The 46,653-nt window shown below is 72.7% G+C and carries 43 protein-coding genes, 1 tRNA gene and 2 pseudogenes; 21 read left to right on the forward strand and 25 right to left on the reverse strand.

Going from position 1 to position 46,653, the window contains the following annotated elements; translation table 11 throughout:
* Nucleotides 1-376: 376 nt before the first annotated feature.
* From ABD794_RS19280 to ABD794_RS05030, 4 genes and pseudogenes are all read left to right on the forward strand, one after another.
* Nucleotides 377-1,279, forward strand: a pseudogene (locus ABD794_RS19280) (helix-turn-helix transcriptional regulator); the annotation flags it as partial.
* Nucleotides 1,280-1,319: 40 nt separating this feature from the next.
* Nucleotides 1,320-1,574: a hypothetical protein gene (locus tag ABD794_RS05020; protein ID WP_344961118.1), complete on the forward strand. Its 255-nt coding sequence runs from the start codon at nucleotides 1,320-1,322 to the stop codon at nucleotides 1,572-1,574.
* Between the two features lie 308 nt (nucleotides 1,575-1,882).
* Nucleotides 1,883-2,326: a DUF6234 family protein gene (locus ABD794_RS05025; RefSeq protein WP_344961074.1), complete on the forward strand. Its 444-nt coding sequence runs from the start codon at nucleotides 1,883-1,885 to the stop codon at nucleotides 2,324-2,326.
* Between the two features lie 2 nt (nucleotides 2,327-2,328).
* Nucleotides 2,329-3,558, forward strand: coding sequence for a dienelactone hydrolase family protein (locus ABD794_RS05030; protein ID WP_344961075.1), 1,230 nt, complete (start codon nucleotides 2,329-2,331; stop codon nucleotides 3,556-3,558).
* On the opposite strand, the gene ABD794_RS05035 is transcribed toward ABD794_RS05030, so the two are convergent.
* Nucleotides 3,555-4,349 carry a carbon-nitrogen family hydrolase gene (locus ABD794_RS05035; RefSeq protein ID WP_344961076.1) on the reverse strand — a complete coding sequence of 265 codons (795 nt, stop codon included), beginning with the start codon at nucleotides 4,347-4,349 and terminating at the stop codon, nucleotides 3,555-3,557. The genes ABD794_RS05030 and ABD794_RS05035 overlap by 4 nt on opposite strands.
* 128 nt (nucleotides 4,350-4,477) lie before the next feature.
* Between ABD794_RS05035 and ABD794_RS05040 the strand changes: the two genes are divergently transcribed.
* Nucleotides 4,478-5,308, forward strand: a complete 831-nt coding sequence (locus ABD794_RS05040) for a maleylpyruvate isomerase family mycothiol-dependent enzyme (RefSeq protein WP_344961077.1) — start codon at nucleotides 4,478-4,480, stop codon at nucleotides 5,306-5,308.
* Between the two features lie 147 nt (nucleotides 5,309-5,455).
* Here the strand turns inward: ABD794_RS05040 and ABD794_RS05045 are convergent, their stop codons facing one another.
* From ABD794_RS05045 to pdhA (ABD794_RS05070), 6 genes are all read right to left on the reverse strand, one after another.
* Nucleotides 5,456-6,763 (reverse strand): MFS transporter, encoded by a 1,308-nt coding sequence (locus tag ABD794_RS05045; RefSeq protein ID WP_344961078.1) that lies wholly within the window; start codon nucleotides 6,761-6,763, stop codon nucleotides 5,456-5,458.
* A complete protein-coding gene (locus ABD794_RS05050; RefSeq protein WP_344961079.1) occupies nucleotides 6,760-7,425 on the reverse strand; it encodes a GntR family transcriptional regulator in 666 nt (221 codons plus the stop codon). The genes ABD794_RS05045 and ABD794_RS05050 overlap by 4 nt, the downstream gene beginning before the upstream one ends.
* A 95-nt stretch (nucleotides 7,426-7,520) precedes the next feature.
* The gene (locus ABD794_RS05055) at nucleotides 7,521-8,312 is read right to left on the reverse strand and encodes an MmyB family transcriptional regulator (protein ID WP_344961115.1); all 792 of its coding nucleotides are present in this window, start codon (nucleotides 8,310-8,312) and stop codon (nucleotides 7,521-7,523) included.
* 323 nt (nucleotides 8,313-8,635) lie between these two features.
* Entirely contained in the window at nucleotides 8,636-10,081 is a 1,446-nt protein-coding gene (locus ABD794_RS05060; RefSeq protein WP_344961081.1) for a dihydrolipoamide acetyltransferase family protein, read from the reverse strand.
* A gap of 21 nt (nucleotides 10,082-10,102) precedes the next feature.
* A complete protein-coding gene (locus ABD794_RS05065) occupies nucleotides 10,103-11,083 on the reverse strand; it encodes an alpha-ketoacid dehydrogenase subunit beta (protein WP_344961082.1) in 981 nt (326 codons plus the stop codon).
* Nucleotides 11,083-12,234, reverse strand: a complete 1,152-nt coding sequence (gene pdhA / locus ABD794_RS05070) for a pyruvate dehydrogenase (acetyl-transferring) E1 component subunit alpha (protein WP_344961083.1) — start codon at nucleotides 12,232-12,234, stop codon at nucleotides 11,083-11,085. The genes ABD794_RS05065 and pdhA (ABD794_RS05070) overlap by 1 nt, the downstream gene beginning before the upstream one ends.
* Nucleotides 12,235-12,605: 371 nt before the next feature.
* Here pdhA (ABD794_RS05070) and ABD794_RS05075 point away from each other — a divergent pair, with 371 nt between their 5' ends.
* The 3 genes from ABD794_RS05075 to ABD794_RS05085 all read left to right on the forward strand — a co-directional run bounded on the left by ABD794_RS05075 (nucleotide 12,606) and on the right by ABD794_RS05085 (nucleotide 14,913).
* Complete coding sequence (locus ABD794_RS05075) at nucleotides 12,606-13,265, forward strand: response regulator (RefSeq protein ID WP_344961084.1); 660 nt, start codon at nucleotides 12,606-12,608, stop codon at nucleotides 13,263-13,265.
* A 127-nt stretch (nucleotides 13,266-13,392) separates the two neighbouring features.
* Nucleotides 13,393-13,818, forward strand: a complete 426-nt coding sequence (locus ABD794_RS05080) for a pyridoxamine 5'-phosphate oxidase family protein (RefSeq protein WP_344961085.1) — start codon at nucleotides 13,393-13,395, stop codon at nucleotides 13,816-13,818.
* Nucleotides 13,819-13,833: 15 nt separating this feature from the next.
* Nucleotides 13,834-14,913 carry a phosphotransferase gene (locus ABD794_RS05085; RefSeq protein WP_344961086.1) on the forward strand — a complete coding sequence of 360 codons (1,080 nt, stop codon included), beginning with the start codon at nucleotides 13,834-13,836 and terminating at the stop codon, nucleotides 14,911-14,913.
* A 16-nt stretch (nucleotides 14,914-14,929) separates the two neighbouring features.
* On the opposite strand, the gene ABD794_RS05090 is transcribed toward ABD794_RS05085, so the two are convergent.
* Complete coding sequence (locus ABD794_RS05090; protein WP_344961087.1) at nucleotides 14,930-16,627, reverse strand: protein kinase domain-containing protein; 1,698 nt, start codon at nucleotides 16,625-16,627, stop codon at nucleotides 14,930-14,932.
* 362 nt (nucleotides 16,628-16,989) lie between these two features.
* Here ABD794_RS05090 and ABD794_RS05095 point away from each other — a divergent pair, with 362 nt between their 5' ends.
* The gene (locus tag ABD794_RS05095) at nucleotides 16,990-18,624 is read left to right on the forward strand and encodes a Stk1 family PASTA domain-containing Ser/Thr kinase (protein WP_344961088.1); all 1,635 of its coding nucleotides are present in this window, start codon (nucleotides 16,990-16,992) and stop codon (nucleotides 18,622-18,624) included.
* 60 nt (nucleotides 18,625-18,684) lie between these two features.
* On the opposite strand, the gene ABD794_RS05100 is transcribed toward ABD794_RS05095, so the two are convergent.
* The 3 genes from ABD794_RS05100 to ABD794_RS05110 all read right to left on the reverse strand — a co-directional run bounded on the left by ABD794_RS05100 (nucleotide 18,685) and on the right by ABD794_RS05110 (nucleotide 20,936).
* A complete protein-coding gene (locus tag ABD794_RS05100; protein WP_344961089.1) occupies nucleotides 18,685-19,245 on the reverse strand; it encodes a bacterial proteasome activator family protein in 561 nt (186 codons plus the stop codon).
* An 83-nt stretch (nucleotides 19,246-19,328) separates the two neighbouring features.
* Nucleotides 19,329-19,874, reverse strand: a complete 546-nt coding sequence (locus ABD794_RS05105; protein WP_344961090.1) for a hypothetical protein — start codon at nucleotides 19,872-19,874, stop codon at nucleotides 19,329-19,331.
* Nucleotides 19,875-19,955: 81 nt separating this feature from the next.
* Nucleotides 19,956-20,936, reverse strand: coding sequence for an NAD(P)H-quinone oxidoreductase (locus tag ABD794_RS05110; protein WP_344961091.1), 981 nt, complete (start codon nucleotides 20,934-20,936; stop codon nucleotides 19,956-19,958).
* A 96-nt stretch (nucleotides 20,937-21,032) separates the two neighbouring features.
* On the opposite strand from ABD794_RS05110, the gene ABD794_RS05115 reads away from it, so the two are divergent.
* Entirely contained in the window at nucleotides 21,033-22,169 is a 1,137-nt protein-coding gene (locus ABD794_RS05115; protein WP_425585925.1) for a potassium channel family protein, read from the forward strand.
* 49 nt (nucleotides 22,170-22,218) lie between these two features.
* Here the strand turns inward: ABD794_RS05115 and ABD794_RS05120 are convergent, their stop codons facing one another.
* The 5 genes and pseudogenes from ABD794_RS05120 to pdhA (ABD794_RS05140) form a co-directional block, all read right to left on the reverse strand.
* Entirely contained in the window at nucleotides 22,219-23,910 is a 1,692-nt protein-coding gene (locus tag ABD794_RS05120) for a molybdopterin molybdotransferase MoeA (protein ID WP_344961092.1), read from the reverse strand.
* Entirely contained in the window at nucleotides 23,907-24,782 is an 876-nt protein-coding gene (locus tag ABD794_RS05125) for an NTP transferase domain-containing protein (protein ID WP_344961093.1), read from the reverse strand. Before ABD794_RS05125 ends, ABD794_RS05120 begins: the two co-directional genes overlap by 4 nt.
* Before the next feature lie 37 nt (nucleotides 24,783-24,819).
* Nucleotides 24,820-26,142, reverse strand: a complete 1,323-nt coding sequence (locus tag ABD794_RS05130; protein WP_344961094.1) for a dihydrolipoamide acetyltransferase family protein — start codon at nucleotides 26,140-26,142, stop codon at nucleotides 24,820-24,822.
* Nucleotides 26,142-27,176, reverse strand: a complete 1,035-nt coding sequence (locus tag ABD794_RS05135; protein ID WP_344961095.1) for an alpha-ketoacid dehydrogenase subunit beta — start codon at nucleotides 27,174-27,176, stop codon at nucleotides 26,142-26,144. Before ABD794_RS05135 ends, ABD794_RS05130 begins: the two co-directional genes overlap by 1 nt.
* A pseudogene (gene pdhA, locus ABD794_RS05140) lies at nucleotides 27,173-28,310 on the reverse strand (pyruvate dehydrogenase (acetyl-transferring) E1 component subunit alpha). Before pdhA (ABD794_RS05140) ends, ABD794_RS05135 begins: the two are co-directional and overlap by 4 nt.
* Nucleotides 28,311-28,479: 169 nt before the next feature.
* On the opposite strand from pdhA (ABD794_RS05140), the gene ABD794_RS05145 reads away from it, so the two are divergent.
* Entirely contained in the window at nucleotides 28,480-28,995 is a 516-nt protein-coding gene (locus tag ABD794_RS05145; protein WP_344961096.1) for an Lrp/AsnC family transcriptional regulator, read from the forward strand.
* 212 nt (nucleotides 28,996-29,207) lie between these two features.
* Here the strand turns inward: ABD794_RS05145 and ABD794_RS05150 are convergent, their stop codons facing one another.
* Together ABD794_RS05150 and ABD794_RS05155 are read right to left on the reverse strand one after the other, a co-directional pair.
* Nucleotides 29,208-29,798 carry a TetR/AcrR family transcriptional regulator gene (locus ABD794_RS05150; protein WP_344961097.1) on the reverse strand — a complete coding sequence of 197 codons (591 nt, stop codon included), beginning with the start codon at nucleotides 29,796-29,798 and terminating at the stop codon, nucleotides 29,208-29,210.
* Nucleotides 29,795-31,321 carry a 3-hydroxyacyl-CoA dehydrogenase gene (locus ABD794_RS05155; protein ID WP_344961098.1) on the reverse strand — a complete coding sequence of 509 codons (1,527 nt, stop codon included), beginning with the start codon at nucleotides 31,319-31,321 and terminating at the stop codon, nucleotides 29,795-29,797. Before ABD794_RS05155 ends, ABD794_RS05150 begins: the two co-directional genes overlap by 4 nt.
* A gap of 184 nt (nucleotides 31,322-31,505) precedes the next feature.
* On the opposite strand from ABD794_RS05155, the gene paaN reads away from it, so the two are divergent.
* On the forward strand, nucleotides 31,506-33,197 hold the full coding sequence (gene paaN, locus ABD794_RS05160; RefSeq protein WP_344961099.1) for a phenylacetic acid degradation protein PaaN: 1,692 nt from the start codon (nucleotides 31,506-31,508) through the stop codon (nucleotides 33,195-33,197).
* A 464-nt stretch (nucleotides 33,198-33,661) separates the two neighbouring features.
* On the opposite strand, the gene ABD794_RS05165 is transcribed toward paaN, so the two are convergent.
* The 3 genes from ABD794_RS05165 to ABD794_RS05175 all read right to left on the reverse strand — a co-directional run bounded on the left by ABD794_RS05165 (nucleotide 33,662) and on the right by ABD794_RS05175 (nucleotide 36,409).
* Nucleotides 33,662-34,426, reverse strand: a complete 765-nt coding sequence (locus ABD794_RS05165; RefSeq protein ID WP_344961100.1) for a TrmH family RNA methyltransferase — start codon at nucleotides 34,424-34,426, stop codon at nucleotides 33,662-33,664.
* A gap of 61 nt (nucleotides 34,427-34,487) precedes the next feature.
* Nucleotides 34,488-35,735 (reverse strand): HTTM domain-containing protein, encoded by a 1,248-nt coding sequence (locus tag ABD794_RS05170; RefSeq protein WP_344961101.1) that lies wholly within the window; start codon nucleotides 35,733-35,735, stop codon nucleotides 34,488-34,490.
* A complete protein-coding gene (locus ABD794_RS05175; RefSeq protein ID WP_344961102.1) occupies nucleotides 35,732-36,409 on the reverse strand; it encodes a DUF5819 family protein in 678 nt (225 codons plus the stop codon). Before ABD794_RS05175 ends, ABD794_RS05170 begins: the two co-directional genes overlap by 4 nt.
* Before the next feature lie 253 nt (nucleotides 36,410-36,662).
* Between ABD794_RS05175 and paaA the strand changes: the two genes are divergently transcribed.
* Genes paaA through ABD794_RS05200 form a run of 5 tightly spaced genes read left to right on the forward strand, consistent with a single transcriptional unit; the run spans nucleotide 36,663 to nucleotide 40,276 of the window.
* Nucleotides 36,663-37,658, forward strand: coding sequence for a 1,2-phenylacetyl-CoA epoxidase subunit PaaA (gene paaA / locus ABD794_RS05180; protein WP_344961103.1), 996 nt, complete (start codon nucleotides 36,663-36,665; stop codon nucleotides 37,656-37,658).
* Complete coding sequence (gene paaB, locus ABD794_RS05185; protein ID WP_344961104.1) at nucleotides 37,655-37,942, forward strand: 1,2-phenylacetyl-CoA epoxidase subunit PaaB; 288 nt, start codon at nucleotides 37,655-37,657, stop codon at nucleotides 37,940-37,942. The genes paaA and paaB overlap by 4 nt, the downstream gene beginning before the upstream one ends.
* A gap of 14 nt (nucleotides 37,943-37,956) precedes the next feature.
* Nucleotides 37,957-38,676 carry a 1,2-phenylacetyl-CoA epoxidase subunit PaaC gene (gene paaC, locus ABD794_RS05190; RefSeq protein ID WP_344961105.1) on the forward strand — a complete coding sequence of 240 codons (720 nt, stop codon included), beginning with the start codon at nucleotides 37,957-37,959 and terminating at the stop codon, nucleotides 38,674-38,676.
* Complete coding sequence (gene paaD, locus ABD794_RS05195; protein ID WP_344961106.1) at nucleotides 38,670-39,194, forward strand: 1,2-phenylacetyl-CoA epoxidase subunit PaaD; 525 nt, start codon at nucleotides 38,670-38,672, stop codon at nucleotides 39,192-39,194. Before paaC ends, paaD begins: the two co-directional genes overlap by 7 nt.
* A complete protein-coding gene (locus ABD794_RS05200; RefSeq protein WP_344961107.1) occupies nucleotides 39,194-40,276 on the forward strand; it encodes a 2Fe-2S iron-sulfur cluster-binding protein in 1,083 nt (360 codons plus the stop codon). The genes paaD and ABD794_RS05200 overlap by 1 nt, the downstream gene beginning before the upstream one ends.
* A gap of 111 nt (nucleotides 40,277-40,387) precedes the next feature.
* Here ABD794_RS05200 and ABD794_RS05205 read toward each other — a convergent pair whose 3' ends face one another.
* The 3 genes from ABD794_RS05205 to ABD794_RS05215 are packed head-to-tail and all read right to left on the reverse strand — an operon-like array spanning nucleotide 40,388 to nucleotide 42,634.
* Complete coding sequence (locus tag ABD794_RS05205; RefSeq protein ID WP_344961108.1) at nucleotides 40,388-40,735, reverse strand: rhodanese-like domain-containing protein; 348 nt, start codon at nucleotides 40,733-40,735, stop codon at nucleotides 40,388-40,390.
* Between the two features lie 10 nt (nucleotides 40,736-40,745).
* Nucleotides 40,746-41,561 carry a J domain-containing protein gene (locus ABD794_RS05210; RefSeq protein ID WP_344961109.1) on the reverse strand — a complete coding sequence of 272 codons (816 nt, stop codon included), beginning with the start codon at nucleotides 41,559-41,561 and terminating at the stop codon, nucleotides 40,746-40,748.
* 47 nt (nucleotides 41,562-41,608) lie between these two features.
* Nucleotides 41,609-42,634 (reverse strand): ABC-2 transporter permease, encoded by a 1,026-nt coding sequence (locus ABD794_RS05215; protein ID WP_344961110.1) that lies wholly within the window; start codon nucleotides 42,632-42,634, stop codon nucleotides 41,609-41,611.
* An 83-nt stretch (nucleotides 42,635-42,717) separates the two neighbouring features.
* Here ABD794_RS05215 and ABD794_RS05220 point away from each other — a divergent pair, with 83 nt between their 5' ends.
* On the forward strand, nucleotides 42,718-43,152 hold the full coding sequence (locus ABD794_RS05220) for a MarR family winged helix-turn-helix transcriptional regulator (RefSeq protein ID WP_344961111.1): 435 nt from the start codon (nucleotides 42,718-42,720) through the stop codon (nucleotides 43,150-43,152).
* Between the two features lie 118 nt (nucleotides 43,153-43,270).
* Here ABD794_RS05220 and ABD794_RS05225 read toward each other — a convergent pair.
* Nucleotides 43,271-43,357: transfer RNA gene (locus ABD794_RS05225), tRNA-Leu, on the reverse strand.
* 370 nt (nucleotides 43,358-43,727) lie between these two features.
* Between ABD794_RS05225 and ABD794_RS05230 the strand changes: the two genes are divergently transcribed.
* The 3 genes from ABD794_RS05230 to ABD794_RS05240 all read left to right on the forward strand — a co-directional run.
* The gene (locus tag ABD794_RS05230; protein ID WP_344961113.1) at nucleotides 43,728-44,591 is read left to right on the forward strand and encodes an FHA domain-containing protein; all 864 of its coding nucleotides are present in this window, start codon (nucleotides 43,728-43,730) and stop codon (nucleotides 44,589-44,591) included.
* A gap of 10 nt (nucleotides 44,592-44,601) precedes the next feature.
* A complete protein-coding gene (locus ABD794_RS05235; RefSeq protein WP_344961114.1) occupies nucleotides 44,602-45,144 on the forward strand; it encodes an FHA domain-containing protein FhaB/FipA in 543 nt (180 codons plus the stop codon).
* Between the two features lie 75 nt (nucleotides 45,145-45,219).
* Nucleotides 45,220-46,653: Stp1/IreP family PP2C-type Ser/Thr phosphatase (locus ABD794_RS05240; RefSeq protein ID WP_344961117.1), on the forward strand; the 1,434-nt coding region annotated here is incomplete at its 3' end.

A 46,653-nucleotide genomic window follows, 5' to 3' on the forward strand; every position in this document is an offset into this window, starting at 1 on the left:
CACCGATCAGAGGACGGGGGTAGTGGTAAGCGGGGCGCAGATCGCTCACGGGTGCTCCCTCGCGATACCGCCGTACCGGATACCGACGAACGCAGGGCGGGACTGCCCCGCATCCGCCTCCCGTCTTTCGTCGGCGGTGGCCAGGCGCAGCTTGCGGGGGGTCCGCCTCCCACTCCCTTCCACCGCGCGGGGGCCGGAGTTGAACGTTCGGCCCCTCACGCCCCATCACGACGCCGACCCGGTCGGAGCGCTCATCCACAACAAGCGTGCCGTTCGGGGGTGCATCCCGTTGCTCAGCCATGACCGTGATCATCCTGCTGGGGCTGTGTGCCGACTAGCGGCCCCGTGCAGGCCGGGTGTCGGCCAGACTGAGGGCATGCCGGGGAACGTTGGGGCCAACATCAAGCGGTTGCGCGAACAGCGCGGGTGGAGCCAGGCACGGTTGGCACGAGAGGTCTGCCGTGTTGCCGGTGTCCAGGGCGATCCTGTCGGCCGCCAGGAAGTCAGCAGGTGGGAGACGGGGAAACGGAAGCCCCGTGAGTGGTTGCCGTTCATCACTACGGCCCTTGGGGTGCCCGTGGAAGCGCTCAGGGAGTCGCTGGAGCCCGTAGAGCCACCCCCGCCGTCGCTGGCCGACTACTTGCCCGAGGGTGACCCACTCGCCCCGCTCAGCGCCCGTGAGGGGCGACGCGTCGGAGTGGACGCCGTGGCCGACTTACAACAGCGCGTACATGGACTCAGGCTCGCCGACGACGTGATCGCCGGAAGGGACTTGCTGCGCCCCGCACTGCGCGAACTCCGCTCTGCTGTACGGCTTTTCCGAGAGGGCACCCATACGGAAGTCGTGGGCCGATCACTGCTGCAAGCCATCGGGGAGTTGGCGCAGATCGCCGGATGGATCGCGAGTGATGCCGGACAGCACGCGGAAGCCGAACGGATCTACCGCCTCGGCCTGTCGGCAGCACACACGGCGGAAGACACGACGCTGGCGGGCAACTTGTTGGGCTCGCTGGCCTACCAGCGGACGAACACGGGGGACGTACGGGAAGGGCTCCACATGGCTCGCGCGGCCCTGGAGAACGCCGCCGGAGCACCACCACGGGCACGTGCTCTCTACCTTGACCGTGTGGCATGGGCGCATACCAAGGCCGGGGAAGACCAGGCAGCCATGCGGGCCGTCAGGGAAGCCGGCGAGGCGCTGACGGGGCACGGCGGGGAGGACGAGCCCGGTTACCTCTACTGGGTGGATGCCGGAGAGCTACAGGTCATGGAGTCGCGCGTCTACACGGAGCTGCGTCGCCCGCTCCGGGCCGTCCCCGATGCTCCGAGGTGTACTCAGCCGGTACGACGCCACGCACACCCGGGAACTTGCGCTCTATCTGTCGTGGCTCGTCGTTGCTCTGGCGGATGCCAACGAGCCGGAGGAAGCGGCGGCGACGGCAGAACGCATGATCGCCTTGTCCGCCGACGTGGCCAGCGAGCGGACAGCGGAAAGAACCAGAGTCGTACTTGCGCGGCTGGGAGAGTTCCGGGACGTGCCCGAGGTGCGTGCCGTACTGGAGAGTGTTGCGTAGGCGCCGGCTCCCGAACCCGTACACGGACGGGACTGCCATCACGTTCCGGCCCCCAAGCGGGGCACTCCAGAACGTCTGAGCACGAGGGAGTGCACACGTGCCGAACGAACGCTTACGCGATCTCGGACGAGAGTACGGAGCTCCGTTTCGTGGCTCCCGGGGAAATCAGCTCGCTCCCCATGCACCACACCCAACGGCTACGCCTTCAGCACTTCCTGGAGCATCGGCCCGCGCCCTTTCTGGGGTAGCCCCCGCCTGAGTACAGCTACTCATGCGCGCGGTGCGGGAGATGGAGCACACTCCGTCGCATGTCGTCGTCACTTCCCAAAGCCCCGCCGGTCGTGGTTCCGCACGAGGTCGACACCGGCCGACGGAGCGGGCTGCCGTGGTACGCCGATCTGCCCATCGCCCTCTTCCTGCTGGCTCTGGAGATCGTCGCGGGGGTCGTCCTCGTCCTCGTCATGTTCGCCGAGGCCGTGGTCAACGACCTGGGAAACGGAGACCAGCACACCCCTCCGATGGACATGGACGGCCCGTTGCGGACCTTCGCGACCGTGGTCGCCTCGTGCGCCGTCCTGATCGTCGTGGCGGCCGCCTTCGGCCGAGCGTGGATCACCGTCACGACTCAGGCCGTTGCCGTGGTCGCCGCCTGCTCCGTGGCGTTGACGGGGGCAGGATACGCGTCCGGGGGCGTGGCATCGACTCGGGCGGTTCAAGCGGAACTTGAGGCACCCATTTTGCCGTCCCTTTAACTGTGAAGAGAACACACATCCGCGCCACGCGCCTCGTCGCCACCACCGCCGCCCTCGGGCTGGCCCTCACCTGCGGGACCGCCGAGGCGGCCGCCGGGAAGCCCTCGAAGGAGCCCCAGGGCAGCCTTACGCAGTACACGCTCTCGCCGGGACTGTTGAAGATCACCGGTGGGCGCACGGCCGGGAATCCGACGCAGGTGCACGGGGTGCTGGGGATGCCCAAGGGGAAGGGGCCGCACCCCGTGGTCGTGGTGATGCACGGGGCGCATCCCAACTGTGTGACCGCCGGGAAGACGGACGCCGTCGTCCGGAAGCCCGTCAAGGCCGCCTGGCCGCTGGTCTGCGCCGCGCCCGGCAAGAAGGAGAAGGTCGGCCCCGACTATCTGCGGCAGGACGCCGGGCTCTCGCACGTCGTGGAGGCGCTGACGCGCAAGGGGTTCGTCGCCGTGTCGATCGACGTCGTCTCGCCGGAGATCTGGTGGGGCGGGGAGACGGACCCCGGCAAGGGGTACACGGATCTCGTCGACGCGCATCTGAGGCTGCTCGCCGATCTCAACAAGGGCGTCAACCATGGGTTGAGGATCCCTGGCCTCAAGGGGCGGATCGATACGTCACGGGTCGGGATGGTGGGGCACAGCCGGGGCGGCGGGTATGTGCTGTCCCAGAAGGCGGCCCAGCGGAAGGGGCTGTTCGGGGCCGTGGCGATCGAGCCCGCCGAGAACGTCGAGAAGGCGACGCACAAGGTGCCCGTGCTCAACGTCCGTGGCGCGTGCGACGAGGACACCGGGCCGGAGGCCGGGCTCGCGACGGTGAAGGGGCTGGCCAGGTCCGGACGGACCAAGGTCGCCGCCGATGTGCTGCTCGCCGGCACCGGGCACGCCATGCTCAACACCAACCTCGCACCCACCGACAAGGACGGAGGCGTGGGCGGGTGCAAGCGCGCCAAGGTGGCGAAGCCCGCCGCCGCCCGCGCCCAGGTCGCCCAGCTGACCGCCGCGTTCCTGGAGCAGGCGCTGCACAAGGCGGGTACCTACCGGCTGCCCGCCGTCAAGGGCCTCGCACCCAAGGGGGGCAACCTCCGCAAGGGCGGGCCGGTGATCGGCTTCCGGGAGGCGCGTCAGGAGACGTTCACCGATCCGCTCAGGATCCGGGAGAGCGTCTCCAAGGAGCGGCTGCTGCCCGCCATCCCCAAGGGGCTGAAGGTCAACAAGGTGCCCGACGACGGGATCTAGAGGGAGCCCAGGCCCAGCACCCGGTTGCGCAGCGCCGGGAACTCCTTCCGGGTGCGGGCCACCCGGTCCATGTCGAGGTCCAGGCGGAGGATCTCCTCGCCGGCCCCCGCCTCCGCCAGCACCTCGCCCCAGGGGTCCACGACGATGCTGTGCCCGGCCTGCTCCACACCGCCGTTGGTGCCGGCCGTGCCGACGGCCAGGACGTACGCCTGGTCCTCGACGGCCCGGGCCCGCGCCAGCAGCGTCCAGTGGGCGCGGCGCGCCGCGGGCCAGCCGGCGGGGATGACGAGGGTCTCGGCGCCCGCGTCCACCAGTGCCCGGAAGAGTTCGGGGAAGCGCAGGTCGTAGCAGGTCGCCAGGCCGATGACGGTCTCCGGCAGCTCCGCGGTGACGACCTCCCGGCCGGCGCTCATCAGCACGGCCTCGCCCTGGTCGAAGCCGAAGAGGTGGATCTTCCGATAGGTGCGGGCGAGCTCTCCCCCGGGGGTGAAGAGGAGCGAGGTGTTGAACAGGCCCTCGTCACCGGCCTGTTCGATGATCGAGCCGGCGTGCAGCCACACGCCCGCGTCGCGCGCCGCGGCCGACATCAGCCGCGCCGTGGGGCCGTCGGTCGGTGATTCGGCCTCCCCGGGGAGGAAGTCGGCGCACGCGAAGGCGCCCGTGGTCCACATTTCGGGGAGGACGACCAGGTCACTGCCGCTCTCGGCGCGGACGAGCCCGGCCGCGCGCTCGCGCCGCTCGTCCGGCGACTCCGCCGCGTCGACGGCCAGCTGGATCAGGGAGACGCGCACAGCTACCACCACTTTCCGCCCGTGAAACCTCTGCCGGGTTGCCCTTGCGCAGCGTAACTTAAGAGTCCCAGACCGCACTTGCCCCGCGCACGTACGCAGCACGTACGCACCGGACGACGAGGGAACACGTGACCGTCCACCCCAGCCTTCAGCCGGCGATCGACGCCTGGACCCATTCCATCGAAGCGATCAACGAGTTGGTGAGACCACTCGCCGAGGGCGACTGGAACCGGCCGACGGACTGCCCGGGCTGGTCCGTGCGCGATGTGGTCTCGCACGTCATCGGGGTCGAGAGCGAGATGCTGGGCGAACCGCGGCCGATCCACACCCTGCCGCGCGATCTCTACCACGTCACCGACGAGTTCTCGCGCTACATCGAGGTGCAGGTGGACGTGCGGCGCTGCCACACGGCGTTGGAGATGACCTCGGAGCTGGAGCTCACGATCATCCGCCGGTCGCGGCAGCTGCGCGGCGAGACCCGCTCCCCGCGCGCGCCGGTGCGCTGGCCGCTCGGCTCGGGGAACGAGCAGACGCTCGAACGGGCGTTGACCGTGCGGGCCTTCGACGTCTGGGTGCACGAGCAGGACCTGCGCCGGGCGCTGGGCGTGCCCGGCAACCTGGACGCGCCCGGCGCGCTGGTCGCGCGGGACGTGCTGGTCGCCGGGCTGCCCAAGGTGGTGGCCGGGAGGGCGGGGGCCCCGGCGGGTTCGGCGGTGGTCGTGGACGTGCACGGGCCGGTGGAGTTCCTGCGGACCGTACGGGTGGACGGCGCGGGCCGTGGCTCGGTGGACTCCAGCGTCTCGCTGGGCCCGGTGGTGACGCTGGCGACGGACTGGGAGACGTACGTCCGGCTGGCCTGCGGGCGGGTACGGCCGGAGGCGGTGGACGGCCGGGTCACGGTGGAGGGCGAGCCGGAGCTGGCGGCGGCGATACTGCGGGAGTTCGCCGTCACGCCGTAGCGCGGGGGCGCGGGGGCGCTGCCGCGGTCGCCCCGAACATGGCTGTACCGTCGCGCCGTCGCCCCGGAACGTGCCGTGTCGTTCGCGGCCACGACCGCCGTCCGGCCGCCGTCCCGCAGCGCCCTCGGCGGTCGAGCCGCGACCGCCTCAGGGCGATACCGGTACGTGCACCGTCTCCACCCGCGACGCCACGATCCGTTCCTGCTCGCGTCGTTGGGCCCGGCCGCGCAGCCGCAGGATCTGGGCCAGGCCCACCGCCTGGAGGGCGAAGACCGAGGCGAAGGCGGCCCGGTAGTCCTCCCCGGTGGAGTCCAGGATCAGCCCGATGGCCAGCAGGGTCGTGATGGAGGCGGTGAAGCCGCCCATGTTGACGATGCCGGACGCCGTGCCCTGCCGCTCCGGCGGGTTGGCGGGGCGGGCGAAGTCGAAGCCGATCATCGAGGCGGGGCCGCAGGCGCCGAGCACCGAACACAGCGTGATCAGCAGCCACATCGGGGCGTGCGGCCCGGGCCAGGCGAGGGCCGCGGCCCACAGCAGGGCGGTGGCGGCGACCGTGCCCAGGGCGAGCGGCAGCCGGGCGGCGTGGTGACGGCCGATGATCTGGCCGTAGACGAGGCCGACGGCCATGTTCACCAGCACGACGAGGGTGAGGAGTTCGCCCGCGGTGCCCCGGTCCAGGCCCTCGGCCTCGACCAGGAACGGCATGCCCCACAGCAGCAGGAAGACCATGGCCGGGAACTGGGTGGTGAAGTGCACCCACAGGCCGAGCCGGGTGCCGGGCTCGCGCCAGGCGAGGGCGATCTGGCGGCGGACGTAGCCGGCGCCGGGGTGCGGGCCGGGCTCCGGTTCGTACCCCCGGGGGTGGTCCTGGAGGAAGACCACGAGCAGGACGAGGACGACGAGTCCGGCCGCGGCGCTGCCCGCGAAGGTGGCGGTCCAGCCGTGGGTGTGCAGCAGCTGGGCGAGGACGAGGGTGGAGACCAGGTTGCCGGCCATCCCGAACAGGGCCGCCACCTGGGCGATCATCGGGCCGTGCCGGGCGGGGAACCAGCGGGCTCCCAGCCGCAGGACGCTGATGAAGGTCATCGCGTCGCCGCAGCCCAGCAGGGCGCGGGCGGCCAGCGCGCCCGAGTAGGAGTGGGAGAGCGCGAAGCCGAGCTGCCCGGCGGTGAACAGCAGCACACCGAGGGCGAGCACCTTCTTGGTGCCGAGCCGGTCGACCATCAGGCCGACGGGTATCTGCATCCCGGCGTAGACGAGCAGCTGGAGTATGGAGAAGGTGGACAGCGCCGAGGAGTTGATGTGGAACCGCTCGGCGGCGTCGATGCCGGCCACGCCCAGGCTGGTGCGGAAGACGATGGCGACGAAGTAGACGGCGACGCCGATGCCCCAGACGGCGGCCGCCCGCCGGCCGCCGGGCGGGTCACCGGGCAGGGCCGTGGCCGGGGAGCTCATCGGACGTCCCCCTGGGCGAGGTTGCGCACCCAGCCCACGTGCCGGTCGACGACGGCGACCGCCGCGGCCGCGTCGCCGGAGCGCAGGGCCTCGAGGATCTCGGTGTGCTCGGCGATGTTCTTGGCGATCCGGTCGGGGTGGGCGTGCATGGCCGCCACCCCCATCCTCAGCTGGCGGTCGCGCAGTTGGTCGTAGAGGCGGGAGAGGATCTGGTTGCCGGCGCTGCGGACGATCTCGGCGTGGAAGGCGCGGTCGCTGACCGAGACGGCGGCCAGATCGCCCTCGGCGGCCTGCCGCCGCATGTCCTCGACGAGCTCCTCCAGCCTGCTGATCAGCGCGGGGGCGGCCGGTACCGCCTTGGCCGCCGCGTGCTTCTCCACCAGCAGCCGGGTCTCCACCACATCCGCGATCTCCTGGGCGGACACGGCCAGCACGAGCGCCCCCTTCTTGGGGTAGAGCTTGAGCAGTCCTTCACCCTCCAGCCGCAGCAGCGCCTCCCGCACCGGGGTGCGCGACACCCCGACGGCCTCGGCGAGCCCGCCCTCGGTGAGCAGCGTCCCCCCGGCGTAACGCCGGTGCAGGACCCCGTCCTTGACGTGCGCGTAGACGCGCTCGGCGGCGGGGGGCTGTCTGACCTGTGCGGACACGGAGGAGGTAGGCATGCGCACAGCATAGATACAAGACAGATGCTTGATGAGGGCGTGTCCGCGATCCGGACGGTCGGTGGTACGTACCGCCCGTGGACGTGGGTGGACGCTCAGTCGGTCAGCGGGGTGATGAACACAAAGCGCAGGTCCGGGCGTTGTATCGGCAGCAGGACATGGGTGGTCACCCGGATCTCGGCGTGGTCGTGGTACGGCAGGCACAGCCGGAAGACGTGCCCGTCGCGGTGCTCGACGACGTCGTGCTCCTCGGCCCAGATGCGCCGGCAGGCGGCGTCGGAGTCCAGCACCTCGCGCACCAGGGACCGCAGTTCGGGGTTGTCGGGGTTGCTGTTGGCGGCGACGCGGAGCATCGCGAGGTAGGCCCGGGCGCAGCTGTTCTCCCAGTCGAGCATCTGCTCGCGGGCCTCGGGGTGGAGCAGCGCCCACCGCATCAGATTGGCTCCGGGGCGCAGGACCCAGGGGAACCACTCGCCCATGAGGCCGTTGGAGGCGACGACGTTCCAGGCCACGTCGGAGAGGTAGGCCGGGTACGTGGTCTGCTGGACGAGCAGGTCCCTTACGCCCTGCGGGAGTTCGCGGACGGCGGTGCGCAGGCCGGGCGGGCGGCGGCCGCAGACCGCGAGGAAGAGGGTGAGCGTCTCGGCCTCGCTCAGCCGCAGCGCGGCGGCGACGCGGAGCAGGAAGCCCTCGGAGAAGTCGCGCCGGCGGCCGGCCTCCAGGGCGCGGTACCAGCCCTCGCTGACGCCGGTCAGCCGGGCGACGTGCTTCTGGGAGAGCAGCCGGCCCGGGCGGGGCTGGGCCCAGCGCAGTTCGGGGACGGTGCGGGCGTCCACGCGGGAGCGCCAGGCCCGGAGCAGACGGCTGATGGACTCGCCGTCGCGCATCTCATCCACCGGGAGCCTCACATTCCGACACTGCAAGTGTCGGTCAATCTTAAGTAAATTGCCCTACACGGGCCATTCCACCCTCTGGCGGGGGAAATGTCCGAGGCCGCTCACGCCTGTGTGGAGGGCCCGGATGCCGGGCTCCACACCGGAGGGGGGTGGGGAGCCGGACATCCGGGCCCTCTGCGCCATGTGCGCCGGCCCACGGCCGTTGCTCTTGCCTCAAGCGCCGGACGGGCCGATTTTCAGCCCGTCCGGCGCTTGAGGACAGCGCGCGCAGCGTGCTGCTGCGGAAACGGGGAAAGGGCGGGGGTGGGGAACAACTACCCCCAGGTCAGCAGCCGCTTCGGACGCTCCAGCACCGCCGCCGTATCCGCCAGCACCTTCGAGCCCAGCTCGCCGTCCACCAGGCGGTGGTCGAACGACAGCGCCAGCGTCGTGACGTGCCGCGGCTTGACCTCGCCCTTGTGCACCCACGGCTGAAGCTTGATCGCGCCGACGGCCAGGATCGCGGATTCGCCCGGGTTGAGGATGGGCGTACCGGTGTCCACGCCGAAGACGCCGACGTTGGTGATCGTCACCGTGCCGCCGGACATGTCCGCCGGGCTCGTCCTCCCCTCGCGCGCCGTGCTCACCAGGTCGCCGAGCGCCTTCGAGAGCTCCGGGAGCGTCTTGGCCTGGGCGTCCTTGATGTTGGGGACGATCAGGCCGCGCGGCGTCGCGGCGGCGATGCCGAGGTTGACGTAGTCCTTGCGGACGATCTCCTGGTTCTCCTCGTCCCAGGCCGCGTTGACGTCCGGGTTCCGCCGGATCGCCACCAGCAGCGCCTTGGCCACCAGCAGCAGCGGGTTGACGCGCAGCCCGGCCATGTCCGGGTCGGCCTTCAGCTTCTGGACGAGCTTCATCGTGCGGGTCACGTCGACGGTGATGAACTCCGTGACGTGCGGCGCGGTGAAGGCGCTGGCGACCATGGCCTGCGCGGTGGCCTTGCGGACGCCCTTGACCGGGATGCGGGTCTCCCTCGCGACGGCCACGGCGGCAGCGGGGGCCGCGGGTACCGCAAGGGTCTCGGGCTCGGCCGGAGCGGCCGGCGCGGCGACCGCCTGCGCGGCGGCGTGCACGTCGTCCCGGGTGACGACCCCGCCGGGCCCGGTGGGCGCGACGGCGGCCAGGTCGATGCCGAGGTCCTTGGCCAGCTTGCGGACGGGCGGCTTGGCCAGCGGGCGCTCCGCTCCGGCACCGGCGGAGCCGACGACGGCCGGTGCGGGGGCGGCGGGCGCCGGTGCGGGGGCGGCGGGCGCCGGTGCGGGGGCCGCGTGCCCGTTCAACTCGGCCTGCACCGCCGCCGCGTACGCGGCCTTCGGCGCGGACTCCGCCGGGGCCTTGCGCGGCCGGCGCTTGGTCGAGGACGGCGCCGCGCCGTACCCGACCAGGACGGCCTGGCGGCCCTGCGGCTCCTCCTCCGGGGCGGCGGGAGCGGCCGGAGCGGCAGCCGCGACCGGCCCCGCCCCCGGCTGCGTGTCGACCGAGATGATCGACGTACCGACGTCGACCGTCGTCCCCTCCTCGAAGCGCAGCTCGTGCACCACGCCGTCGAAGGGGATCGGCAGCTCCACGGCCGCCTTGGCGGTCTCGACCTCGCAGACCACCTGCCCGTCGGAGACGGTGTCCCCGACGGCCACGTACCACTTGAGGATCTCGGCCTCGGTGAGACCCTCGCCCACGTCGGGCATCTTGAACTCGCGGAAGCGCTCCGTGCTCGCAGTCATCGTCACGACTCTCCTCAGCCCTCAGTACGCAAGCGAGCGGTCTACGGCGTCGAGTACCCGGTCCAGTCCGGGAAGGTACTCGTCCTCGAGCCGCGACGGCGGGTAGGGGGCGTGGTAGCCGCCGACCCGCAGGACGGGGGCCTCCAGGTGGTAGAAGCAGCGTTCGGTGATCCGGGCCGCGATCTCGGCGCCGGAGCCGAAGAAGACCGGGGCCTCGTGGACCACGACGAGCCGGCGGGTGCGCTCGACGGACGCCTGAATCGCGTCGAAGTCGATCGGCGAGATCGACCGGAGGTCGAGGACCTCCAGCGACCTGCCCTCCTCCTCGGCCGCCGCGGCGGCCTCCAGACAGGTCTTGACCATGGGCCCGTACGCGGCCAGCGTCAGGTCCGTGCCGGCGCGCACCGTACGGGCGGTGTGCAGCGGGCCCGGGGTCGCGTCGGTGTCGACCTCGGAGCGGTCGTGGTAACGCCGCTTGGGCTCGAAGTAGATGACCGGGTCGTCGCTCTCGATCGCCTGCTGGAGCATCCAGTACGCGTCGGAGGCGTTGGCCGGGCTGACCACCTTCAGGCCCGCGACGTGCGCGAACAGCGACTCGGGGGACTCGCTGTGGTGCTCGACGGCGCCGATGGCCCCGCCGTAGGGAATGCGGATGACGACCGGCAGCTTGATCTTGCCGAGCGCGCGGGCGTGCATCTTGGCGAGCTGGGTGACGATCTGGTCGTACGCGGGGAAGACGAACCCGTCGAACTGGATCTCCACCACCGGCCGGTAGCCGCGCAGCGCCAGGCCGATCGCGGTGCCGACGATGCCGGACTCGGCGAGCGGGGTGTCGATGACGCGGTCCTCGCCGAAGTCCTTCTGCAGGCCGTCGGTGACCCGGAAGACGCCGCCGAGCTTGCCGACGTCCTCGCCCATCACCAGGACCTTGGGGTCGGACTCCAGCGCCGTGCGCAGCGAGGCGTTGATCGCCTTGGAGATCGAGAGCTTCTCGGTGGCCATCAGTTGCTCTCCTCGTCCGCGAACTGCGCCTGGTAGGCGGCGAACTGCGCGCGCTCCTCGTCGACCAGGGCGTGGCCGTCGGCGTAGATGTTCTCGAAGATCGCCGTGTCCTCGGGGTCCGGCATGGTGCGGACCCGGTCGCGGACGCGCTTGGCGAGGGCGTCGCTCTCGGCCTCCAGTGCGGCGAAGAACTCCTCGTCGGCGTGTCCCTCGCGCTCCAGGTGGCGGCGCAGGCGCAGGATCGGGTCCTTGGCCTCCCAGGCCTCCCGCTCCTCGTCCCGGCGGTACTTCGTCGGGTCGTCGGAGGTGGTGTGGGCGCCCATCCGGTAGGTGAACGCCTCGACGAGCATGGGCCCCTGGCCGGTGCGGGCGCGCTCCAGGGCGGCCTTGGTGACCGCGAGGCAGGCCAGCACGTCGTTGCCGTCGACGCGCACGCCGGGGAAGCCGTAGCCCTGGGCGCGGCGGTAGAGCGGGACGCGGGTCTGCTTCTCGGTGGGCTCGGAGATGGCCCACTGGTTGTTCTGGCAGAAGAACACCACGGGGGCGTTGTAGACCGCGGCGAAGGTGAACGCCTCGGCCACGTCGCCCTGGCTGGACGCGCCGTCGCCGAAGTAGGCGATGACGGCGGAGTCGGCGCCGTCCTTGGCGACGCCCATCGCGTAGCCGGTGGCGTGCAGCGCCTGGGAGCCGATCACGATCGTGTACAGGTGGAAGTTGTTCTCGTTGGGGTCCCAGCCACCGTGGTTGACGCCGCGGAACATCCCGAGGAGATTCGTCGGGTCCACCCCGCGGCACCAGGCGACGCCGTGCTCGCGGTAGGTCGGGAAGACGTAGTCGTCGGCACGGGTGGCCCGGCCGGAGCCGATCTGCGCGGCCTCCTGGCCCAGCAGGGAGGCCCACAGGCCCAGTTCGCCCTGACGCTGGAGGGTGGTGGCCTCGCCGTCGAAGCGGCGGGTCAGCACCATGTCGCGGTACAGGCCGCGCAGTTCCTCGGGCGTCACGTCGATGGCGTAGTCGGGGTGCTCCACCCGCTCGCCCTCGGGCGTCAGCAGCTGTACGAGCTCCGGCTGGTCCGGCCCGCCGGCCGGCTTCTTCGCACCGGCGCGTTTGCCGCCGCGCGGCTTCCGCGCGGCGGGGCTGTCCACGGTCACGTGTGCTCCTCCGTCTGTCCGGCCCCCGGGGTCGCCGGTGGCCGTAGGGGGTCCCCCCCGCCGTGGGGCTGGGGGATGCTCGCCCGCTTCCCGACGGCACACGGGGTGGGTGTGCCGAGGCCGAACCGGGCGCGACAGGCGCCCCGGCGAATGGCCTGCAATAGGCACGTTACCCAGTACCCGGCATTCCTGCGAAACCCTGTCTGACCTGCGATTTTGCTTGGATTTCCAAGTAAATGCAGAAAGGGACGCAGCGGTACTGGTCAGAGCCTTGCGAGCCTCCCCCGCCTGAGCGGAGTTACCGCCGGAACGACCGCACGTTATCCCGGAGGACAAGAGCAGGGGAAGACTCGATGTGTGAGACTGACACTGTGCGCGAACAAGGAAAAATCACGGTATTTCTGCTTGACGACCACGAGGTGGTAAGGCGCGGCGTCCACGAGATGCTCTCCGTGGAGGAGGACATCGAAGTGGTCGGCGAAGCCGGTACCGCCGCCGACGCGCTGGTCCGCATTCCCGCCACCCGGCCCGACGTCGCGGTTCTGGACGTTCGCCTTCCGGATGGCAGTGGTGTCGAAGTATGCCGTGAGATCCGCGCCCAGGACGAGGGCATCAAATGCCTGATGCTCACCTCGTTCGCCGACGACGAGGCGCTTTTCGACGCGATCATGGCCGGGGCCTCGGGTTATGTCCTGAAGGCCATTCGCGGCAATGAGCTGCTGTCCGCCGTGCGCGACGTCGCCGCCGGAAAGTCGCTGCTCGACCCGGTCGCGACCGCCCGGGTGCTGGAGCGGCTGCGCGACGGCAAGGACCCCAAGGGCGACAACAAGCTCGCCTCCCTCACCGACCAGGAGCGCCGCATCCTGGACCTGATCGGGGAGGGCCTGACCAACCGCGTGATCGGCGAGCGGCTGCACCTCGCCGAGAAGACCATCAAGAACTACGTCTCCAGCCTGCTGTCCAAGCTGGGCATGGAGCGCCGCTCCCAGGCCGCGGCGTACGTCGCCCGGCTCCAGGCCGAGAAGCGCTGACCGTACGATCCGTACGACCGGCGGGGCCGTCCGCCGGCGGGAGCCGTCCGTTTAGGGACCAACGTCCCGTCCGCGACGGGGCGGGTGGCTCTACGTGCACCGTGGGTAACGGTGCAGAGTAAGCCCCATGCCTTCAGACGAGTACCGAGCGCTCGAACTGCTCGACCGCGCCCCCTACGGGCGGCTCTCCGTGACCATGCGCGCGCTCCCGTTCGTCATCACCACCCGGCACATCGTCTCCGACGGCAAGGTCCTGATCCGGCTGCACGGCGGCTACGGCTACGGCCGCGCCTGCGACGGCTCGGTCGTCGCCTACAACGCCGACAACTTCGGCGACCGGGAGGAGGGCGACGAGAACGTCTGGCACATCCAACTCATGGGCACCGCCCGTACGTTCGTACCCGACGCGGCCGAACTCCCGCGCTTCGGCCCCGCCCCCCGCACCGCCGACGACGGACCCTTCATCCCCGAATACCTGTGCATAGAACCGCAGTTCATCACCCTGCACCACCTCGAAGGCGTACCCACGCGGGCCGCCGCGCACGCTTCGTGAACTAACATTTGGGGCGTGCCGCGCTCAGTTGTCCACCACGCACCGCCCCACGCCCCACCCCCCGACGGCGCCCTGCGCACCCTGCTGCGCCGCTACCGGCAGGCGGGCGAGCCCGTCTCGTGCGAACCGCTCACCGAGGGCCTGCTGAACCGGGGTTACCGGCTCTCCACCAGCCGCGGCCGCTTCTTCCTCAAACACCATCTCGACGGCGACCCGGACGCCATCGCCCGCCAGCACGCCGCCACGCTCCGGCTGGGCGCGCTCGGGCTGCCGGTCGCGCCGCCCGTCGCCGACGACGAGGGGTCCACCGTCGCCGTCCTCGGCGGCCGCTGCTACGCCCTGCACCCGTGGGTCGAGGGCCACCACCGCGACGGGGGCGAGCTGACCGAGGCCCAGTCCCGGCGGCTGGGCGGGCTCCTGGGCCGGGTGCACGTGAGCCTGGAGACGGTGATGGAGGGCGAGAGCCCCGAGGACGCCCCCCAGGGCCCCCAGGAGGCCGCCACGGGCCGCTCCCCCGCCCCCGACGCCGCGGCCGACCCCGAGGACACCTACGCGCTCATCGAGGAGCTGCTCGTCCTGGTCCGCCGCCGGCCCCGCGACGCCTTCGACGAACTCGCCGAACACCGGCTCGTCGAGCGCCGCGCCCTGCTGGAACAGCACGCCCACCGCCGCCCGCCGGCCGCCGCGACGCCCGCCCGGGGCTGGGTGCACGGCGACTTCCACCCGCTCAACCTGCTCTACCGGGGCGCCGAGCCCGCCGCGATCATCGACTGGGACCGGCTGGGCGTCCGGCCCCGCGCCGAGGAGGCCGTCCGGGCGGCCGTGATCTTCTTCCTGCGGCCCGACGGCACACTGGACTTCACGAAGATACGGCCCTACGCGCGGGCCTACCGGCGCAGCACGGACGCCGGGCCCGCGGAGCTGGCGGCGGCGGTGCACCGGGTGTGGTGGGAGCGGCTCAACGACTTCTGGATGCTGCGCTGGCGCTACCAGCTCGGAGACCACCGCGCCGACCCCGGTTTCCCGGCGTCGGCGGCGTTGGCGGTGTGGTGGACGCGCGCGTACGAGGACGTACGCGCCGCGTTCACGGACTGACGTCCGTCGTCAGGGCTCAGGGGGTGGTGTGGCCCTGGGTCGTCTGACCCTGGGTCGTCTGCCCCTGCGTGGTCTGCCCCTGGGTCGTCTGACCCTGCGTGGTCTGCCCCTGCGTGGTCTGCCCCTGGGTCGTCTGACCCTGCGTGGTCTGCCCCTGCGTGGTCTGCCCCTGGGTCGTCTGCCCCTGCGTGGTCTGCCCCTGGGTCGTCTGACCCTGGTTGGTGCCCGGCTTGTCGTCGCCGGTCGGGTTGGTGGTCGGCTCCTTGCTCGGTTCCTTGCTGGGCTCGTTGGTCGGCTCCTGCGACTGGCGGTTGCGGTGCCGGGTGTTGCCCGAGTAGTCGCCCTCGTCGCCGGAGTTGTCGCCCGTCGTGCCGTTCCGCTCGGGAACGGGCTGGGACTCCTTGTCCTTCGGAGTCGCCGAGGAGGCGTCGGGGGAGCCGGGGGTGGAGGGACCGGTGGAGGGGGTCTCCTTGGTCTTCTCGTCCGCGGAGCCCGTCTTGCCCTGCGGCAGCATCACGTACGCGGCCACCGCGACCGTCGCCACGATCACCACCGCGATGAAGATCCACAGCTTGCTGTTGCCGCCCCGGCCGCGCCCGGCCGGCTCGTAGTCGTCGTCGCCGGCGCCGCCGACGCCCTGCGGCAGGATCCGCTGCGGGGAGGTGTCGCCGTGCTGCGGGTGCGGCATCGCGGTGGTCTGGCCCATGGCCGCCGCGCCCAGCATCTGCGTGGCCGCGGTGGCCGCCGCCACCGGGCCGGTGTCCCAGGCGCCGGTGTGGCCGCCCGCGTCGTGCAGCATCTGCAGGCTGTACTGGACCAGCCCGCGCATCTCCTCGGCGCTCTGGAACCGGTCGTCGGGGTCCTTGGCCAGCGAGCGCATGACGAGCCCGTCGAGCTCCGGCGGGACGCTGCCCAGCACCGTCGACGGCGGGATCGGATTGTCCTGAACGTGCTGGTACACCACGGAAAGCGGCGTCTCGCCGGTGAACGGCGGGCGCAGCGCCAGGAGTTCGTAGAGCAGGCAGCCGGTGGCGTAGAGGTCCGAGCGGGCGTCCACGGTCTTGCCGAGGGCCTGTTCGGGCGAGAGGTACTGCGGGGTGCCCATGACCATGCCCGTCTGGGTCATGGTCGACTGCGCGCCGTGCAGGGCGCGGGCGATGCCGAAGTCCATCACCTTGACGGCGCCGTTGTTGGTGATGATGACGTTGGCGGGCTTGATGTCGCGGTGCACGATGCCGTGCTGGTGGCTGTAGGCCAGCGCGTCCAGCACGCCCGAGACGATGATCAGCGCCTGCTCGGGCGGCGGGGCCTCGGCGTTGAGCAACAGGTCACGGATCGTACGGCCTTCAACCAGCTCCATGACGATGTACGGCACGGTGCTGTGGCCGTTGATGTCCTCGCCGGAGTCGTAGACGGCCACCACCGCGTGGTGGTTCAGCCCGGCGACGGACTGTGCCTCGCGGGTGAAGCGGGCCTTGGAGACCGGGTCCTCGGCGAGGTCGGCGCGGAGCAGCTTGACCGCGACCGTACGGCCGAGGCGCACGTCCTCGGCGGCGAAGACCTCGGCCATACCGCCGCGGCCGAGCCGGTGGGTGAGGCGGTAGCGGCCGTCTCCGACCATGCCGCCATTACCCCACATCTCCGGCACATCGGGCATTCCGCCCCCGGTGGCGTCAGGGTCGGACGGACCCTGGGCGCTCTGCGTCTGTGCCATCAGTCCTCGCCGTCATGTCTGGCCGCTCGCGTGGGGGCCTGAACCTTGGGGCAGTGCTCACGCAACGCCCGGGGCAGTACCTCGGGGCAATACGAAGCAATGCAGTTCTTCCGCTAGGCACGCTACAGGTTCCGGGGTGCGCACCGGTCGGGGATGGACCGGCAATCAAACCCGCAGCGGGCCGCGCAAGGCAAATTCCGTGACGGCTTGTCGCGCATCCGGTCACGGAACGGGCACGTGGCTTGACGTGCCCGTGGCCTGGGGCACACTTGGCCGGGTTACGTGTCCGGCCGGATGGATCTGGCTGGATCAGACCTTTGAGCCGGGCCCCGATTCGGCTCGGCGATGGGGGAAACAGGAGCATGAGCCAGGACGGCGCACAGGGCCGGTACGCGGGACGGGCCGTCGGCGGCGGCCGCTACCAGCTGCGCGACCTGCTCGGCGAGGGCGGCATGGCCTCCGTGCACCTCGCCTACGACTCGGTGCTGGACCGCCAGGTGGCGATCAAGACCCTGCACACCGAGCTGGGCCGCGAGTCGTCCTTCCGCGAGCGCTTCCGCCGCGAGGCACAGGCCGTGGCCAAGCTCACGCACACCAACATCGTCTCCGTCTTCGACACCGGCGAGGACGCGCTCGACGGCTCGACGATGCCGTACATCGTCATGGAGTACGTCGAGGGCAGGCCGCTGCGCTCCGTCCTCGACGCGGATGTGAAGCAGTACGGCGCGATGCCCGCCGCGAAGGCGCTGAAGATCACAGCCGATGTGCTGGCGGCGCTGGAGGTCAGCCACGAGGCGGGGCTGGTCCACCGGGACATCAAGCCGGGCAACGTGATGATGACCAAGCGCGATGTGGTCAAGGTCATGGACTTCGGCATCGCGCGCGCCATGCAGTCCGGCGTCACGTCGATGACCCAGACCGGCATGGTCGTCGGCACCCCGCAGTACCTCTCGCCCGAACAGGCGCTGGGGCGCGGGGTGGACGCGCGCTCCGACCTGTATTCGGTCGGCATCATGCTCTTCGAGCTGCTGACCGGGCGGCTGCCCTTCGACGCGGACTCGCCGCTGGCCATCGCGTACGCGCACGTCCAGGAGGAGCCGGTCGCGCCCTCCACGATCAACCGCTCGATCCCGCCGGCGGTGGACGCGCTGGTCGCCCGCGCGCTGAAGAAGAACCCGAACGAGCGCTTCCCGTCCGCCGCCGCGATGCGCGACGAGTGCGCCCGCGTGGCCTCCACGGTGCACACCGCGCCCTCGCCGATGATCAGCGGCGACGCCCCGGCGCCGCGCAGCGGGGCGGGCGTCTCCTCGGCGGTCTTCCCGCCGGTGGACCAGCAGGCGGTCCCGGGCCCGGGCATCCAGTCCGTCCAGACCCCGTACCAGCCCCAGCCGCCTCAACAGCCCCAACAGCAGCCCTACGCGGCCTATCAGCCGCCGGCCCCCGCGTACTCCACGCCTCCCCCGTACCAGGCGCCTCCGGCCCCCACCCCTTCGGGCAAGGGCAACAAGCCGGTCATCGTCGGCTCGGCGATCGTCGCGGCCCTGGCCGTCGTCGCCGTGGTCGCGGTCGTCGTCCTCAAGGGCGGTTCGTCCGACGACGGTTCGAAGACCAGGGCGGACGAGCAGAAGACCGCGCAGACCTCGTCCCCGGCCCCGGCGGGCGGCACGGGCGGAACCGGCGGCGGCAGCACCGCCAACGAGAACAAGCACAAGGACGGCGACAAGGCCAGGGTCATCGAGGCCGAGCGGTGCACCAACGCCCGTGACAGCTTCCTGGACAAGTCCAAGAAGAGCATGCCCGACCTCCGCTGGGTCCACATCGACTCGGTGAAGTCCTGTCTCCAGGGCGCGAGTTGGAAGTACCGCGTGGACAAGCAGGACGAGAACACCTGGGGCAAGGGCACGGTGATGCAGCAGAGCCCGCAGCCCGGCGACGCGTTCGACCCCAAGAACACCACGATCGTCGTCACCGTCTCCACGGGCGACCCCGCCTCCTGACGGCGGACACCACGAAGGGCCGGAAGTCCCGCGGGACTTCCGGCCCTTCGTCAGCTCTCGCTACAGGTACGGCCCCGAGCGCGCCCCGCCCTGCGGGTGGCCGCCGTCGTGGTCCTCGTCGCCGACACCCGCCGGGAGGGCACGGCGCATCTGCTCCAGCTGGGCGCGGGCCGCCATCTGCTGGGCGAACAGCGCCGTCTGAATGCCGTGGAAGAGCCCCTCCAGCCAGCCGACCAGCTGGGCCTGGGCGATGCGCAGTTCGGCCTCGGTGGGGATGGTGTCGTCGGTGAACGGGAGCGAGAGGCGCTCCAGTTCCTCCACGAGCTCGGGGGCGAGCCCGTCCTCCAGCTCCTTGACGGAGCTGTGGTGGATATCCTTCAGCCGGACACGGCTCGCCTCGTCCAGAGGAGCCGCCCGTACCTCCTCCAGCAGCTGCTTGATCATGCTGCCGATGCGCATGACCTTCGCGGGCTGTTCGACCTGCTCCGTCACGGGCACCTCGCGCGACTCGTCGTCACCGGCCCCGCCGCCGGGGCCAGCGCTGCCGAGAGCCATTCCGTCCGGGCCTACGACCAGGACGTGCGGGCTCTCCTGCGACCGTTCGTTCCTCGGCATATCCATGCCGCCATTCTCTCGCACAGGTGATTTCCCCCAGGTGATGCCCCTGTATGCGGCTGATCCACCCGGGCGGGACGGTCCGGCTTTCAGCGGCGGCGCAGACGCAGGCCGAGGAAGCCGATCCCGAGGCCGGTGAGCGCCAGCCCGGTGCCGAGCGGCAGGACGCGCATCACGTGCTCCGGCGGCGGGGCGGACGTGCCGCCGTGCCCCGCCGCCCGGCCCTCCGCCCGCACGGGCACGGGCGGCGGGGCGGGCGAGGACGGCGTGGGCGAGCGCGTGGGCGACGGCTGCGGCACGGGCGTGCCCGCCGCCTCGTCCACGGACTCCGGCGGCTCGGGCGGGACGGCGGCGGCCTCCGGCCAGTCCTCGCCCGCGAATCCCGGCGGCAGCTCCTCGTCCGGGTACTCCGCGGGCGGCCGCGAGGGTTCCGGGGCGCGTCCGGGGTGGGCGCGGCCCTGGCCCGCGACCGTCCCGGCGAGCCGCCCGGGGTCGGCGGGGGCCGACGGGGCGGGGGCGCGGGGCGCGGGCCGGGGGGACGGCCCGGGCCCGGCCCGCGCCGCACCCGGCGCCAGGGCGAGGACGGCCGCCAGCGTCAGCCCGGCCAGCGCGGCCGGGCGGGTTCCGGCGATCACCCCTCCACCGTCACACGGGGACGGGGCGGCGGCACGCGGGGCGGCGGCCGTCCGGGTGACCCGGCCGGTGGTTCGGACGGTTCAGCCCGTCGTGAGCAGCACCTTGCCCACGTGCGCGCTCTCCTCCACGATCCGGTGCGCCGCGGCCGCCTCCCGCAGCGGCAGGGCACGGTCCACGACCGGGCGCACGCGTCCGCCGGAGACCAGCGGCCACACGTGCTCGCGCACCGCCGCCACGATCGCCGTCTTCTCCGCGAGCGGCCGCGAGCGCAGCGTCGTCGCCATCACCGCGGCGCGCTTGGACAGCAGCTTGCCGAGGTCGAGTTCGGCCTTGCGGCCGCCCTGGAGGCCGATGACCGCCAGCCGGCCGTTGACGGCGAGGGCGTCCACGTTCCGCGCCAGGTACTTGGCGCCCATGATGTCGAGGATGACGTCCGCGCCCACGCCGCCAGTGACCTTGCGCAGTTCCTCGACGAAGTCCTGCTCGCGGTAGTCGATGAGGATGTCCGCGCCCAGCGCCCGGCAGCGTTCCAGCTTCTCCGTGCCGCCCGCGGTGACCGCCACCCGCGCGCCGACCGCCTTCGCCAGCTGGACGGCCATCGTGCCGATGCCGCTGCCGCCGCCGTGCACCAGCAGCGTCTCGCCGGGCCGCAGGTGGGCGAGCATGAAGACGTTGGACCAGACCGTCGCGGTGACCTCCGGCAGGGCCGCGGCCGACACCACGTCCAGCCCCTCGGGCACGGGCAGCAACTGGCCGACGGGGACGACGGCCTTCTCCGCGTACCCGCCGCCCGCCAGCAGCGCGCACACCTCGTCGCCGACCGCCCAGCCGCTCACCCCCGGGCCGAGCGCGACGATCCGGCCGGAGCACTCCAGGCCGGGGTACGGGGAGGCGCCGGGCGGCGGGTCGTAGAAGCCCTGGCGCTGCATCAGGTCGGCGCGGTTGACGGCCGTGGCGGCGACCTCGACCAGCACCTCTCCCTCGCCGGGCACGGGATCGGGTACCTCGGCCCAGACGAGCGCGTCGGGTCCGCCGGGTGTGGGGATGGTGATCGCATGCATGGCGCGAGGCTACTCCGCGCCGTTGCGTGTGGGCCGTTGCGTGTGCGCCGTTGCGTGCGCAACGGACAATCCGGCGGGATACGGGATCATGGAACCGTGCCGACTCCACCGACCGCCGCCGCCCCCGGCCCCCCGGACCGCGAACGGAACAGCACCCGGCGGCTGTTCCGCTCGCTCTGGCGCCGCACCCGGGCCGAGACCGAGGACGCCGAGGCCGTACGCGCCGTCGTCCTCCCGGTCCAGGACGTCACCGCGCCCCTGCGGCAGGTCATAAGGCGCCTGGTCATGGCCCTGCTCGTGCTGGCCCTGACCACCTGTGTGGTCTACCTCGACCGGGACGGCTACCACGACAACGCGGGCGGCCCGCTCAGCTTCCTGGACGCCGCCTACTACGCCACCGTCACCCTCTCCACCACCGGATACGGCGACATCACACCGGTGAGCGACGGGGCGCGGCTGATCAACATCTTCGTCGTCACGCCCCTGCGCGTACTGTTCCTGATCATTTTGGTCGGCACCACGCTGGAAGTGCTGACCGAGCGGACCCGCCAGCAGGTCCGCGTTCACCGTTGGAGGTCGCGGATGCGGGACCACACCGTCGTCATCGGCTACGGCACCAAGGGCCGGCACACGGTCGAGACGCTCATCGGCCAGGGCCGGCCGAAGGAGAGGATCGTCGTCGTGGACCCGCAGAAGAAGGCGGTGGACGCGGCGGCGGGCGACGGCCTCGTGGGCGTCCTCGGCGACGCGACCCGCTCCGAGACCCTGCGCCGCGCCGAACTCCAGAACGCCACCCAGGTCGTCATCACCACCCAGCGCGACGACACGGCCGCCCTGGTCACCCTCACCGCCCGCCAGCTCAACAAGCACGCCACGATCGTCGTCGCCGTCCGCGAGGACGAGAACGTCCCGCTGCTCCGCCAGAGCGGCGCCAACACGGTGGTCACCAGCTCCAGTTCGGCGGGCCGCATGCTCGGCATGTCGATGGTCAGCCCCTACGTGGGCAACGTCCTGGAGGACCTGCTGACCTACGGCCAGGGCCTGGACGTCGTCGAGCGCCCGGTCACCAAGTCGGAGGCGGGCCGCTCCCCGCGCGACTGCGCCGACCTCGTCGTGGCCGTTGTCCGCGGTCACCGCCTGCTCAACTACACGGACGCGGAGGCCCAGTCCCTCCACCTCACGGACCGGGTGATCACGATCCGGCAGGCGCCGGTGGCGACGCCTGCCGAGTAGGCGTCCGGCCGGCGAAGTCGGAAATGCGACAAGGGACTTGGGCCACCGTTCAGCCGATCGGCCCGCCTCCCGTCGCCGTCCACGGCAGGTCGAGGAGCGCGACCTGGCCGCGCGGGGTGTTGCCGCCCGGGGGGATCACCGCGATCGCGTCGGCCGCGGCCAGGCCGCGCAGCATCGCCGGGCCGTGGAAGCGCAGCGGCCGGGCGCCGTCGCCGCCGCGGAGGACGACCGGGACGAGACGGGTGTCGGACGGGTGGCTGGGGACCGGGCCGGAGAGGACGGCGCGGCGGAGGGCGGGGGCGGTTCGGGCGGAGAGGGTGCGCAGCAGCGGCTCGGCGAGGGTGAGCAGCCCGGCGACGGCGGCGAGCGGGTTGCCGGGGAGGCCGACGAGGTGGCGGCCCGGGGCCAGGCGGGCGAGCAGCATCGGGTGGCCGGGGCGGACCGCGACCCCGTCCACCAGCAGTTCGGCCTCGAGCCGGTCGAGGGCGGGGTGGAGGTGGTCCCGGGGGCCGGAGGCGGTGCCACCGGTGGTGATCACCAGGTCGGCGTCGGAGGCGGCGAGGGCGTCGTGCAGGGCGTCGGCGTCGTCGCCCAGGCGGGTCGTCCCCGCTTCCTCGGCGCCGAGGGCGCGCAGCCAGGGGCCGAGCATCGGGCCGAGGGCGTCCCGGATCCGGCCGTCGTGGGGCAGGCCCTCGTGGACGAGTTCGTCGCCGAGGACGAGGACCTCGACGCGGGGGCGGGCGGTGACGGACAGCTCGTCGTACCCGGCGGCCGCGGCCAGGCCGAGCACGGCGGGGGTGATCAGGCTGCCGCCGGGCAGCAGTTCGTCGCCCCGGCCGCACTCCTGGCCGCGCGGGCGGATGTCCTGGCCCTGGCCGACCCGGCGGGTGGCGTGCAGCTCGCCCTCGTCGGACACGTCGCCGTGCTCGCTGCGGATCACCGCGGTCGCCCCGGGCGGCACCTGTGCGCCGGTGGCGATCGGTACGGCGTGGCCGTCGCGCAACGGCTCGGTCCCGGCGTGACCTGCGACGATGCCGGTTTCGTCGGCGGGCAGGCGCCAGGGTCCGGGGCCGGCGACGGCCCAGCCGTCCATGGCGGCGGTGTCGAACGACGGCAGGTCGGTGAGCGCGGTGAGGGGAGCGGCGAGGGTCCGGCCGAGCACCTCGCCGAGGGGGCGGTCGGTGGCGGGCAGGGGTTCGGCCGCACCGGCGGCGATGCCGCCGGCGGTGGCCCAGGAGGTGTGACGGGTGGGCCGTCTGCCGTCGCCGTCGCCCCCGCCGCCGGAGGTGGCGGGGCGGTGGGGGGCGGTCCCGTCGGCGTCGCGGGGGCGGGCGGGGCGCCGGTCGGCCGGCTGCCGCTCGGCCCGCTGCCGGTCGCGGCGGGGTGCGCCCTGCGCGCCGGAGACGTCGCGGACCGTCCGCCAGATCTCGGTGAGGCCGTCGCCCCGGTCCCGGGCCCGGGGCACGTCGCCCGGCATGGGGTCGCCACCCGGCGCGCCCCGGTGGTCGTAGAAGCTCACGCCGTCGAACGGCACGTCCAGCGAGCCCGTTTCACGTGAAACAGCGGGTGCCGGCGCCGGGCCCGGCTCCTCCGTGAAGGGGTCCTCGAACGGGAGGTACCCCCCGTCCACCGGCCCCACGGACCGGCCGGGAGTCCCGTGGTCGCCCGCGAGGATGGCCAGGGCCTCGTCCGTGGCGCGGTCGAGGGCCGCCGCGTCCGCATCGCCGTCGCGGGGGCTCATGCGGGGGCCCCGGGGCCGTCGCCGTCCTCCTCCGCCCAGCGCGCGGCCAGCGCCGCCGCCTGACGGGCGGCCTTGGCGACCTCCTCGGGGCCGCCGCCGCGCAGGGCGGCCGCGTAGCCGACGAGGAAGGTCGTCAGGGGAGCGGCGGGGCGGGCCACGCCGTGGGCCGCGTCGCGGGCCAGGTCGAGGAGTCCGGCCCTGTCGACGTCGAGTTCTATGCCGAGTTCGGCCTTGACCGCGGCGATCCATTCATCCAGCACGGCCCTATCGTCCCTGATACGTGCGCGGGCCGCGCCGATGTCCTGCCAGGTGTCGCAGTCGAAGGACGCCTCGTGGTACGGGAGGCGCGCGAGGGACAGTTCGGTAGTGAGGAGACGCAAGGGAAGCCCGGTGAGCGTGCCGTGTTCCGTGGCGAGCAGGGCGATCTCGCGGCGGAGCGGCTCCGCCCGGTAGGCGGCGACGAGCGGCTGATCGCGGCCGTCGGCATCGGTGAGGAGGGCGCCCTCGGCGGCACCGGCATCGGCACCGGCCCCGCCCCCGGCCCCGGCGACGAGCGCCCGGACGACCGTCGCGTCGAGGAACGGCAGGTCGGCCGAGACGACGAGCACCGTCTCCGCGGTCGCGTGCCGCAGCCCGGCGTGGAGGGCGGCCAGCGGGCCGCCGCCGGGCGGCTGTTCGCGCGCCCAGACGACGGGCCGGACCGTGGGCCGGCGCGGCCCGACGACCACCGTCGTCGCCGCGCCGTCACACGCGCCGAGCACCCTGTCGAGCAGGGAGCGGCCGCCGACCCGCACCCCCGGCTTGTCCGCCCCGCCCAGCCGCCGGGCGGCTCCTCCGGCCAGGACCACCGCGTCGTACTGCGTTTCCGTCACCCGACGAGTATGCGTGCCGCCCCGCTCCGGACCCGCCTCAGAGCGTTCGCAGGAGGACGGCGGGCCGTTCGACGCAGTCGGCGACGTAGCGCAGGAATCCACCGGCCGTTCCCCCGTCGCACACCCGGTGGTCGAACGCGAGGGACAGCTGCACGACCTGTCGCACGGCCAACTCGCCCTGGTGGACCCAGGGTTTGGGGGCGATCCGGCCGACGCCCAGCATCGCCGCCTCGGGGTGGTTGATGATCGGGGTGGAGCCGTCCACGCCGAAGACGCCGTAGTTGTTGAGGGTGAAGGTGCCGCCGGTCAGCTCCGCCGGGGTGATCCGGCCCTCGCGGGCCGCCTCGGTGAGCCGTGCGATCTCCGCCGAGAGACCGGCCGCGCCCCGGGTGTGCGCGTCGCGGACGACGGGCACGACGAGCCCGCGCGGGGTCTGCGCGGCGAAGCCGAGGTGGACGGCGGGCAGCAGCACGATCTCCTCGGCCTCGGTGTCCACCACGGAGTTGAGCTCGGGGAACTCCGCGAGCGCGGCGGTGCAGATCCGGGCGAGAAGGGCGAGCAGCGAGACCTTCGTCCGGCCGGGGCCCTCGTTCATGGCCCGGCGCGCGGCGAGCAGCTCCGTCGCGTCGGCGTCCACCCAGCAGCTGGCGTCCGGGATCTCGCGCCGGCTGCGGGCGAGCTTCTCGGCGACGACGCCGCGCAGCCCGCGCAGGGGGATGCGCTCGCCCCCGGCCGGGGAGACGGCCCGGGGTGCGGACTCGGCGGCGGCCGTGGCCCGTTCGACGTCGGCACGCAGGATCAGCCCCTCGGGGCCGCTGCCGCGCACCCGGGCCAGATCGACCCCGCGCTCGCGGGCGATCCGCCGCACGAGCGGGGAGATCACGGCGACTTTGGCCGGAACGGGGTCCTCGGCGCGGGCCCCGGCCGTACTGTGGCCGCCTCCGACCGGCGTGTCCGACCAGACCGCCCCGTCGTCCGGCCGCGGCACCGGCTGCGGCACCTGCGGCCGCCGGACGCGGGCCCGGCGGGGGGCCGGGGCCTGGGTGCCGTAACCGACGAGGACGTTGCCGGAGCCCTCGTCGGGAGCGGATTCCGTCCCGGGAGAGGATTCCGTCTCCCCCACGGCCACCGTCAACAGCGGGGCGCCCACCGGCAGTTCCGCGCCCTCCTCGCCGAAGCGCGCCGTGACCACGCCCCCGTAAGGACAGGGCACCTCCACCATCGCCTTGGCAGTCTCGACCTCGACCACCGGCTGGTCCACGGCGACCACGTCGCCGACCTCGACCAGCCAGCGGACGACCTGCGCCTCGGTGAGCCCCTCGCCGAGATCGGGCAGGGCGAACTCCTTCACGGCCGCCATCAGTTGCCCCCTCCGGGCGTCCACTCGGACTCCCACTGAAGCCGGGCGACCGCGTCCAGCACCCGGTCGACTCCCGGCAGATGGTGCTTCTCCAGCATCGGCGGCGGATACGGGACGTCGAAGCCCGTGACCCGCAGTACCGGGGCCTCCAGGTGGTGGAAGCAGCGCTCGGCGACCGTCGCGGCGAGCTCGCCGCCGGGCCCGCCGAAGCCGGTGGCCTCGTGGACGACCACGGCCCGGCCGGTGCGGCGCACGGACGCGACGACGGTCTCCTCGTCGAACGGCACCAGCGAGCGCAGGTCGACGACCTCCAGGTCCCACCCCTCGGCGCGGGCGGCCTCGGCGGCCTCCAGGCAGACGGGGACGGAGGGGCCGTAGGTGATGAGCGTGACGGAGCCGCCCCGGCGGCGGACGACGGCGGTGCCGATGCCCGGCACCGTCTCGGGCCGGTCGGGCTCCCAGTCGGCCTTGGCCCAGTACAGCCGCTTGGGCTCCAGGAAGACGACCGGGTCGTCGGAGGCGATGGCCGCCCGCAGCAGTCCGTAGGCGTCGGCGACGGTGGCCGGGGTGACGACGTGCAGGCCGGGGGTGGCCATGTAGAGCGCCTCGGAGGAGTCGCTGTGATGCTCGACGCCGCCGATCCCGCCGCCGAAGGGGATGCGGATGGTGATCGGCATGGGGACCCGCCCCCGGGTGCGGTTGCGCATCTTCGCCACATGGCTGAAGAGCTGCTCCAGCGCCGGATAGCCGAACGCGTCGAACTGCATCTCCACGACCGGCCGCAGCCCGTACATCGCCATGCCGACGGCCGTGCCGAGGATGCCCGCCTCGGCCAGCGGCGTGTCCGTGCAGCGGTCGTCGCCGAACTCCTGCGCCAGCCCGGCCGTGATCCGGAAGACGCCGCCCAGGGTGCCGACGTCCTCGCCGAGGACGTGGACGGCGGGGTCCTCGGCCATGGCGTCGCGCAGCGCCCGGTTGAGGGCCTGGCTCATGGTGGCGGGCTTGCGGCCCGTCGCGGTGACCGCGGTGGTCATCGGTCCGTTCCTTCCTCGGCGGCCGCCAGCTCGGCCCTCAACTGATCGGCCTGCCGCCTCAGTTGACCCGTCCGCCGGGCGTAGACGTGGTCGAACAGCTCCATGGGGTCGAGCGCGGGGTCCTCGTTCATCCGCTCGCGCAGGTCGGCGGCCATCCGCTCGGCGGCCTCGCGCTCGGCGGCGACGTCCTTCTCCTCCAGCAGCCCGCGCCGCGTGAGCTCCCGCTCCAGCAGCTCGACGGGGTCGTGGGCGCGCCAGGCGGTGACCTCGGCGTCGGTGCGGTAGCGGGTGGCGTCGTCGGCGTTGGTGTGGGCCTCGACGCGGTAGGTCAGGGCCTCGACGAGGGTGGGACCGCCGCCGGCCCGGGCGCGGCGCACGGCCTCGGTGAGGACCTCGTGGACGGCGGGGGCGTCGTTGCCGTCGACCAGGCGGGCGGGTATGCCGTAGCCGACGCCCTTGTGCGCCAGGGAGGGCGCGGCGGTCTGCTTGGCCAGCGGTACGGAGATGGCGAAGCCGTTGTTCTGCACGAGGAAGACGACCGGGGCCTTCCAGACGGCGGCGAAGTTGAGCGCCTCGTGGAAGTCGCCCTCGCTGGTGCCCCCGTCGCCGACCATGGCGAGCGCGACGACGTCGTCCCCCCTTGAGCCGGGCGGCGTGCGCCAGGCCCACGGCGTGCGGGAGTTGGGTGGCCAGCGGGGTGCAGAGGGGGGCCACGCGGTGCTCGCGGGGGTCGTAGCCGGTGTGCCAGTCGCCGCGCAGCAGGGTCAGGGCCTCGACGGGGTCGAGGCCGCGGGCGATCGCGGCGAGGGTGTCGCGGTAGCTGGGGAAGAGCCAGTCGCGCTCCTCCAGGGCCAGGGCGGCGGCGACCTGGCAGGCCTCCTGGCCGGAGGAGGAGGGGTAGACCGCCAGCCGGCCCTGCCGGGTCAGCGCGGTGGCCTGGGTGTTGTAGCGGCGGCCGCGCACCAGGTGCCCGTAGAGCAGCCGCAGGAGCCCGGGGTCGAGCGCGTCGGCGGCGGGGGTGCCCAGCAGCCGGTACGGCCCGTCGTCGGGCAGCAGCGGCACGGGGTCGGTGCGGGGCCGCCAGGCCCGGGACGGGGGCGGCCGGTGCGAACCGGGCTGCTCCAGGACCGTCATGACGAGCACCTCCTCGGGAACGAGCATGACCGGAAAGCACCCTGTGCTCTCCCTACCGATTGTTCGGTCGCCGGGGCATTTTGGCTACAGGCGGCCTCAGCCTGTGGACAAACGGTTTTCCACAGCCTGAGATATGAACAGCGCGTCCATGAAGGGGAGGCATGGCGGTATGCAGGACGAACAGATGGCCAATTCGAGCTCTTCGGACCACAGAGCACCGGCACGGCCGCTCGACGAGATCGACCGCTCGATCCTGCACATGCTCCAGACCGACGGCCGGGCCTCGATACGGTCCGTGGCCGAGCGCGTCCACGTGTCGCGCGCCAACGCGTACGCGCGCGTCAACCGGCTGATCGACGACGGGGTGATACGCGGCTTCGGGGCCCGCATCGACCAGGAGCGGGCGGGGCAGGGCGCGTCGGCCTACATCACGCTGAAGATCGTGCAGAACTCCTGGCGCACGGTGCGCGACAAGCTGCGCACGCTGCCGGGGGCGGCCCATATCGCCCTGGTCAGCGGGGACTTCGACGTCCTGCTGCTGGTGCACACCAAGGACAACCGGGCGCTGCGGGAACTGGTGCTGACCCGCATCCAGGCCATCGAGGAGGTGCTGAGCACCCGGACCCTGCTGGTCTTCGAGGAGCAGGACCTCGAGGACCGGGACATCAAGGAGGGCCCGGCCTGACGCCCGCCCCGGCGGCCCGGTGGCCGGACGGCAGGGAGGGTGCGGCCGTCGGGTCGCCCGAGCGGCCTTGCGGACTGCGGCGGTACGGCACGCACTCCGGCCTTCGCGCAACGTCACGCGGCCCTCGCACGGCTGCCCGGAGCCTCCCGTGGGCTCGCAGCGCCACGCCGCCGGACGGCGCCCGCGCCCCGGCGCTCGATCGCCCGAGCGGCTCAGCGACCCCGCAGGCCCGCGAACGCCGTCAGGATCACCGCGTCCGCCACCTCCTGGGCGGTGGCCGCGCCGCGGCGCTGCGGCCGGTACCACTCCACCACCGAGTTGATCATGCCGAAGAGCAGCCGGGTGGCCAGCCGGACGTCCACGTCGGGGCGCAGGTCGCCGTCGGCCGCGGCCTCCTTGAGCAGGGCCGCGACGCGGTGGTCGAACTCGCGGCGGCGCTCCATCGCCCAGCGCTCGGTGTCCGTGTTGCCCCGCACGCGCAACAGCAGCGTCACATGGGGCAGTTCGGCGATGAGCACCTCGACGGTGCGCCGGGTGACGTACTCCAGCCGGTCCACGGCGCGGCCGCCGGTGGCGCCCGGCTCGTCCAGCACGGCGAAGAGCCCGTCGAGGGCGCGGCTTATGGCCAGCCGGAGGAGCTCCTCCTTGCCCTTGACGTGGTGGTAGATCGAGGACTTGGAGATCCCGGCCGCCTTGGAGAGGTGCTCCATGGACGTGCCGTCGTAGCCCCGCTCGTTGAACACCGCGACGGCGACCGCGAGCAGCGATTCTGGCGTGTAGGTGTCGCGCTTGGCCATGGTCATGATTGAAGCAGGCTCTCCTTGACGGCCGCACGGCGGCGGAGCGGCTGGGACGGGGCGTAGCGGCCGCCGGGGTACTCGAACTCCATGTTCTGCAGGAACCGGCGGACCCATTCGACGTCGAGCTCCCGGCCCCACCCCAGCGGCCCGCGCGGGTAGTTCACGCCGAGGCGCATGGCGGTGTCGATGTCCTCGCGCGAGGCCACGCCGCGGCCGGCGGCGTCCTCGGCGAGGTCGACGAGGAGGGCGACGGTCCGCGCGACGATCATGCCGGGGACGTCGTCGATGACGCTGACGCGCTTGCCGAGGGCCTGGAACAGGCCGGTAGCGGCCCGCACATCGGCCGGGGAGGCGGTCGGCGAGGCAGCGAGGGCCACACGCTCGCAGCGGCGGTAGTCCAGGGCGAGGTCGACGTAGATGTTCGGCTGCGCCGCTTCCGAGGCGGCCGCGTACCCCTCGGTGAGCGTCAGCCGGGCGCCGCCCGGCAGCACGAGGTGTCCGTAGTCGCCGTAGTCGGGCTCGACCCGGGTGACGCCGATGCCCGCCGCCTCGATCAGCTCCGGCAGGACGGCCGCGGGCGGGGGCAGCTCGCCGTGCAGGACGACGGACCCGGGCGCCTTCTCCGACGCGGCCGTGCGCGGCTCGGGGCGCTCCGCGCCCTCCGCATGGTCGTACCAGCCGCGCCCGCTCTTGCGGCCCAGCAGCCCCGCCTCGACCAGGCGCCGCTGGGCGAGGGACGGCGTGAACTTCGGGCTGTGGAAGAACGCCTCGTACACCGAACGGGTGACGGCCTCGTTCACGTCCTGGCCGATGAGGTCGGTCAGCTCGAAGGGGCCCATCGCGAAGCCGCCGCTCCCGCGCAGCACGGCGTCGACCGTCGCCGGGTCGGCGGCGCGCTCCTCCAGGACCCGGAAGGCCTCGGCGTAGAAGGGCCGGGCCACCCGGTTGACGACGAACCCGGGGGTGTCGGCGCAGCGCACGGGCGTCTTGCCCCAGGCCGCCGCGGTGGCGTACGCGACGTCGGCCGCGGCCGGGTCGGTGGCGTGACCGCTGACGACCTCCACCAGCGGCAGCAGGGGGGCGGGGTTGAAGAAGTGCATCCCCACGAGCCGGCCGGGGCGGCGCAGCGGGCCCGCGACGGCCGTCACCGGCAGGGACGAGGTGTTGGTCGCGAGCAGGCAGCCGTCACCGACGACCGCCTCCAGCTCGTTGAACAGCCGCTGCTTGACGTCGAGTCGCTCGACGACGGCCTCGATCACCAGCGCCGACCCGGCGAGGCCGGCGAGCTCCGCGACGGGCCGCAGCCGCTCCCGCGCCGCGTCCCTGCGGGCGGCGGGCATCCGCCCCTTGGCCACCAGCCGGTCCAGCCGCGCGACAACCGCCTCCGCGGCCTCCTCCGCCCGGCCCGGCACCGCGTCGTACAGCCGCACGGGGTGGCCCGCGACGAGGGCGACCTGGGCGATCCCCTGGCCCATCGCGCCCGCGCCGACGACGGACACGGTGCGCTCCGGCTCGATTGCGGTCATGTCTGTGATCCTCCCCGATGGGGTACGGGCGGATTCTCCCGGGCCCCCTTGTCCCGACCGATCGTTCGGTTAATGTATCTGGCGGGTACGACAACGGCACCCCGCCGTGCGCGCCCGGCGCCATCGCACAGCCGCATCAGCACCAGCCGCATCCGAGTTCCGCCCGACGAGGAGTTGGTCAGCCGTGACTGCCGCACTCACCACCGACCAGTTGACCGAGAGCCACGCCGCCACGCTCGACACGGCCCTCGACGCCATCCGCACCCGCGCCTACTGGTCGCCGCACCCCGAACACCCCAAGGCCTACGGGGAGAACGGCACGCAGGACGCGGCGGCGGGCCAGGCCGCCTTCGAGGCCCTGCGCGGGCGCCGCTTCGAGCTCGACCAGCCCGGCACGGACGGCTGGACGGGCTCCGAGATCTCCCCCTACGGCCCCCGGCTGGGCATCGAGTACCCGCACGCGGACGTCGCGGTGCTGCTCCCCGCGATGCGCGCGGCGATGCGCCCCTGGCGCGAGGCCGGCCCGCGCACGCGGGCGCTGGTCTGTCTGGAGATCCTGAAGCGGATCAACGCCCGGACGCACGAGTTGGCGCACGCCGTCATGCACACCAGCGGCCAGGCGTTCATGATGGCCTTCCAGGCCGGCGGCCCGCACGCGCAGGACCGGGGGCTGGAGGCCGTCGCCTACGCCTACGCCGCCCAGGCCGAGGCCGAGCGGACGGCGGAGTGGGTCAAGCCGCAGGGCAAACGCGAACCCCTCAAGCTGGCCAAGGAGTTCACCGCGGCCCCGCGCGGCATCGCCCTCGTCATCGGCTGCAACACCTTCCCCACCTGGAACGGCTACCCCGGCCTGTTCGCCTCCCTCGCCACCGGCAACGCCGTCCTCGTCAAGCCGCACCCGCGCGCCGTCCTGCCGCTCGCGCTGACCGTGCGCATCGCGCGCGAGGTGCTGGCCGAGGCCGGGTTCTCCGCCGACCTCGTGGCCCTCGCCGCCGAGCGGGACGGCGAGGGCGTCGCGAAGACGCTCGCCGTGCACCCCGACGTCCGGATCATCGACTACACCGGCTCCACCGCCTTCGGCGACTGGCTGGAGACCAACGCCCGCCAGGCGCAGGTGTACACGGAGAAGGCCGGCGTCAACACGATCGTCGTCGACTCCACCGCCGACTACCGGGGCATGCTCTCCAACCTGGCCTTCTCGCTCTCGCTCTACAGCGGCCAGATGTGCACCACCCCGCAGAACCTGCTGATCCCGCGCGGCGGCATCGCGACGGACGCCGGCCACAAGACGTACGACGAGGTCGTCGCCGATCTGGCGGCCGCGGTCGAGCAGTTGCTGGGCGACGACGCCCGCGCCAACGCCCTCCTCGGTGCGATCGTCAACGACCAGGTCAAGGAGCGCATCGACGCGGCCGGCCGGATCGGCGAACTCGCCCTCGCCTCACGGACGGTGACCAACCCCGACTTCCCGGACGCGACCGTCCGCACCCCGGTCGTCGTCAAACTCGACGGCGCCAAGCCGGACGCCGAGGCGGCGTACTTCTCCGAGTGCTTCGGCCCGGTCTCCTTCGCGGTGGCCGTGGACTCCACGGCGGAGGCGGTGGAGCTGCTGCGCCGCACGATCCGCGAGAAGGGCGCGATGACGGTCGGCGCGTACACGACCTCGGCCGAGGCGGAGCAACTGATCGAACAGGCCTGCCTGGAGGAGTCCGCCCAGCTCTCCCTGAACCTCACCGGCGGCGTCTACGTCAACCAGACGGCGGCGTTCTCCGACTACCACGGGACGGGCGGCAACCCGGCGGCGAACGCGGCGCTGTGCGACGGGGCGTTCGTGGCGGGGCGGTTCAGGGTGGTGGAGGTACGCCGGGAGTCGTGAGCCGGCGGGCGGATCCCGGGGCGGGGGTTTTCCTCCCCTCCCCGCCCCGCCCTTTCCCCATTTCCACAGGGGCCGCGCCCCTGCGCCACCCCGCGGGGCGGCGGGCGCGGGCCGCACCCGGCCGCCGCCGCGGGGGCTCCGCCCCCTGCACCCCTGAAACCGCGCTCCGCGCGGTTGTCCTCAAACGCCGGACGGGCTGATTGCGCGCCCGGGCCGGAATGCGGCGCGGGGCCAGGGGCGAAGCCCCAGTCAGGGGTCCAGGGGACGGAGCCCCCGGGAGAAACTGGGCGGGCACCGATGAGCCTGCCCGGCGCTTGAGGACTGGGGGGGTACCTCTGGGGGAGCCCGCAGGGCGCTTCGGGGGTCCAGGGGCAGAGCCCCCGGTCAACGCGGCGAAGCCGCGTTACGGGCCCGGGGCTTGCCCCGGAAGAAATGGTGAAAGGGCGGGACCGGGGCAACACCCCCTACGCCGCCCCACCCCCCAACCCACCCCAGTGGAACAACGCCATCCCCACACTCGTGGCGAGGTTATAACTCGACACCCCACTCCGCATCGGCAGCGAAACCACCCGATCCGCCCGCCCCCGCAACTCCTCCGACACCCCATGCCGTTCGGACCCGAACACCAACACCGAGTCGTCGGGAAAAGGCACCGACCGGATGTCGTCCCCGTCCGCGTCCAACGCGAACACCGGCCCCTCCGGCAGATCCTCCGACCGCACCCGCTCCACCGCCGTCGCGAAGTGCAGCCCCGCCCCCGCCCGCACGGCGTTCTGATGCCACGGATCGAGATCCCCGGTGGTGACCACCCCCGTCACCCCGAAGCCCGCGGCCAGCCGCACCACGGCCCCCACGTTCCCCAGGTTCCGCGGATTGTCGAGGACGACGACCGGCGCGCGCCGGGGCCGTGCCGCCAGGGCGGCCAGGTTCGCGCCGCGCGCGGGCCGCACCGCGAGCCCCGCGACCTCCGTCGTGTGCCCCCGGGGCACCAACGAGCGCAGGACCGCCCGGTCCACCTCCACCATCAGCGCGGCGAGCGCGGGCGAGACGTCCGGGGCCAGCCGCTCGGCCAGCGCCAGCACCCCGTCCCGGTCACTGGTGACGACGGGGCCCACCTCGGCCCCGAACCGCAGCGCGTGCTTGAGCGCATGGAATCCGTCGAGCAGCACGGCCGACGGGGCCAGCTCGCCCCACTGCCGCACGGCGATACCGGTCGCGTCCTCGGTCATACCCCCACCCTAAGGCCCTGACCTGGGCAGAAAGCCGGGCCTGGGCAGGAAGCCGGGGCACTCACCCGGCTCGCACCCGCCGGCGCTCCGACTCCTCCGCGGCCACGGCCCCACCGCCCCGCTGCGCGGGCACCCGCACCCGCCCGGCCACCCACCGCGCCCGCCCCGCGACGACGTCCCCCGCCCGCCGCAGCCAGGACGTCGGCAGGAACACCGCGTCCGCGAAGATCATCACGAGCGAGAAGAACGGCAGCCCCAACAGCACCGCGATGCCCACGTGCTCGACCATCATCAGCACCAACAGGACGTTCTTCACCCTGCGGTTGAGCAGCGTGAAGGGGAACGCCGCCTGCACGGCCACCGTGCCGTAGCTGAGCAGCAGCACGATGATCCCGCTGGCCGCGAACGCGTGGGAGAGCCCGGGCCAGGGCGAGAAGTAGTCGAGGTGCAGGGGGTAGTAGAGCGCGGTGCCGTCCTGCCAGAGCGAGCCCTGGATCTTGTACCAGCCGGCCGCACCGTAGATCAGGCAGACCTCGCCCATGATCACCAACAGGGCGGCATTGTGCAGGAGATGACCGAACGCGGCCATGACCGTCCGCACCTCGCCGCCCGCGAGGTCCTCCCGCAGCCGCACCAGCCACCACACACCGTGGAGCAGCCACACCGCCCAGAGCGCCGTTGCCCAGCCGATGCCGGGAACGGGCCCGTGGTCCGTCCACGTCAGCGCGGGGTCGGCGAACACCGTCGCGGCGGCGAGCCCGACGCCGCAGACGGCCCAGAGCACGATCCCGCCCATATCCCGGCGCGGATCCTCCGCACCCCGCCCCTTCCTGACCACCCTCCGCGCGTCCAGCGACCACACCTGACCGCACCGCGTGAACACCGTGTAGATCGCCATGAGATGGAGGACGTTGTCCCCGCCGTCGCCCACGAACACGCTGCGGTTCTGCAGCGACAGCACGCCGATCATGTAGAGCACGGACATGGTCCGGGTCCGCCAGCCGAGCATGAACAGCAGGGCCGTGGCCATCGCGAAGAGGTAGACGAGCTTGAACCACCAGTCCGAGCCGGACCACATGAGCACGGTGAACGCGTGGTTGTCGGCGATCAGCCGACGGGCCAGCTCCCAGCTCCACGGCGCGTCCGGCCCGTACAGCTCCTGGCTGTTGAACCACTCGCGCACCAGGAAGAACAGCCAGGTGAAGGAGAGGCCGATGCGGATCGTGGCCGTCTGGTACGGGCCGAGGGAGGACCCGGTGACCCGGGCGAAGGCGTCGGCGCAGGTCCTGCGCCAGGTGACGGCACTCACCAGGACCTCACCACACCCAGGTCGGACGGGGTGACCCGCCACCAGTCCAGCTCGCGGTAGACCGGCTTCGCGGCGGGCTGCCCCGCGGCCCACGGCGGCGGGGCGACGTTCGTGGTCACGGACCGCAGCTGGACGCGGTGGAGCCGGGTCCCCTCGCGGTCGAGGTTGAGCCGGGAGACCGCGAACCGCCGCAGGTACTCCTCGGAGAGGTCGCCGCGCATGCCCGTGGCCTGGCCCCGGTCGTCGTGCGTGCTGCCGTAGAAGTCCCAGGCGCGGCGCAGTTGGTTCTGCTGCGTGTGACTGGGGAGGGGGTTGTGGAGGATGGCGGCACCGTCCCGGGCGGAGAGATCGGTCCAGGGCGTGATCCTGACGTTGCCGTCCGGGTCGGTGACCTGGGCGCGCACCTGGACGGCGATGTTCTGCTGAAGCGGATTGGGGGCGAAGAACTTCCAGTTCTGCTCGAACTCGGGCAGCACATAGTCACCTATGGTCGCCGCATGCTGCTTGCTGACCGTATTCGGCGGCGCCACATGCAAGAACATGATCACCAGATGCGCCGTGGCGGCCAGGGCGACGGCCACGGCGCCCAGCGCGACGAGCCGGCGCGCGGGCCGGGACAGCCCGGTGGGCGGGGCCGCCCCCGCTTCCCGCTCGTGTCCGTCGTCCGTTTCCATCCACGCCCCGATTCCACTGCCGTCGTCCGAGTGCCGCCGCGTCGCGCGGAGCGCCTCCGCGGACCGCGACGGTCGCACCGAACGGTACCGAGGCGGGCCCCGGCGGCGCAGCGGCCATAAGACCCGATCGTGCCCGCGGCGTCGTCCACAGGCCGTTATCCACAGGCTTGACACCTCCCCGGGGCCGCCTCACCATTGAACCGAACGATCGGTCGGTCGGTATGGCATCGGTACGGCACGAGGGGGCTCGGCAATGACGACGGCAGCACCGGAGTCGGTGGAGACGATGGATACGTCCGCCCTGGAAGCCGCGTTCGACGCGGCGGTCGCCGCGGACGAGCGCATCGAGCCCCGCGACTGGATGCCGGACGCCTACCGGGCCACCCTGGTGCGGCAGATGGCACAGCACGCACACTCCGAGATCATCGGCATGCAGCCCGAGGCCAACTGGATCACCAGGGCCCCCTCGCTGCGGCGCAAGGCCATCCTCATGGCCAAGGTGCAGGACGAGGCCGGCCACGGCCTCTACCTCTACAGCGCCGCCGAGACCCTCGGCACCAGCCGCGACGAGCTCCTCGACAAGCTCCACTCCGGCCGCCAGAAATACTCCTCCATCTTCAACTACCCCACCCTGACCTGGGCGGACGTCGGCGCCATCGGCTGGCTCGTGGACGGCGCGGCGATCACCAACCAGGTCCCGCTGTGCCGCTGTTCCTACGGGCCGTACGCGCGGGCCATGGTCCGCGTCTGCAAGGAGGAGTCCTTCCACCAGCGCCAGGGCTACGAGCTGCTGCTCGCCCTCAGCCGCGGCACCGAGGCCCAGCACGCGATGGCCCAGGACGCCGTGGACCGCTGGTGGTGGCCGTCCCTGATGATGTTCGGCCCGCCGGACGACGAGTCCGCGCACTCCGCGCAGTCGATGGCCTGGAAGATCAAGCGCCACTCCAACGACGAGCTGCGCCAGCGCTTCGTCGACATCTGCGTCCCGCAGGCCGAGTCCCTCGGCCTGACCCTCCCGGACCCCGCCCTCCGGTGGAACGAGGAGCGCGGCCACCACGACTTCGGCCCGATCGACTGGGACGAGTTCCAGCAGGTCCTCCGCGGCAACGGCCCGTGCAACGACCAGCGGCTCGACCGGCGCCGGAAGGCCCACGAGGACGGCGCCTGGGTCCGCGAGGCGGCCCTGGCCCACGCGGCGAAGCACAGCCCGGAGCAGGGCACCACCGAGCACCCGGAGGCGAGCGCATGACCGGCACCGACTGGCCCCTGTGGGAGGTGTTCGTGCGCAGCAGGCGCGGCCTCGCGCACACCCACGCCGGCAGCCTCCACGCCCCGGACGCCCAGCTGGCCCTGCGCAACGCGCGCGATCTGTACACCCGGCGCTCCGAGGGCGTCTCGATCTGGGTCGTCCCCTCGGCGTCGATCACCGCCTCGTCGCCGGACGAGAAGGACCCGTTCTTCGAGCCCGCCGCCGACAAGGCGTACCGCCACCCCACCTTCTACGAGATCCCCGAAGGGGTGCGGCACCTGTGACTCCCGTACCGCCCGTGAACGCCGTACCGCCCGCGGCCGCCCTCGCCCTCGGTGACGACGCCCTGGTCCTCTCGCACCGGCTGGGGGAGTGGGCCGGCCGGGCGCCGGTCCTGGAGGAGGAGGTCGCGCTCGCCAACATCGCGCTCGACCTGCTCGGCCAGGCCCGCACCCTGCTCTCCCTCACGGGCGACGAGGACGAGCTGGCCTACCTCCGCGAGGAACGCGCCTTCCGCAACGTCCAGCTCGTCGAGCAGCCCAACGGCGACTTCGCCACCACCATCGCCCGCCAGCTCTGCTTCTCCACCTACCAGCACCTGCTGTACGGCCAACTCGCGGGCGGCGACGGCCCGTTCTCCCCCCTGGCCGCCAAGGCCGTCAAGGAGACCGCCTACCACCGCGACCACGCGGAGCAGTGGACCCTGCGGCTCGGCGACGGCACGGCGGAGAGCCACGGGCGGATGCAGCGCGCCGTGGACGGCCTCTGGCGCTACACGGGCGAGCTGTTCCAGCCGGTGGAGGGCCTCCCGGAGGTCAACTGGCCCGCCCTGCACGACACATGGACGACCCTGGTCACGGACGTGCTGGAGCGGGCGACCCTGGAAACGCCCACCGGACCGCAGTCGGTGGCCTGGGCGGCGGGGGCCGGCCGCCAGGGCGTCCACACCGAGCCCTTCGGCCGCCTGCTCGCCGAGATGCAGCACCTGCACCGCAGCCACCCGGGGGCGACATGGTGACGGCCCCGACGCCCCTGGAGGAACGCCTCCGCGCACTGGCCGGAGCGGTCCCCGACCCGGAGCTGCCCATGATCACCCTGGCCGAGCTCGGGGTGCTGCGCGGCCTGCGCGTCACCGGCCCCGGCCGGGTCGAGGTGGAGCTCACCCCCACCTACACCGGCTGCCCGGCCGTCGAGGCCATGTCCGCCGACATCGAGCGCGTCCTGCACGAGCACGGACAGGCCGAGGTGTCCGTGCACACCGTGCTCTCCCCCGCCTGGTCCACGGACGACATCACGGCCGAAGGCCGCCGCAAGCTGGCCGCGTCGGGCATCGCGCCGCCCCGGCCCGGCCCCCTGGCCGGCGGACCGGTCGCCCTGGAGCTGGGCCCCACCCGACTCGCCGCGGAGCCGGTGCGCTGCCCGCACTGCGGCTCCCCCGACACCACACTGCTCAGCCGCTTCTCCTCCACCGCCTGCAAGGCCCTGCGACGCTGCGAGGCGTGCCGCGAACCCTTCGACCACTTCAAGGAGTTGTGATGGCAGCGGCCCGCCACGGCATCTTCCACCCCCTGCGGATCGCGGCCGTCGACCCGCTCACCGACGACTCCGTCGCCCTCTCCTTCGAGGTGCCCGAGGAACTGCGCGAGGAGTTCCGCCACGCACCCGGCCAGCACCTGACGCTGCGCCGCCGGGCCGAGGGCACCGAGGTGCGCCGCACCTACTCCGTCTGCGGCACGGCGCCGACGCCCGGCGACGGGGGGCCGCGGACGCTGCGCGTGGGCGTCCGGCTGGTGGACGGCGGCGCGTTCTCGACCTACGCCTTCAAGGAACTGGCCGTGGGCGACGTGCTGGACGTGATGACGCCGGCCGGCCGCTTCGTCCTGGAGCCCCGGCCCGGGCACTTCGCGGCGATCGTCGGCGGCAGCGGCATCACCCCCGTCCTGTGCATCGCCGCCACCCTGCTCGCCCGCGAGCCGACGGCCCGGTTCACCCTGCTGCGCAGCGACCGCACGACGGCGTCCACGATGTTCCTGGAGGAGGTCGCCGACCTCAAGGACCGCTATCCGGAACGCCTCCAGGTCGTCCAGACCCTCTCCCGCGAGGAGCAGCAGGCGGGCCCGGCGTCCGGCCGCCTCGACGAGGAGCGGCTGACCGGCCTGCTGCCGGCGCTGCTCCCGGTGGACGCGGTGGACGGCTGGTTCCTCTGCGGCCCGCACGGGCTGGTCATGGGCGCCGAACGGGCCCTGCGCGGCCTGGGCGTGGCCCGGGCGCGGATCCACGAGGAGATCTTCCACGTCGAGGACTCGGCGGCGCCGCGCACCCCGCCCCCCAAGGCCCCCGCGCACAGCACGGTCTCCGCGACCCTCCACGGTCGCGGCGGCACATGGCCCGTCCAGGACGGGGAGTCCCTGCTGGAGGCGGTCCTCCGCAACCGCCCGGACGCGCCGTACGCGTGCAAGGGCGGCGTCTGCGGGACGTGCCGGGCCTTCCTCGTCTCCGGCGAGGTCCGGATGGACCGCAACTTCGCACTGGAGGAAGAGGAGTTGGAGTCCGGATACGTGCTGGCGTGCCAGTCCCACCCGACGACGGAGCAGGTGGAACTGGACTTCGACCGCTGACTCAGCCCGCAATTCAGCCCGTCCGGCGCTTGAGGACTTCGCCCGAAGGGCGAACGGGGTCCGGGGTCTCCCCGGGAAACGACGAAAGGGCGGGCCAGGGGCAAACTCCCCCTAGATCACAGCCCCCGCCGCACCCCCGGCCGCGACAACCGGCCGCCCCGCCGCGGCCCACGCCTCCATCCCGCCGGCCACATTCGCCGCGTCCAGACCCTGCTGCAGCAGATACGCGGTGACCTGCGCCGACCGCCCGCCGGACCGGCAGATCACATTCACCCGCCGCCCGTCGTCGATCACGTCCGACAACTCCCCGTACCGCACCGCGAAGTCGCTCATCGGAACATGCAGCGCATCCTCCGCATGCCCCGCCTCCCACTCGTCGTTCTCGCGCACGTCGAGCAGGAGGTCACCCGCCGAGAGATCGCCGACATTGACCGTGGGCACACTGGATCCGAAAGTCATGCGCCCGACGCTACCCGAACCGCTGGTCGGTCATCCCCGCCAGCCGGGCCTCGCGCTCGGCGATCTGCGTCAGCAGCCCGCCCGCGACCTCCTCCAGCAGCCCGTCCGGGTCGTCCGGCGCCATCTTGATCATCGAGCCGATCGCGGACGCCTCCAGTTCCGCGGCCACGGCGGAGAGCATCTCCTTGCGCCGGGCCAGCCACTCCAGCCGCGCGTAGAGCTCCTCGGCGGGGCTCGGCCGCCGCTGGGCGGGGACGGGCCCCGCGGCCCATTCCTCGGCCAGCTCCCCCAGGAGCGCCTCGTCCCCCGCCGCGTACGCCGCGTTGACCCGCACCATGAAGGACTCGCGCCGCCGTCGGTCGCCCTCGTCGGGCGCCAGGTCGGGGTGGGCGCGGCGGACCAGTTCGCGGTACGCCTTGCGGGCCCCGTCGCTGGGCCGCACCCGCTGCGGCGGGCGGACCCGCTGCCCGGTGAGCATCGCCGACGCCTCGGGCGGCAGCCCCTCCGAATCCAGCCAGCCCCCGAAGAGCTCCTCCACCCCGGGCATCGGCTGGACCAGCGCCCGCGCCTCCCGGGCCCGCCGCAGGTCCTCCGGGTCGCCCGAGCGCGCCGCGACGGCCTCGGCGATCAGCGCGTCCAGCTCCTCCAGCCGCGCGTACAGGGGCCCGAGCCGCTGGTGGTGCAGGCGGGAGAAGTTCTCCACCTCCACCCGGAAGGTCTCCACGGCGATCTCGAACTCGATCAGCGCCTGCTCGGCCGTCCGCACGGCCTGTGCCAGCCGGTCGGTGCCGGGCTCCGACGGAACTTCGGTCTCCGGATTCGTCACCCGCCCAGCGTACGAGCTCCGCCGCGACGCATCGCCCGAGTACCGCCTCAGACGCCGACCGCCTCCTCCATCTCCTCCTCCGCCTCGGCGGCCCGGGCGGACTGCACGCGCCCCCGCCGCTCCACGGCCCACGCGGCACCCAGCACCACCAGGCCGACCGCGAGCCACGCCACCAGCGTGCCCACGTACCCGCCGAGCCCGTGGCCGTCGAAGTACACGAGGCTGCGCGTGCCCTCCACGAAGCCGGCGCCGTTCCAGAAACCGTGCAGCCCCCTGAAGAAGCCGTTCTGGAGCTCGGGCCGGAAGACACCGCCGGAGCTGGTGAAGTTCAGCATGACGAACAGCACCATCACGCCCAGGGTCGTCCACCGCTTGAGGAAGGTGTGCAGCCCGGTCCCGACGAACAGCACGCCCGCCGAGTAGATCCACGCCAGCCCCCAGGTCCCCCACAGGTCGTGCTCGACCAGCTGGAAGACGGGCCCGGCCAGCACGGTCCCGATCACGCTCACCACCAGCGAGACGGCGGCCGCCAGCGCCGCCCGTATCTTCAGCGGCAGCACGCCGCCGGCTCCGCCGAGCACCGCGACCGAGGCGTACGAGCCGATGCTCAGCGCGACGAGCAGGAAGAAGATGCCCTGTCCGGTGGGGTCGTGCCCGGCGGGCGGGACGACGTCGGTCACCTTCAGCGGGGCGCCCTGGCGCGCGGCGACCGGGGTGAAGACCTTCTGCACGGCCGAGGCCGTGGTGTCCGACCCCGCCGTGGCGACCAGCAGCTCGGGCGCGCGCCGGTCCGGGACGTACGCCCCGAAGACCTCCCGGTGCTCCAGCGCCCGCACGGCCGCGCCCCGGTCGGCCACGGTGCGGACGGACAGCTTGTCGCCCGCCTTCTCACCGATCGCCGCCGCCAGGTGCTCGGCACGCGGGCCGGAGCCGACGACCGCCACCGGCAGCTCGTGCGGCGTGGGCTGCGCGAAGGCACCGAGGTAGGCGAGCCCCATTCCGACGCACATCAGCAGCGGGGTGAGCAGGTGGGTCAGCACGTGCCGGAGCGCGCTGCGCGTCGCGGGCCTCATGGGCACCCCTCTCCAAGGTTGGTTGGCTTATACAACTCTCTATCCAGTTGTACTATACAACCAAAGCGACGGAAGGAACCCTCGTGCCGCACCGAGCCGACTCCCTGGACACCATCCAGCGCGAACTGACGGCCTTCGCCCGCCGGGCCCGAGCCGCCGCCGCGCAGCTCCACCCCGAGCTGTCGCTCGTCTCGTACACCCTCCTCGCCCACCTCCAGGACCAGCGGGGGTGCCGCGCCACCGACCTCGCGGCGCACTACCTGCTCGACAAGTCCACGGTGAGCCGGCAGATCGCGGCCCTGGAGCAACTCGGCTTCGTCGAACGCCGCACCGACCCGCAGGACCAGCGGGTCCAGGTGCTGCACCTCACCGACCTCGGCACCGCGGTCCTGGACCAGGTCGCGGCCAGCCGCCGGACGGCCTTCGAGGAGCGCCTCGCCGACTGGAACGAGGACGACCTGGCCCGCTTCGCGTCCTACCTGCTGCGCTACAACGCATCGGGATCAGCCCGGGATTGACCGGGGTCGCGGGCCGGGCCCGCGGGCGGGAGGAGGGGCTGAGAGATAAGGCACACCGAACGGTGTCCGAACACAACGAAACAGGCCCCGTCGTTTTCACGACGAGGCCTGTTCCTCATGGTGCGCGAGGGGGGAGTTGAACCCCCACGCCCTTGCGGGCACTGGAACCTGAATCCAGCGCGTCTGCCTATTCCGCCACCCGCGCATTGGGTGTGCCTTCCGGCTTGCGCTCCCTCTCCGGACTTCCGTCCGGTTCGCGGTGCGCCCGCCTTCCGACATGCAGAACATTAGCACGCCCCGGAGGGTCCCTTCACACCCGTGATCTACCGGGGGCCCCGGGGAGGCCCCCCGGGCACCCGCGGGGACGCCGCCGGTTGCGGGACACTGGCTCTCCGGCAGCTCTACGATCCGGGTGAGGAGCGGTGAGGGAGCGCGGAGGCAGTGCGTAGGCGACACTCATCACTCCTGGCGCCGAAGGGGAACCAGCCGTTTTCCCGGCGCGTGGATACGATCAGTAAGCAGTATCAGGAACGGCACCGAGCATCACAGGCGTCACCGAGGGAAGGAGGTGCCCCGTGGGAGTACTGAAGCGCTTCGAGCAGCGACTCGAAGGTCTCGTGAACGGCACCTTTGCCAAGGTGTTCAAGTCCGAGGTGCAGCCCGTCGAGATCGCCGGCGCACTCCAGCGCGAGTGCGACAACAACGCCACCATCTGGAACCGTGACCGCACGGTCGTTCCCAACGACTTCATCGTGGAGCTGAGCGCCCCGGACTTCGAGCGGCTCAGCCCGTACTCCGGCCAGCTCGGCGACGAACTGGCCGGCATGGTCCGCGACTACGCCAAGCAGCAGCGGTACACCTTCATGGGGACCATCAAGGTCCACCTGGAGAAGGCGGACGACCTCGACACCGGGCTGTACCGGGTGCGCAGCCGCACCCTGGCGTCCAGTGAGTCCCAGGAACCGCAGGGATACCAGGGGCAGGCGGCCCACCAGCCGACGTACGGCGCGGGCGCCCCCCGCGGCGCTTCCCCCGCCCCCCAGGGCGGCGGCTACCCGGAGCGGCCGGCCGGCGCCCCGCCCATGCCCTCGTCCCCGCCGCCCGGTGCGGCCCGTCCCCAGCCCCGCGCGGGCGGGCCGGGTGCCGGCGCGGGAGAGCGCATGCGCCGCTGGATCGAGATCAACGGCACCCGCCACCAGATCTCCCGGGCCACCCTGGTGCTGGGCCGCAGCACCGAGGCGGACGTCCGGATCGACGACCCCGGCGTCTCCCGCCGGCACTGCGAGATCCGCGTCGGCACCCCCGCGACCGTCCAGGACCTGGGGTCCACCAACGGCATCGTCGTGGACGGGCAGCACACCACGCGCGCTACGCTCCGCGACGGCTCACGCATCGTCGTGGGCAGCACCACCATCGTTTACCGGCAAGCCGAAGGGTGAAGCGGGGGCAATGTCAGAGCTGACCCTCACGGTCATGCGGTTGGGTTTCCTCGCCGTACTGTGGCTGTTCGTCATCGTGGCCGTCCAGGTCATCCGCAGCGACCTGTTCGGCACCCGGGTGACCGCGCGCGGCTCGCGCCGCGGCGGCGACACCCGTCCCGCACAGCGGGCGGCCCAGCAGACCACGCCGCCGCCGCAGCGCCAGCAGTCCGGCGGCCGGCGCGGAGCCGGCCGGGCCGAGAGCCGCGGCCGCCGCGGCGCCCCCACCAAGCTGGTGATCTCGGAGGGCACCCTCACCGGCACCACCGTGGCCCTGCAGGGCCAGACCATCACCCTCGGCCGGGCCCACGACTCGACGATCGTGCTGGATGACGACTACGCCTCCAGCCGGCATGCCAGGATCTACCCGGACCGCGACGGACGCTGGATCGTCGAGGACCTCAGCTCGACCAACGGCACCTATCTCGACCGGACCCGGCTGACCACCCCGACCCCGATCCCGCTCGGCGCGCCGATCCGCATCGGCAAGACCGTCATCGAGCTGCGGAAGTAGTAGGACCATGACGACCGGAGGGTGGGCATCGAGGTGGGCAAGGGGCTGTACCCGGAGCCGACTGGCGAGGTGCGCATGAGTCTGTCGCTGCGTTTCGCCGCCGGATCCCACAAGGGCATGATCCGGGAAGGCAACGAGGACTCCGGTTACGCCGGTCCCCGGCTGCTCGCCATCGCCGACGGCATGGGCGGCCAGGCCGCGGGCGAGGTGGCCAGTTCCGAGGTGATCTCCACCCTGGTGAGCCTGGACGACGACGTCCCGGGGTCCGACCTCCTCACCTCCCTCGGCACCGCCGTCCACCGCGCCAACGAGCAGCTGCGCTCGATGGTCGAGGAGGACCCGCAGCTGGAGGGCATGGGCACCACGCTCACCGCCCTGCTGTGGACGGGTCAGCGGCTCGGCCTGGTGCACGTCGGCGACTCCCGCGCGTACCTGCTGCGCGACGGCGTCCTCACCCAGATCACCCAGGACCACACCTGGGTCCAGCGGCTCGTCGACGAGGGCCGGATCACCGAGGAGGAGGCCACCACGCACCCGCAGCGCTCGCTGCTGATGCGTGCGCTGGGCAGCGGCGACCACGTCGAGCCCGACCTCTCGATCCGCGAGGTGCGGCCCGGCGACCGCTATCTGATCTGCTCCGACGGCCTCTCCGGGGTCGTCAGCCACGAGACCATCGAGGAGCGGCTGGCCAGCTACCAGGGCCCGCAGGAGACGGTCCAGGAGCTGATCGAGCTCGCCCTGCGCGGCGGCGGCCCGGACAACGTCACCGTGATCGTCGCGGACGTGCTGGACGTGGACGGCGGGGACACCCTCGCGGCCCAGCAGTTCAGCGACACCCCCGTGGTCGTCGGCGCGGTCGCCGAGAACCAGTTCCCCCTCGGCCACCTGGGCGCCATGCAGACCCCGGCCGGACGCGCGTCCGAGCTGGGCCGCACCCCGCCCGCCCCGGGCCCGTCCGGCGGCTTCGGCCCGCCCGGCAGCGGCCCGGCCGTGGGCGACGCCCCGGACGGCGCGTTCGGCGCGTTCCACGACGACTACGACGAGGACGGCATCGAGCCGGCCCGGCCGCCCCGCCGCGGTGGCTGGGTCAAGCGGTCGCTGATCATCGCCGTGGTGCTCGGCGTCGTCGGAGGCGGCCTCTACGGCGGCTACGAGTGGACGCAGACGCAGTACTACGTGGGTGCCAAGGACAACTCCCACGTCGCCCTCTACCAGGGCATCAACCAGGACCTCGCCTGGATCAGCCTCAGCAGGCTGTACCAGGACCACCCCGAGATCGAACTCAAGTACCTCCCCGTGGACCAGCGGGGCCGGGTCGAGGACACGATCGCGGTCGGCAGCCGGGACCAGGCGGTGCAGAAGGTCAAGGACCTCGGCACGCTGGCCAGCGCCTGCAAGAAGAAGGACGAGCAGCAGAAGGCCGAACGGCGGCAGCGCGAGAGCCAGAAGCCGGACGCACCGCAGCCGGACGGCCGGAAGCCCGAGAACGGCAAGCCCACCGGGGCCGCG

Source organism: Streptomyces thioluteus (assembly GCF_039535865.1).

What these genes read in the sequence shown, in the direction of transcription:
- ABD794_RS05025 (WP_344961074.1), top strand. Translation starts at nt 1,883, where the DNA reads ATGTCGTCGTCACTTCCCAAAGCCCCGCCGGTCGTGGTTCCGCACGAG.
- ABD794_RS05130 (WP_344961094.1), bottom strand. Translation starts at nt 26,142, where the DNA reads ATGGCGGCCGTGAAGGAGTTCGCCCTGCCCGATCTCGGCGAGGGGCTC.
- ABD794_RS05100 (WP_344961089.1), bottom strand. Translation starts at nt 19,245, where the DNA reads ATGGATATGCCGAGGAACGAACGGTCGCAGGAGAGCCCGCACGTCCTG.
- ABD794_RS05200 (WP_344961107.1), top strand. Translation starts at nt 39,194, where the DNA reads ATGGCAGCGGCCCGCCACGGCATCTTCCACCCCCTGCGGATCGCGGCC.
- ABD794_RS05215 (WP_344961110.1), bottom strand. Translation starts at nt 42,634, where the DNA reads ATGAGGCCCGCGACGCGCAGCGCGCTCCGGCACGTGCTGACCCACCTG.
- ABD794_RS05090 (WP_344961087.1), bottom strand. Translation starts at nt 16,627, where the DNA reads ATGGCACAGACGCAGAGCGCCCAGGGTCCGTCCGACCCTGACGCCACC.
- paaB (WP_344961104.1), top strand. Translation starts at nt 37,655, where the DNA reads ATGACCGGCACCGACTGGCCCCTGTGGGAGGTGTTCGTGCGCAGCAGG.
- ABD794_RS05020 (WP_344961118.1), top strand. Translation starts at nt 1,320, where the DNA reads ATGCTCCGAGGTGTACTCAGCCGGTACGACGCCACGCACACCCGGGAA.
- ABD794_RS05110 (WP_344961091.1), bottom strand. Translation starts at nt 20,936, where the DNA reads ATGCATGCGATCACCATCCCCACACCCGGCGGACCCGACGCGCTCGTC.
- ABD794_RS05165 (WP_344961100.1), bottom strand. Translation starts at nt 34,426, where the DNA reads ATGACCGAGGACGCGACCGGTATCGCCGTGCGGCAGTGGGGCGAGCTG.
- ABD794_RS05120 (WP_344961092.1), bottom strand. Translation starts at nt 23,910, where the DNA reads ATGAGCCCCCGCGACGGCGATGCGGACGCGGCGGCCCTCGACCGCGCC.
- ABD794_RS05080 (WP_344961085.1), top strand. Translation starts at nt 13,393, where the DNA reads ATGCCTTCAGACGAGTACCGAGCGCTCGAACTGCTCGACCGCGCCCCC.
- ABD794_RS05205 (WP_344961108.1), bottom strand. Translation starts at nt 40,735, where the DNA reads ATGACTTTCGGATCCAGTGTGCCCACGGTCAATGTCGGCGATCTCTCG.
- ABD794_RS05095 (WP_344961088.1), top strand. Translation starts at nt 16,990, where the DNA reads ATGAGCCAGGACGGCGCACAGGGCCGGTACGCGGGACGGGCCGTCGGC.
- paaD (WP_344961106.1), top strand. Translation starts at nt 38,670, where the DNA reads ATGGTGACGGCCCCGACGCCCCTGGAGGAACGCCTCCGCGCACTGGCC.
- ABD794_RS05235 (WP_344961114.1), top strand. Translation starts at nt 44,602, where the DNA reads ATGTCAGAGCTGACCCTCACGGTCATGCGGTTGGGTTTCCTCGCCGTA.
- ABD794_RS05155 (WP_344961098.1), bottom strand. Translation starts at nt 31,321, where the DNA reads ATGACCGCAATCGAGCCGGAGCGCACCGTGTCCGTCGTCGGCGCGGGC.
- ABD794_RS05065 (WP_344961082.1), bottom strand. Translation starts at nt 11,083, where the DNA reads ATGGCCACCGAGAAGCTCTCGATCTCCAAGGCGATCAACGCCTCGCTG.
- ABD794_RS05175 (WP_344961102.1), bottom strand. Translation starts at nt 36,409, where the DNA reads ATGGAAACGGACGACGGACACGAGCGGGAAGCGGGGGCGGCCCCGCCC.
- ABD794_RS05050 (WP_344961079.1), bottom strand. Translation starts at nt 7,425, where the DNA reads ATGCCTACCTCCTCCGTGTCCGCACAGGTCAGACAGCCCCCCGCCGCC.
- ABD794_RS05145 (WP_344961096.1), top strand. Translation starts at nt 28,480, where the DNA reads ATGCAGGACGAACAGATGGCCAATTCGAGCTCTTCGGACCACAGAGCA.
- ABD794_RS05055 (WP_344961115.1), bottom strand. Translation starts at nt 8,312, where the DNA reads ATGCGCGACGGCGAGTCCATCAGCCGTCTGCTCCGGGCCTGGCGCTCC.
- paaA (WP_344961103.1), top strand. Translation starts at nt 36,663, where the DNA reads ATGACGACGGCAGCACCGGAGTCGGTGGAGACGATGGATACGTCCGCC.
- ABD794_RS05060 (WP_344961081.1), bottom strand. Translation starts at nt 10,081, where the DNA reads ATGACTGCGAGCACGGAGCGCTTCCGCGAGTTCAAGATGCCCGACGTG.
- ABD794_RS05135 (WP_344961095.1), bottom strand. Translation starts at nt 27,176, where the DNA reads ATGACCACCGCGGTCACCGCGACGGGCCGCAAGCCCGCCACCATGAGC.
- ABD794_RS05045 (WP_344961078.1), bottom strand. Translation starts at nt 6,763, where the DNA reads ATGAGCTCCCCGGCCACGGCCCTGCCCGGTGACCCGCCCGGCGGCCGG.
- ABD794_RS05150 (WP_344961097.1), bottom strand. Translation starts at nt 29,798, where the DNA reads ATGACCATGGCCAAGCGCGACACCTACACGCCAGAATCGCTGCTCGCG.